A 56,109-nucleotide genomic window follows, 5' to 3' on the forward strand; every position below is an offset into this window, starting at 1 on the left:
TGAGGTACGCGCCGGCCCAGCCGTCGAGGAACCAGTTGATGAATTCGTAGGCGCCATCGAGCTTCTTGCCCGAGAGCGTGGCGGGCAGGCCGAAGCCCGAGGCCCAGGCGCGATAGCCTTCCTTGAGCGGCTGGAAGGTGCAGTCGATGCCCTTGCCGCGCACCGCAGTGACGGCGGGCGACCACATCGACTGGATCACCACTTCGCCCGAGGCCATGAGGTTGACCGACTCGTTGAAGTCCTTCCACAGCGCGCGGAACTGGCCGGCCTTCTTGGCCTCGATCAAGGTCTTGATCGTCAGGTCGATCTCCGCCTTGGTCATGTTGCCCTTGTCGGCGTACTTGTGGATGCCCTTGGCCTCCACCACCATCGCGGCGTCCATGATGCCGATCGAGGGAATGTTCAGGATCGCGGCCTTGCCCTTGAACTCCGGGTTCAGCAGCTCGGCCCACGAGCCGATGGGGCGCTTGATGAGGTCGGGGCGAATGCCCAGCGTGTCGGCGTTGTAGGTGGTCGGAATGAGCGACATGAACTGCGTCGGCGACTTGGCGAACGCCTTGCTCTTCTCGCCTTCGAGGTAAATCACCTTGATGGGCGCCGTGCCCTGGTCGCCGACCTTCTTGCCGCCCACTTCGCCCTTCGTGAAGAGCGAGGTGATCTTGGCGGCGTTCTTCACGCGCTTGGTGTCGATGCCTTTCAGGTTGCCGGTCGGCACGATCTTCTTGAGCGAGAAGAACTCGGTGTCGATCAGGTCGAAGCTGTTGGGTGCGGTCACGGCGCGCTTGGTCACGTCGTCGGTGGTCACGGCCACGTACTGGATCTCGATGCCGGTGTCGGCCTTGAATTTCTCGGCGATCGCCTTGTCCTGGTTCACCGCGGTGCCCAGGTAGCGCAGCACGATCTTTTCCTGTGCATGCACGAAGGGCGCAATGCCGGTGGCCAGAATGCCGGCGGTGCCTTGCAGCAGGGCGCGGCGCTTGACGCCGGCGGACGAGTCGATGGGTTCGGTCATTGGCAAAGTCTCCGTGGAAGAAAAAAGAGGCGAACGAGAGAGGGGAGAAAGGAAGGAAAAAGAGGACTACGGCGCCACGGCGAGTGAGCGCGCATCGGCTTCGGCCCATGACAGGCGAACCGTCTCGCCCTGCGCATAGGGGCTCGCGAGAAAAGCGGCTTCGCCCAGCAGCACCGACACGTTCCGGCGCTCCGGCGCGGCGGCTTCCAGCGCCAGGCCGAGCAGCACGTAGGTGCCCTGGTACTCGACATCGGTGATCGCCGCGGCAAGGCCGCCGCCGTCCGATGTCGTTGCGATCCGCATGTGATCGTTGCGCACGGCAATCGGCCCGGCGGGCGTGTCGATCACGTTGTGGCCGCCCATGAAGCGCGCCACGAATTCGTTGGCGGGGTGGTTGTAGATCTCGTGCGGCGAGCCGACCTGCTCGATCACGCCGTGGTTCATCACCACCATCGTGTCGGCCAGCGCCATGGCTTCTTCCTGCGAGTGCGTCACATGCACGAAGGTCAGGCCCAGCTCCTTCTGCCAGCGCCGCAGCTCGGCGCGCATCTGGATGCGCAGGAACGGATCGAGCGCGGAGAGCGGCTCATCGAGCAGCAGCACGCGCGGCTCGGTGATGAGCGCGCGGGCCAGCGCCACGCGCTGCTGCTGTCCACCGGAGAGCTCGCCCGGCTTGCGCTCGGCCAGATGACCCATCGCGACGCGCGCCAGGAGATCGCGCGCACGCTTCTGGCGCTCGGCCTTGCCGACGCCTTTCATCTTGAGGCTGAAGGCCACGTTGTCGGTGGCCGAGAGGTGCGGGAACAGCGCGAAGCTCTGGAACATCATCGCCGTGCCGCGCGCGGCGGCGGGCAGGTTGGTGATGTTGCGGTTGTCCAAGAGGATGTCGCCGCTGGTGACCGATTCATGCCCCGCGATCATGCGCAGCGTGGTGCTCTTGCCGCAGCCCGAGGGCCCCAGCAGGCAGCAATAACTGCCGCTGGCGATGCGCAGATCGATGGCGTCGACGGCGGCCGGCGTGCCGGGGGCGTAGCGCTTGCTGAGCGCGACGATCTCGACCGCGGCGGGCGGGAGCGGGGCGACGGCGTTCATTGCCGGGCGGAAAACGGGCGGGTGACGGGCATGCACCGTCTAAGCACGCTCCATGCCACGTGGTCGGCAGCGCCCCGGCTGCCACGGGGACTTTCGAAAGCTAGGTGCCGAACCGGTCCGCACTCACCGGCAGCGCTGCCGCGGCTAGCCCGCGCAGCACGTCGCCCACCACGATCACCGCGGGGCTCGCAAGCCCCGCTTCGGCGATGCGTGCCTGCAGCCCGTCGAGCGTGGTCGCGATGTGGCGCTGGTGCGGCAGGCTTGCGTGCTGGACAACGGCAACGGGCGTGTCCCCCGGCAGGCCCTGCAGCAATTCGCGTTCGATGCGCGCCGCGCCCGACACGCCCATGTAGATCACCAGCGTGAGGCGCGCGTTGTGCGCCATCGCTGCCAATGCGCGCCAGTCGGTCGGGTCATCCTGCGCACCCGCGCCGGTCTTGGCGTGGCCGGTGACGAACACCACGCCCTGTGCGTGGTCGCGGTGGGTGAGCGGCACGCCCAGCGAGGTGACTGCCGCGAGGCCCGCGGTGATGCCGTTGACCACCGCGCATTCGATGCCGGCTTCGCGCAGGTGCTCCACCTCTTCGCCGCCGCGGCCGAAGATGAACGGGTCGCCGCCCTTCAGCCGCACCACGGTTTCGCCTTCGCGCACCGCGGTGATCATGAGCCGCTCGATGAACGCTTGCGGCGTGCTCTTGCAGCCGCCGCGCTTGCCGACGTGCACGATGCGCGCGCCGGGGCGGGCGTAGGCCAGGATTTCGTCGCTCACGAGGTCGTCGACCAGGAGCACCGTGGCCGCCTGGATCGCCTTCACGGCCTTGATGGTCAGAAGTTCCGGGTCGCCGGGGCCGGCGCCCACCAGCGTGCAGCGGCCGGTGATGAGGGGGGATGCGTTGTTCATGCGTGGGATGCCAGTTGCTTGATGTGCCCGACCTGTGTGGCGATGGCTTCGGGCACGGGAAGCTCGCCGTTCAATACGCGCCGCGTGTAGTCGGCCGTGGTGGCGACGTCGATTTCCTTCGGCAGACCGGGCACCTCGGCCGCGGTGCCGCTGGCCTGCGCCTGCAGTTCGGTGCGCACACCGCAGAGGAAGCCGTCGATCTGCGCGGTGCGGCGCGGGTCGGAGACCACTTCGCCTTCGAGGCCGCGCGAGAGCAGGGCGGTGGTGCCCATCAGCTCGAAGGTCTCGGCCATGACGCGGGCGTATTCGGGGTGCGTGTAGCTGGCAACCACCACGGCCGGGCCGGCCGTGGGCTGCATCAGCTTGACCACGCTGTGGCCGGGGTTGCGCAGGCCGACGACGCGTCGCACGTCGAGCAGGCGCTTGAGCGCGGGGTTCAGCAACTCGGTCGCGGCGAAGCCCACGGTGCCGCTGGCGATGGGGCCGATGGCAGTCATGGGCTGCACGTCGAGCGCGGCGAGCACGTTCGAGGCGAGCACGCGTGCCGTTTCGGTGGCGCTGCCATGCACCAGCACCGGAAGGCCTTCGCGGGCCAGCAGCAGCGCCAGCAAAGGGGTGAGCACCGGAAGCTTGCGCGCGCCGTTGTAGCTGGGCAGCACGATGAGCGGGCGGTCGCCAGCGGGAATGTGCTGCAGCCGCGCATGCGTGGCGTCGAGGAAGCCGGCCATCTCCTCGGGCGTCTCGCCCTTGATGCGCATCGCCAGGCAGAAGCCGCCGATCTCCAGGTCGGTGACGGTGCCGTCCAGCACCTGGCCGAACAGGTCTGTGGCCTGTTCGCGCGTGAGCGGCTTGGCGCCTCGCGCGCCGCGGCCGATTTCCTTGATGTATTGGCTGATTCCCATGGGTAGGCGGATTGTCCTGCAACGCTTATGCCGGAATGCGAGTCGGCTTATGCACCCTCGGGAACGGCTTCCGCGGGCATCAAACGGATCATGCGTTTGAGCTCCGGAATGCACGAGCCGCAGTTCGTGCCGCATTTCAGCGTGCCCTGCAGCGCGGCCAGCCGCTCGTCGGGCGTGCCGCTGCAGCGACCCAACTCGCCTTGAATGGCCAGGTCGGTCACGTTGAAGCAGGTGCAGACCGGCTTTCCGCGCGACTGCACCGCCAGCGGCGCACGGGCGCCGGGCGAAAGCAGCAGGCGACCATAGCTCTGCGCCGGCAGTTCCTCCCGCAGCAGCGTGGCGATCCAGGCTTCGGCGCTGGTGTCGCCTGCGAGCAAGAAGGCCTCGAGGCCCGCGCTCTGGTCGGCGCGGCGCACCAGCCGCACCGAGCGGCGCTGGCCGCGGCGGCGGTCGGCATAGCGCAGGGTGTCGGCGCTTTGCAGGCCGAGCAGGGTTTCGATCTGCTCGAGCAGCGCATCGGCCGGCGCATCGTGCGCGGCTGCGCGGAACAGGAGGCCGCTGCGTTCCGCACCCGCCGCGTCCTTGGTGCTGCCAGAGAACGGCACGCAGGTCGCGAACGGAAACATCGCCATCAGCGGCTGCAGTGCGCGGTGCACCGCCAGTACCTCGTCGGTCGGGAGCCACGCCATCGTGAGCAGCGACCACGGCAGCTCGGCCTTGAGGATCTTCACCGCCGTGTGCTTGAGCTCGGGCTGCTTCGAGGTCGGGCAGTAGGCCGGCGTGGTGAGCGCGTTGATGCCGGCCAGCCGCGTGCCGGTCGACGAGCAGCCGCTCAGGTACTCCTCGCCCCAGTGCATCGCGACGAAGGCCTGGCTCAGGCCGATCTCGGTGCTGGCGCGCGCGGGCAGCAGGATCGAGCCTCGCTTCGAGGTCAGGTGCACGAGGTCGCCTTCGCCGATCTGGCGCCGCGCCATGTCCTGCGGATTCATCTGCACCATGGGCTCGGCGACATGGCCGAACAGGCGGCCGACAGTGCCGGTGCGGCTCATGCCGTGCCACTGGTCGCGCAGGCGCCCGGTGTTCAGCGAGAAGGGGTAGCGCGCCTCGCGGGCCTCGGCCACGGGTTTGTAGGGCGTGTCGACAAAACGGGCGCGGCCGTCGGGCGTGGGGAACACGCCGTCTTCGTACAGGCGCACCCGGCCGCTGCTTTCGCCTTCCTTCAGCGGCCATTGCTGCGGGCCGAGGTCGTCGAGCATCGCGTAGCTCAGGCCGGTAATGTCCAGGTCGCGCCCGCGTGTGGTCTCGCGGTGTTCGTTCCAGACCGATTCGGCGGTGTCGTACGGAAAGAGCGTGCCTGCGCGGCCGAGCCGCCGTTCGAGCCGGCGCGCGAAGTCGGTGGCAATCGACCAGTCGTGCCGCGTCTCGCCCGGCGCGGCGATGGCGGGGCGCACGCGCGAGATGCGGCGCTCGCTGTTGGTCACGCTGCCGTCCTTCTCGCCCCAGGTGGTGGCGGGCAGCAGCAGGTCGGCGAAGGCGCAGGTGGCGGTGGTGGAGAAGGCCTCCTGCACCACCACGAACTCGGCGCGCTCCAGCGCACGGCGCACCGTCGCCTGATCGGGCATCGACTGGGCGGGGTTGGTGCAGGCGATCCACAGCGCGCGGATCTCGCCGTCGGCGGCGGCCTGGAACATCTCGACCGCGGTCTTGCCCGGTTTCTCCGGCACCGACGGCACGCCCCAGAGCGCCGCCACTTCGGCGCGATGCGCGGGGTTGGCGAGGTCGCGGTGCGCGCTCAGCAGGTTGGCGAGGCCGCCCACTTCGCGCCCGCCCATCGCATTGGGCTGGCCGGTGAGCGAGAACGGGCCGGCGCCGGGCTTGCCGATCTGGCCGGTGGCCAGGTGCAGGTTGATGAGCGCCGCGTTCTTCGCCGTGCCGCTCGAAGACTGGTTCAGGCCCTGGCAATAGAGGCTCAGCGTCGCGGGCGAAGTGGCGAAGAGCCGCGCGGCCTGGAGCAGATCGTCCTTCGGAATGCCGCAGACCTGCGCCACCTTGTCCGGCGTGCATTCGCGCGCCGTGGCCTTCAGCGCGTCGAAGCCGTTGGTGTGCTCGGCGATGTACTTTGCATCGGTCCAGCCTTCCCACAGCATCAGGTGCAGCATGCCGTGGAACAGCATCACGTCGGTGCCGGGCTGGATCGGCAAGAACAGGTCGGCGATCTCGACCGTGTCGGTGCGGCGCGGATCGGCCACGATGATCTTCAGCGCCGGGTTGGCCGCCTTCGCATCCTCGATGCGGCGGAAAAGAATCGGGTGCGCCCACGCCGTGTTGCTGCCCACGATGAAGAGGCAGTCGGCATGCTTCAGGTCGTCGTAGCAGGCGGGCGGCGCATCGGCGCCCAGTGTCTGCTTGTAGCCGGCGACCGCGCTGCTCATGCACAGGCGCGAGTTGGTGTCGACGTTGTTGGTGCCCACCAGGCCCTTGGCGAGCTTGTTGAAGACGTAGTAGTCCTCGGTCAGCAACTGGCCCGAAATGTAGAAGCCGACCGCATCGGGGCCGTGGTCCTGGATGACCTGTGCGAACTTGCCTGCCGCGTCGTCGAGCGCCGCATCCCACGACACGGCCGTGGGCGTTTCGCCGCGCACGAGGCGCTGCAACGGCTGCAGCAGCCGCGCCTGCCGCGTGACCGGCGCTGCGGCTGTCAGGTGCAGCGTCGAGCCCTTGGTGCAGAGGCGCCCGAAGTTAGCAGGGTGGTCGGGATCGCCGCGCACGCCGGTGATCTGCGTGCCGTCGGATTCGATGATCACGCCGCAGCCGACGCCGCAGTACGGGCAGGTGGAGCGGGTCTCTTGCACCATGAAGCGGCTCAGCTTTCTTCGGTAGACAGGATCGCCATCGTGGCGAACGGCTTCGGACCCGCGACCGGGCGCTCCAGGTCGATGGCGTGCGTCGCCAGTTCACCGGCGTCCAGGTGCACGATGCCGCCGTCCACCTTCACAGCGAACTTCGGCGTGCAGCCTTCGTCGGGCGACTTGGCGCAGCCGTCGTCCAGCCCGAGGGTCCAGTTGTGCAGCGGGCAGGCCACGCTGGTGCCGAACACGATGCCCTGGCTCAGCGGGCCGCCCTTGTGCGGGCAGCGGTCGAGCAGCGCGAAGACCTGGTCCTCCGCGTTGCGGAACACCGCAACGTCCACGCCCGCGGGCCGCGCGACGCGGCGGGCGCCGAGCACGGGGATGTCGTCGATGCGGCAGATGGCTTTCCATTCGCTCATGGTTTGGCTCTCTAGGTTTTGAGGTCGGAGTACAGGCCGGTCACGCGGTCCATGATCCCCAGCAGGTTCTCGCTGGTCACGAACACGTCGGACATGAGGGCGGGCGAGGCGCCGGCACCCTCGAGGCGCAGCAGTCCGCGGTTGAAGAACATCCACTGCGCATCGGCCAGCACCAGCTCCTGGCGGATCTGCGCCGTGGCTTCCGGCGCGTTGCGCAGGATGTCGAGCCCCGCGAGGAATTCGGCCCGCGACTTTGCGATCTCGGCTGCGCTGCCCGCCGCGTCGATCTGCATCGCGCCGGCCAGGTAGAACTTGGCCATGCGTTGCGACAGCATCCGCTGGCGGCCCGCGACGTTGACCAGCCGGCCCACGGGCTTGCCCGAAGCGGCTTCGTACTGCGTCGTGCCCTGGTTCGCGAGCGCGAGCACGGCGGCGTCGAGCTTCACGACCTTGGCGACTTCGTCCTTGCTGGGCGTGACGGTGGTGAGCTCGCGTTTGAAATTTCCCCAGGCGCCGTCGAGCGCTTCGTAGGTGTCGCGGATCGTGGGGCTCGGCGCGAAGGCCTTGAGCTCGCCAAGCTGCTTTTCAAACAGCGCGATCGACTTGTCCAGCACCTGCTGCGCATTGCGCGTTTCCACCTTTTGCAAGAGCGCCAGATAGGCCTTGCTCGCGCGCTGCGACAGCATGCGCTGGCGGCCCGCCTTGTTGATGGCGTCGTTGAGGTCGGCCACCTGCGCGCGCGCACCCACCGCGGCCAGCGCGGTGGAAGCAATGAAGAGTCTTCGTTTCAAGCGTTCTCTCCGTTGGCCGGTCAGAGGGACAGCGGCGCGAACTGCCGCACGTCCACGTTGGCCTGTGCCGACTCGAACCACGGATCGGGTTCGCCGTCGAGCGCGAACTGCAGCTTCTCCCAGAGCGTCTTGCGGCCTTCGGCGTCTTCGAGGATCTTCTTCTTCACGTAGTCGAGGCCCACGCGTCCGATGTAGTGCACCGTGCGCTCCAGGTACCAGCCTTCCTCGCGATAGAGCTGCAGGAAGGCGCCCGAATACTCCATCACCTCGGCGGCCGTCGTCACCTTCACGAGGAACTGCGCCACCTCGGTCTTGATGCCGCCGTTGCCGCCCACGTAGAGCTCCCAGCCCGAGTCGACGCCGATCACACCCACGTCCTTGATGCCGGCCTCGGCGCAGTTGCGCGGGCACCCCGATACCGCGAGCTTCACCTTGTGCGGCGAATACATGGCCCAGAGCGCACGCTCCAGGTCCTTGCCCATCTGCGTGGAGTCTTGCGTGCCGAAGCGGCACCACTCGCTGCCCACGCAGGTCTTCACAGTGCGGAGCGACTTGGCGTACGCAAAGCCCGAGGGCATGCCGATGTCTTTCCACACGCCTTCGAGGTCTTCCTTCTTCACGCCCAGCAGGTCGATGCGCTGGCCGCCGGTGACCTTGACGGTCGGGATCTTGTATTTGTCGGCCGCGTCCGCAATGCGGCGCAACTCGTCGGGCGTCGTGTGGCCGCCCCACATGCGCGGAATGACGGAATAGGTGCCGTCCTTCTGGATGTTGGCGTGGCTGCGCTCGTTGATGAAGCGGCTCTGCGGATCGTCCTTCGCCTCTTTGGGCCAGGTGCTGATCAGGTAGTAGTTGATGGCGGGGCGGCAGGTGGCGCAGCCGTTGGGCGTGCGCCAGCCGAGGTTGCGATACACCTCGTCGTGCGTGAGGTAGTGCTCCTTGCGAATGGCGTCGCGCGCATCCTGGTGGCTCACGTCGGTGCAGCCGCAGATCGCCTTCTTCTTCGGCGTGGCCGAGTAGTCGCCGCCCGCGGTGAACATCAATATCTGCTCGACCAGCCCGGTGCACGAGCCGCAGCTGGCGCTGGCCTTGGTGTGCTTCTTCACCTCGTCGAGCGTGAAGAGGCCCTTGTCCTTGATCGCCTTGCAGATGGTGCCCTTGCTCACGCCGTTGCAGCCGCACACCTCGGCGTCGTCGGGCATGCTCGCGGCCTTGCTGTGGCCCTCGTGGCCGGTGTCGCCGATGTTCGATTCGCCGAACATCAGCTTGTCGCGGATGTCGTGCACGCTGCGGCCGTCGCGCAGCAGCTTGAAGTACCAACTGCCATCCACGGTGTCGCCGTAGAGGCAGGCGCCCACGAGCTTGTCGTCCTTGAGCACCAGCTTCTTGTAGACGCCGCCGAAGGGGTCGCTCATCACGATCTCCTCGGTGCCTTCGCCGCCCATGAACTCGCCGGCGCTGAAGAGGTCGATGCCCGTCACCTTCAGCTTGGTGGAGGTGAGCGAGCCCAGGTAGCGGCCGATGCCGAACTGCGCCAGGTGGTTGGCCGCAACCTTGGCCTGTTCGAACAGCGGCGCCACCAGCCCGTAGGCGATGCCGCGGTGCGCCGCGCATTCGCCCACCGAGTAGATGCGCGCGTCGGTCACGGTCTGCATGGTGTCGGTGACGACGATGCCGCGGTTGCAGTGCAGGCGCATCTTCTCGGCCAGCTCGACGTTGGGGCGAATGCCCACGGCCATGACAACCAGGTCGGCCGCGACCTCGGTGCCGTCCTTGAAGCGGATCGACTTCACACGGCCGTCTTCGCCACCGACCATGTCCTGCGTCTGCGCACCCATCAAAAATTTCAGGCCGCGGTCTTCGAGCGACTTCTGCAGCAGCTTGCCCGCGACGTCGTCCAGCTGGCGCTCCATGAGCCAGGGCATGACGTGCACCACGGTCACGTTCATGCCGCGCAGCATCAGGCCGTTGGCCGCTTCCAGGCCGAGCAGGCCGCCGCCGATGACCACCGCGTTCTTGTGCGTGCGCGCGGTTTCGATCATGCAGTCGGTGTCGGCGATGTCGCGGTAGGCGATCACGCCCGTCAGGTCCTTGCCGGGCACGGGCAGCATGAAGGGGTTGGAGCCGGTGCACATCAGCAGGCGGTCGTAGGCGGCTTCGGTGCCGTCCTCGGCGCGCACGATGCGCTTGACGCGGTCGACCTCGACCACCTTCTTGCCGGCGTGCAGCGTGATGTGGTTGTCGCTGTACCACTCCCAGCTGTTGAGCACGATCTCGTCGACCGTCTGCTCTCCCGCGAGCACCGGCGACAGCATGATGCGGTTGTAGTTCGGGTGCGGCTCGGCGCCGAAGACGGTGATGTCGTAGAGGTCGGGCGCGATCTTCAGCAGCTCTTCGAGCGTGCGCACGCCGGCCATGCCGTTGCCGACCATCACGAGTTTCATTTTCTTCTTCATGGGCTGGGCCTTTCCTCGAAATCAGGCGAACGAAGGCCCACGGCGCGCGTGGAGAATCGCGCCATGAGCTTTGAAGTGGACATCGGCTACAGCAGCCTGCGCGGACCCCGCGAGGTGAACGAAGACTTCGCCGGTGCCGTGCATGCGCCGCGCGGCGACGAGGCGCGCGGGTTCATCGCGGCGATCGCCGATGGCGTGTCCACCGGCGGGCGTGGCCTGGAGGCGGCGCAGACCACGGTGATGGGCCTCCTGGCCGACTACTTCGCCACGCCCGACACCTGGGAGCCGACTGCCGCGCTCGACCGCCTGATCGGCGCGCAGAACGCCTGGCTCGCCGACCACAACCGGCGCCGCGCGGGCAGCGCGACCGCACTCACCACGCTCACTGCCCTGGTGCTGCACGGCCAGAGCTACACGCTGGCGCACGTGGGCGACACGCGCGCCTGGCGCGTGCGCGCCGATGGCGAGGCGGCCGTGCCACTCACGGCGGACCACGCCTTCGAGCATCCCGACATGCGCAGCCGGCTCACGCGCGCCATCGGCCTGGACGACCAGGTGCGCGTCGACTACGCGCAGGGCGACGTTCGCGTGGGCGATTGTTTCGTGCTGACTTCCGACGGGGTGCACGGCGTGCTCAAGCCGCAGCAGGTGGCTGCGCTCGCATTGCAGGGCGATGCCGAAGCGGCGAGCGAGGCGCTGGTGAATGCGGCGCTCGACGCCGGCACGCGCGACAACGCGACCGCGCTGGTGATCCGCGTCGTCGGCCTTGATGCGCGACAGCTCGACGACGAACTCGGCGACGGCCGCCGGCTCGCGCCCCCGCCCTTGCTGAAGGTGGGCGACGTGCTCGACGGTTATGTCGTCACTGGCCTGGTGGCCGACACCGGCGTGCACCTGCTCTACCAGGCACGCCATCCGGCCACGCGCGGGCTGGTCGCGCTCAAGACGCTGCACCCCTCGCGCGCCAGCGACCCGCAGGAGCGCGCGATGCTCGCGCACGAAGCCTGGCTGGGCCAGCGCGTCGGTGAGGGCGGCGGTTTCGTGCGCGTGCACGAACGCGCCGAGAACGCGAGCGCGCTCTACATCGTGTTCGACTGGCACGGCGGCCGCACGCTGGAGCAGATGCGCAAATCCGGCGCGCGCGGCACGGTGGCCGAGGTGGTCGCCGCGGCCATCGAGGTGACCAAGGCGCTCGGCCGGCTGCACCGCCACGGCGTGGTGCACCGGGACATCAAGCCCGGCAACCTGCACCTGGGCGACGACGGGCGCTGGCGCATCCTCGACCTGGGCGTGGCGCTGTCCGGACGCGAAGGCGCGGCGCAGCGCGAGCTGCATGCAGGCACGCCTAGCTACATCAATCCCGAGCAGTGGGAGGAGGGCGGTGTGGCCGATGCGGGCAGTGACCTGTTCGCGCTCGGCGCCACGCTGTACCAGTGGCTCGGCGGGCACCTGCCCTACGGCGAGATCGAGCCCTACCAGGTGGCGCGCTACCGGCGCGATCCGGTCGCGCTCTCGCGGCTGCGGCCCGATGTGCCGGTGTGGCTCGACCATCTCGTGCGCAAGGCCGTCGCCCGCGATCCGAGGGAGCGCTTCGAGACCGCCGAGGAAATGCTGCTCGCGCTGGAGCGCGGCGCCTCGCGCCCCGTCGGTGCGCCCATGGCCACGCCGCTCGCGCGCCGCGACCCGGTCATGCTCTACAAGATCGCCCTCGGCGTGTCGTTGCTGTTCAACGCACTGCTCGTGGTGTGGCTGCTCTTCCTGCCACGTTGAGGACGAACGGAAGAAGCTCATGGCCGGGCGGCCTTTCGCGGAGCGGTATAGGTCGTGGAAGCGGGAGCCGGTGAAGTGCGCGCGCGACCACCTTTTTCGGCCCAGGTGCGCGTCCAGCGGATCTGCATGACGCGCATCACGCCCAGCATCGCCAGCGAGAGCGCGCCGAAGAAAACGAAGCCCCAGGTGTAGCTGCCCAGGTACTGCTTCGACAGGCCCATCGCGTTGGGCACGAGGCCGCCGCCGAGCGCGCCGATCTCGCCGATCATCGAGCCGGCCACCGCGGTGCTCAGCGGCCAGCGCAGCGGCACCAGCTGGAACAGCGCGCCGTTGCCCGCGCCCAGCGCGGCGAAGCACACGATCAGCAGCAGCGTGGTGAGCGCCAGCGAGCCTGCGGAAAAGCCGACGAGCACGAGACCCACGGCCACCACCAGCAGCACCACGGTGAGCGTGTTCACGCCGCCCCAGCGGTCGGAGAGCCAGCCGCCCACGATGCGTACCGCCGCGCCCATGAAGGCCGCGAGCATTGTGAGTTGGCCCGCCTGCACCTTGCTCACGCCGAACTGGTCGTAGTAGTACGAGGGCAGGAAGGTGGTGAGGCCGATGAAGCCGCCGAAGGTCACGCCGTAGATCAGGCTGAAGACCCAGCCGTCTTTCTCGAAGAGGCAGGCGATGTGTTCGCGGAAGCTCGCGTGGCTGTCGACGTCGGGCGGCTCTTTGGCAAAGATCACCATGACGACCATCGGGATCAGGATCGCGACCGCGGCCACGCCGTACACCGCCTGCCAGCCCAGCCACAGCGCCAGCGGCGGCGCCACCAGCACCGACACCGCCGTGCCCACGTTGCCCGCGCCCACCAGGCCCATTGCGAGGCCCTTGTGCTGCGGCGGGAACCAGCCCGAGCCCAGCGACAGCGCCACGCCGAAGCTCGCGCCGGCAATGCCCAGCAGCACGCCCATGGCGAGCAGGTCGTTGAAGCTCTTGACGAAGAAGAAGCCGAACAGCATCGCCACCGCGATGAGGCCCATCTCGACCAGCGTGGCCTTCTTGCGGCCGATGTACTGCGAGAGGATGCCGAGCGGAAAGCGCATGAGCGCGCCCGCGATGATCGGCACCGAGAGCATCAGGCCCTTCTGCGCGGGCGAGAGGTCGAATGTCTCGCCGATGAAGGGCGCCATGGCGCCGTTGAGCACCCAGATGCAGCAGGAGAACGAGAAGTACAGGAACGCCGCGAACAGCGTGGGACTGTGGCCTGACTGCAAGAAATTCCTGAAACCGGACATGGTGTTCAAAGGTGCAAAAAGCCGCGGCGCGACCTTGGAAGGGTCGTGTCGACGGACAGGGTTGGGGTCGGGGTGCCGGCAGCGGACGCTGTCGGCGTGGGGGTGTGCCCGGCCTGTGCATGGCCGGACGGGTTGCAGGAGCCTGCAGCCTCACCAAAGCGGTGCTTCGTTACACCGCATCCCCTTCGTTGCAAGAGGCGTGCCCGCGAAATTCCACGGGGGCGCGCGCAGGCGTGGCCTATGCTTGCCGTGCCTTCCGACACCCCGCCATGACTTCCCTTCTTCTCGTCCTGCCCAATGAATTCGAGGCCCCCGCGCCCTTGCCGGAGCCACTGCACCAGGGGCTCACGGATGCCGGCGCCACGGTGATCGGGCGCGCCACTTGCCGCACGCTGGTGCAGCAAGCCGGTGCGCTCGCACCGCAACAGGTGCTGGCCTGCCTGCCCGATGCGGCGCAGCTGCAGGCGTTGCGGGATGCGCTGCAGATCTGGAACGGCGTGCCGCCCTGCGCGGTGAGCGTGGCCGGTGCGCCGCTGGAGGGCGCGCAGCACGAGGCGTTGGTTGCGCTCGGCGTGCATGCATGGGCGCCGCTCGATGCGCTGTCGATTCCCGCATTGCTGGCCCGCGCGCAGGCCCGTTGGACGCGCGAAACCGCGCTGCGCACCGAGCTCGACAACCTGCGCACCCGCATGGACGAGCGCAAGTGGGTCGATCGCGCCAAGGGCCTGTTGATGTCCGCGCGCGGCATCGGCGAGGACGAGGCCTTCGGCCTGCTGCGCGGCGCCGCGATGCACGCCAACCTGCGGCTGGGCGAAGTGTCTCGCTCGGTCATCGAGGCCGCGCAGTGGGCCGAGGCGATCAACCGCGCGGGGCAACTGCGGATGCTGTCGCAGCGGCTGGTGCGCGTAGCGGCGCAGCTGCTCGCCGGCATCGACGTGCAGCGCGCGCGGGTCCTGCGCACGCAATCCACCGAGCGGGTGCAGCAGAACCTGGATCACCTGTCGGCCCTCGATCTGGGCACTGCCGGCGTGCGTGCGCTTGCCGAGGTGCAGGCGGCATGGAACGGATTGAGTACGGCGCTGCCCGTGAAGCCCACGTCGCAGGGGCTCGCGGAGATCGATGCGCGCGGCGAGGCCTTGCTGCTCGCGGCCGAAGCGATGACGGAGGCGCTGGAAGCTTCGGGCGCACGGCGCGCGCTGCGCATCGTCAACATCTGCGGGCGGCAACGCATGCGGGCGCAGCGGCTGGCGAAGGATGCGTTGCTGGCTTCGACGCTTGCCGCAACCGCCTCGCGCGACCGGCTGCTGCCGACCATGAACGAGTTCGAAGCCGCGCTCGTGGAACTGGAGCGCGCGCCCCTCAGTTCACCCGAGATCCGCGCCGGCTTGGTGACTGCGCGCGACGAATGGCTGCGCCTGGTCGGCGGTGTGCAGGCGCTGGACAGTCCTGAAGGTCGCGCCACGCTGGTTCGCTCCAGCGAAGCGCTCGTCGACACCTTCGAGCGCCTCACGGGTTGGTACGAGCACAGCCTGCAGGTCATCATGTCCTGAAGCCGGTTGTGCGGTACCTGCTGGGTCAGGCCGCGACCTTCTCCACATGCGCCTGGCGCGTGTAGAGGAAATCGATCACCGCCTTGCGCGCATGCACATAGGCCGGGTCTTCCGCCAGCTCGACGCGGTTGCGCGGGCGTGCGATGTCCACCGCCAGCACGTCGCCGATGGTGGCGGCCGGGCCATTGGTGAGCATCACGATGCGGTCGCTCAGCAGCACGGCCTCGTCGACGTCGTGCGTGACCATGACGACGGTGCTGTGCGTCTTCTGCACGATGGCGAGCAGCTCGTCCTGCAGCTTGGCGCGGGTGAGGGCGTCGAGCGCGCCGAAGGGCTCGTCCATCAGCAGCACCTTGGGTTCCATCGACAGCGCGCGTGCGATGCCCACGCGCTGCTTCATGCCGCCGGAGATTTCGCCGGGGCGCTTCTGCGCGGCAGGCGTGAGGCCCACCAGCGCGAGCGCTGCATCGGTGCGCTGGCGCAGTTGTGCCTTGCTCTCGGTGGCGGCGAACACGCGCTCGACCGCGAGGTACACGTTCTCGAAGCAGGTGAGCCAGGGCAGCAGCGAGTGGTTCTGGAACACGACGGCGCGTTCAGGGCCAGGCCCTTTGATTTCGCGGTTCGCGCACAGCAGCACGCCTTGCGTCGGCGTCGTCAGCCCGGCGATCAGGTTCAAGAGCGTCGACTTGCCGCAGCCCGAGTGCCCGATGAGCGTGATGAACTCGCCCTTGGCAACGTTCAGGTTGATGTCGCGCAGCGCGAGGAAGCTCCCCTTGGCCGTCCTGAAGCGCTGCTCGACGTCGCGGATCTCGATGTACTTGCTGTCGTCGTTCATGACTTCACCTCTTCGAACGTGAATGCGGTTGCCAGCTTGATGAGCGCGAACTCCAGCACCAGCCCGACGATGCCGATCACGAAGATCGCGATGATGATGTTGGCGACGTTGAGGTTGTTCCACTCGTCCCACACCCAGAAGCCGATGCCCACGCCGCCGGTCAGCATCTCGGCCGCGACGATCACCAGCCACGCGGTGCCTACCGCGAGGCGCACGCCGGTGAGCATGTAGGGCAGCACGGCGGGAAAGAGGATCTTGGTGAGGATCTTCCATTCGGAAAGATTGAGCACCTTCGCCACGTTCATGTAGTCGCTCGGCACGCGCTGCACGCCGACGGCGGTGTTGATGACCATCGGCCAGATCGAGCAGATGAAGATGGTCCAGATCGCAGCAGGGTTGGCGCCCTTGAACACCAAAAGGCCGATGGGCAGCCACGCGAGCGGTGACACCGGGCGCATCAGGCTGATCAGCGGGTTGAACATGCGTGCGAGGAACTCGAAGCGCCCGATCGCGAAGCCTGCCGGAATGCCGACCAGCGCCGCGAGCCCGAAGCCCAGCGCCACGCGTTGCAGCGACGAGAGCACGTTCCAGCCAACGCCCTGGTCGTTCGGCCCCTTGCTGTAGAACGGATCGCTGAACACGGTGAGCGCCTGCTGCCAGGTGGCGAGCGGTGTGGGAAAGCCGGTGGTGCTCTTCATGGCGACCAGCTCCCAGATCAAGAGCAGCAGGCCGAAGCCTGCGAGCGGCGGGAGCACGCGCATCCAGAAGGCGCGCAGGTCGATGGGCGTGCGGGTGCGGGGCTCGGGCGCAGGGGCCGCCACGACTGCGGGCGCGGGTGCCACGGGCCTGGCCGCGGCAGGTGCCGGCGCCTGCGATGCGGCCGCTTCGAGCGGAGAGTGAAATACAGCGCTGACCATGGTGCGTTTCTCCTCAGACATGCAGCTTGAAAGACTCGGCGTACTTCTTCGGGTCCTTGCCGTCCCACACGGAGCCGTCGAAGAGCTTGCTGGTGCGCATCACGTCCTTGGGCACGGGCGTCTGCGTGGCGGCGGCGGCCTGCTTGTAGATGTCGATGCGGTTGATCTCGGTGGCCACCTTCAGGTAGTCCGGATGCTCCTTCAGCAGGCCCCAGCGCTTGTGCTGGGTGAGGAACCACATGCCGTCCGAGAGGTACGGGAAGTTCACCGCGCCGCCGTTGTAGAACTTCATGTGGTTCGGGTCGTCCCAGCTCTTGCCGAGGCCGTTGGTGTAGCGGCCCAGGATGCGCTGGTTGATCGCGTCCACGCTGGTGTTGACGTAGCTCTTGTCGGCGATGGTCTCGGCCATCTTGTTCTTGTTCTGCAGGCCGGTGTCGATCCACTTGCTGGCTTCGAGGATCGCTGCGGTCACGGCGCGTGCGGTGTTGGGGTACTTCTTCGTGAACTCGGCGGTGCAGCCGAGCACCTTCTCGGGGTGGTCCTTCCAGATGTCCTGCGTGGTGATGGCGGTGATGCCGATGCCGTCCATGATCGCGCGCTGGCCCCAGGGCTCGCCCACGCAGTAGCCGTCCATGTTGCCCACGCGCATGTTGGCCACCATCTGCGGGGGCGGCACGGTGATGTTCTTCACGTCCTTGAACGGGTCGATGCCGGCCGAGGCGAGCCAGTAATAGAGCCACATCGCATGCGTGCCGGTGGGGAAGGTCTGGGCGAAGGTGTATTCGCGCTTCTCGGTGGCGATGAGCTTGGCGAGCGAGGCCGCATCGACAGCGCCTTTGTCGGAGAGCTTCTTCGAGAGCGTGATCGCCTGGCCGTTGTTGTTGAGGGTCATGAGCACGGCCATGTCCTTCTTCGGGCCGCTCAGCCCCAGGTGCATGCCGTAGACCAGGCCGTAGAGCACGTGCGCCATGTCGATGTCGCCGTTGGAGAGCTTGTCGCGCACGCCGGCCCAGCTGGCTTCCTTGCTGGGGACGATCTTCACGCCGTACTTCTTGTCGATGCCGAGCACCGAGGCCATCACGACGCTGGCGCAATCGGTCAGAGGGATGAAGCCGATCTTCACTTCTTCTTTTTCTGGCTTGTCGGAGCCCTGGGCCCAGACGGCGGCGCGCAGGGCGGGGTCGATGCCCACGGCGCCGATGGCGGCGGCTTGCAGTACGCGGCGGCGGCTGAGACGGGTTTTCAGCAGGTCGGTCATGAGGGCGGGCTCCGGTTGAAGAACGAACAAACAAAAAAAGCAGAAGCGAAAAACAAAAAAGGCGTCCCGACCGCGCAGGGGCTGCTCGCGAACGAGCCCTTGCGGGATGGGGACGCCTTTGTCCGGTTCGGTGGGAGACACCCGCCGTTGGGTGCCGCCTGCCTGTAGACCACGAAGGTCTTATGTACTCACCTATGCAAAACTGCGTGCCAGTAATCGTGGGATGTGCGGTGCTATCGAAAAAGTAGCTCTGGTGCACGGTGTGCGAAGGCGGGAGCTCTGCTGGACGCCGGCATCAGGCCAAAGCACGTTTTTGTGCATTGCACCAAGTTGAAACGCGCTCAGCGCGGCGTGCGGGCGTCCGGCATCGGCAGGTAGTCGGCCATGGCGAGCATCGACTCCGCCACGTCGACCAGCCGGCGCTTCTGGTTCATGGCGGTCTGGCGCAGCATCTTGTGGGCCTCGTCCTCGCTCAGGCGCCGATGCGCCATCAGCAGGCCCTTGGCGCGTTCGACCACCTTGCGCTCGTTGAGCGAGGCGCGCACGGTCTGGAGTTCGTCGCTCATGGCCTGCAGGCGCTGCGACTGCTCCTGGACCATGTCGAGCACCGAGCGCTCCAGCCCGCGCCCGTACGGGGCGGGGGCCACGGCCTGGGTGCCTGCATCGTCGAAGAACAGGGCGCCGCCGGACTGCGGTGCCAGCGTGCCGAGCAGTTGCTGGTAGGCCTCCAGGTCGGTGCGCGCCTGCGCGGTCTTGCGGTTGCAGAGGGCGCGCAGGTCGGCGGCGAGGCGGTCTTCGACCCTGCGCATCGCGTCGATGCGGCGGGTACAGCAGTCGAACCAGTCCTGGCTCAGCTGGCTGTATTGCGCGTCCGGCGCCGCGGCCAGCGTGGTGCCGATGCGGCGCAGGCGCTCGAGCTCGGCCATGGTGGCGTCGGCCTCGCTTTCGCGCCACAGCACCAGCACCTCGTCGCTCGAGAAATCGGTGAAGACGTGAAAGCAGCGCTCCTGCGATTCGATGAGGTGCAGCCACTGCACACGCTGCGCCTCGTTGCTGCGGCCCAGCGCCAGCGTGGCGGCGCCGAAGGCGCGCTCCTGGCCCGCGAACTCCTTGCCCTGCATGAAGTTGAACATCGCGACCAGGAGGCGCGAGATCTCGGGGTCGGTGGCGCCGTCGGCCGCCTCGAACACCACGGCCAGCAGGCCGGCGACGAGCTTGGCGAAGGCCGCGGTCGATTGCGCCGGCGCGAGTTCCAGTGCGCCGACGCGCGCGCGCAGCGCGGGCAGGGCGTCCAGCCCCGGCAGCACCCAGGCGATGCGGCTGAACAGGCGTGCGCTGTTACCGGCACTGGCACGTTGGCGGGCCTCGGTCTCCAGTTGGTCGAAGCCGTTGCGCACCGCCTCCTCGAGCGCTTGGCATTCGGCAATCTGCGGATCGCGCTGGTCGGCAAAGCGCTGGCCGCGCGAGGCGAGGAACACGTTCGACATGCCGCGCTCGCGCTGCAGCGCATGCACCAACCGGCCGATCAGGCCGACCAGCTCGCTGGTGCGGGCGAGCTGGTCGAGCTCGTCGATTTCGCACTGGCGGGCGGCGATGAGGAAGTGCAGGCCGGATTTCATGGTGGGTGGGGAAGGGGACGCACACCGTCGCTGCAACATCCGTGCCTTGCCCCTTTGCGGGCGTCGCCTGCAGGCGCCACCTACACTCGCCGCATGCTCTTGTTGGGAATCGAATCATCCTGCGACGAGACCGGCGTGGCGCTGGTCGAATCGCACGGCGACGCGCTGCCGGTGCTGCTTTCGCATGCACTGCACAGCCAGATCGCCATGCACCAGGCCTACGGCGGCGTGGTGCCCGAACTGGCCAGCCGCGACCACATCCGTCGCGTGCTGCCCCTCACTGAAGCCGTGATGGCCGAGGCCGGGCGCTCGCTGAAAGAAATCGACGTGGTGGCCTATACGCGCGGGCCGGGGCTTGCGGGCGCATTGCTGGTGGGCGCTGGCGTAGCCTGCGCATTGGGCGTGGCGCTCGGCAAGCCGGTGCTGGGCGTGCATCACCTCGAAGGGCATCTGCTGTCGCCGTTCCTGAGTGCCGATCCGCCCGAATTTCCGTTCGTCGCGCTGCTGGTGTCGGGTGGTCACACGCAGCTGATGCGGGTCGACGGCGTGGGCCGCTACGAGCTGCTCGGCGAAACCATCGACGATGCGGCGGGCGAAGCGTTCGACAAGAGCGCCAAGCTCATGGGCCTGCCATACCCCGGCGGCCCGTGGCTCGCGAAGCTGGCCGAAGGCGGTAGCGCGACGGCATTCAAGCTGCCGCGGCCGCTGCTGCACAGCGGCGATCTCGATTTTTCGTTTGCGGGCCTGAAGACCGCGGTGCTCACACAGGCCAAGAAGCTCGGCGACCAGCTCGAGGCGAACAAGGCCGATCTGGCGGCGTCCACGCAGGCGGCCATCGTCGAGGTGCTGCTGAAGAAATCGCTCACCGCGCTCGATCAGACCGGGCTCAAACGCCTGGTGGTGGCCGGTGGCGTGGGCGCGAACAAGAATTTGCGTGAGCAACTGAATGCGGCGTGCGCAAAGCGCAAGGTGCGCGTGCACTACCCCGAGCTGCACCTGTGCACCGACAACGGCGCCATGATCGCCATGGCCGCCGCGATGCGCCTTCAATCTGGCCTGTCGCAGGCCAGCGCGCGCTACGCCTTCGACGTCAAGCCGCGATGGCCGATGGCCTCGCTGACCGCCGAGGCTCAGCCGCTGCCCGAGGCGGTGTAAAGAAAGCAACGCGTGCCGCCCTGCAAAGGCAGGGCGGCACGTCGCATCAAAGCCTGGCCGTACATACGGCCAGTCCTGGCCGCCTTAGTTGATCTGCAGTTGCGACGCCTGGCTCACCGGAACCAGCTTGCCCAGCTTCAGCGTGAGCACGCCGTTTTCCAGCTTGGCTTCGCTCGCTGCGGCATCGATGTCCAGCGGCAGTTCGTAGGCGGCCTTGAACTGGCGTTTGGCTTCGGCCTTGCTGTCGATGCGGACCACGGCGCCTTCGAGGCTGATCGCGAGGTCTTCGCGCGAGAGGCCCGGCACGTCGAGCGAGAGAGTCCAGCTCTTGTCGTCCTGCTCCACCAGCGGCGAGCGGCGGGGTGCGGCGAAGGCGTCGTTCACGAAGCGCTCGAAGGCACGGTCGTACGAGCGGGGAACGAAGCGGGTGGTGCGGACGGTGGGTGCGAAAAACATGATGGAAAGCTCCTGAATGAACACAATGGGGACAAGGAATGTGTGTCCCTTACACTGCGCGGCCATTCAATCCTGAGTGCCGCTTGACACCTCATCTAGGCGCAGCCGCACGCGTTTCAAGACGATGACTCCCCCCTTTATTTGGCGCCGCCAGGCCTTGAAATTCGCGGCGCTGGCGCTATGCGCGAGCCCCTTCGCCGGGCTCGCGCAAACCTCGTCCGTGCCGCCCGCGCCCATCCGGCTTGCGTTGATCGAGAGCATGAGCGGGCCCTTCGCGAACACGGGCGAAGCGGTGTTCCGCAACCTCTTGTGGGCGGTGGAGCGCGTCAATGCGCGCGGCGGCGTGAAGCTTCCGGGCGGTGCGCGTCCGCTGCAGCTGGACCGCTACGACAGCAAGGGCCAGAACGAGGAGGCGCTCTCCGCATTGCGCGCGGCCATGGACGACGGTGCGCGCATCGTCCTGCAGGGCAACTCGTCGGCCACCGCTGCGGCGCTGGTCGATGCCATCGACAAGAACAACGAGCGCGACCCGGCAAGGCGCGTGATCTTCCTGAATTACGCGGCGGTCGATCCGGTGCTCACCAACGAGCGCTGCAGCTTCTGGCACTTCCGCTTCGACGCCCACGCCGACATGCGCGTGGCCGCGCTGATGGACGTGGTGAAGGACGACGCGGCGCTCAAGCGCGCCTACCTGATCGGGCAGGACTACAGCTTCGGCCAAGCGGTGCTGCGCGAGGTGCGACGGCAGCTCGGCGTGCAGCGGACAGATGTGGAAATCGTCGGCGACGAACTGCACCCGATGGGCAAGGTGAAGGACTTCGCGCCCTACGCCACCAAGATCCTCGCGAGCGGCGCACAGGCGGTGTTCACCGGCAACTGGGGCAACGACCTCACGCTGCTCGTGAAGGCGGCGCGCGAGGCGGGCTTCAACGGCAGTTTCTATACCTTCTACGGCAACGCGCTCGGCGCGCCCGCGGCCATCGGCGATGCGGGCATCGGCCGCGTGGTGGCCGTGGCCGACTGGCTGCCGAACGTGCAGACCGCGCAGTCGGAGGCGTTCTATCGCGCGTTCCGTGCGCGCTTTCCGAAGCCCGCGGACGACTATGTGCACATGCGGATGCAGCTGCTGGTGGAGTCGCTCGCGCAGGCCGTCGAGCGGGCGGGCAGCGTCGATGCAGTGGCCGTGGCGCGCGCGCTGGAGCAGGCCGACGTGAGCCTGTACGGCCAGCGCGGCCGCATGCGCGCGGCGGACCACCAGTTCCAGCAGCAGCTCGTGGTCGGCGTAATGGACCGGCAGGGCAAGCCCGGCGTGCAGTTCGATGTCGAGGGCTCGGGCTACGGCTTCCGCGTGATCAAGACGATTGCCCCGGAGCGCGCCGAACTGCCGACTTCGTGCAAGATGAAACGACCCTCATGAACAGGACAACAGCAGATGCGTGAAGCCATTCACAACCTCGAAGCCTCCAAGATCCGTGAGGTGGCCAATGCCGGTTTGGGCCGGGACGATGTGCTCGCCTTCTGGTTCGGCGAAAGCGACGAGGTCACGCCCGAGGTGATCCGTCAGGCTGCCATCGAATCGCTGCAGCGCGGCGAGACCTTCTATGCCCACAACCTCGGCTTGCCCGAACTGCGCGAGGCGATTGCGCGCTACACCAGCGCGCTGCATCCGGCGGTCGATGCGTCGCGCATCGCGGTCACTTCGGGCGGCGTGAGCGCACTGATGCTTGCGGTGCAGGCGCTGGTCGAGGCGGGCGACGACGTGGTCGCGGTGACGCCGGTGTGGCCCAACCTCACGGTGCAGCCGGCGATCATGGGGGCGCATGTGCGATCGGTACCGCTGGTGCCGGTGCAAGGGCAGTGGACGCTCGATCTGCCCGCGCTGCGCGCGGCGGTCACACCGAAGACGAAGCTCCTGATCGTCAACGCGCCGAACAACCCCACGGGCTGGACGATGACGCGCGACGAGCAGCAGGCCGTGCTCGACCATTGCCGCGAGACGGGCACCTGGATCCTCGCCGACGAGGTGTACGAGCGGCTCTACTTCGAGCCTTCGCCGAACAGCTGCGCGCCGAGCTTTCTCGACATCTCGAAGCCCGACGACCGGCTCGTCGTGACGCACAGTTTCTCGAAGAGCTTCCTCATGACCGGATGGCGCCTCGGCTGGCTGGTGCTGCCGCCCGCGATGGTCGATGGCATCGGCAAGCTGATCGAGTTCAACACCTCGTGTGCCAGCGTGTTCACGCAGCGCGCCGCCATCGCGGCGATCGCGCACACCGCGGAGATCACGCCGCGCGTGGTCGCGCACCTGAAGCTGTGCCGCGACACGCTGGTGCCGCTGCTGGCCGCGGTGCCCGGCGTGCAGGTGGCGCCCGCCAAGGGCGGCATGTACGCCTTCTTCCGGCTCGAAGGCTTCGGCGATTCGCTCGATGTCGCCAAGCGGCTGGTGGTCGAAGCGGGTCTGGGGCTTGCACCGGGCAATGCCTTTGCGCCGGAAGCCCAAGGCTGGCTGCGCTGGTGCTTTGCGTCGAAAGACCCGCAGCGACTGGTGCAGGGCGTGGAGCGGCTGCGCAACTGGCTGGCGGCGCAGCCGCAGCGCAAGGGCTGATCCGGCCCCGTCTGCAATTTCGTTCAATACGCGGGGCGAGCAGCCCGCGAAGCTTGGCCTTTCTTCGAGAGCGAAAGGTCGTGCATGTCGGAACGAATCAAGGGAATGGTGCTGTGCGCGCTGGCGATGGTCACGGTGGGCAGCACGGTGGTCGCCAGCAAGGTGATTGCGGGCGGCCTGCCGCCGTTTACCGCGACGGCGCTGCGGTTTGCGATGGCGCTGCCTGTGTTTCTTTTGCTGTTGCGGGTGACGCGCTCGCCGTGGCCGCGGCCTGATCGGCGTGATCTGGTGCTGCTCTTGTGCCAGGCCGGGCTGGGAAGCGTCGGCTACACGGTGCTGCTGATCCTGGGCGTGCGGTGGGCGCCGGCTGCCAGTGCCGGCGTGGTGGCGGGGACGCTGCCGGCTGTCGCTGCGCTGGTGGCGGTGCTGGCGCTGCGCGAGCGGCCTGGGCGCTACCTGGTGGGCAGCATCGTGCTGGCGACGGCGGGCGTGCTGGCGATCAGCTGGCCGGGGGAGGGCGCCGTGACGGGCTCGAAATCGCCGTCCGCGATGATCGGCAACCTGCTGGTGCTGGGCGCGGTAGTCTGCGAGGCGATGTTCATCCTGCTCAATAAGCGCCTGCGGGTGCCGGTGCGGCCGTTGGCGCTGTCGACGCTGATGACGGCCTTCGGGCTCCTGCTGTCGCTGGTGCCGGCGCTGTTCGAGCGGCCCTGGGAGCAGCCGTTGCCGAACGATGCCCTGATCGGTGTCGCCTACTACGCGCTGGTGCCGACGGTGCTGGGTTTCGTGCTCTGGTTTGCCGGATCGGCCAGGCTGAAGGGGGCGGAGGCGGCGCTCTTCACGGCGCTGCTGCCGGTTTCGGCGCTGATACTGGCGGCGCTTTGGTTGGGTGAAAGTATCAGCCTCGCTCAGATCGGCGGAGCGGCCTGCGTGCTGGGTGCCGTGGGGCTGGCTTCGCTCGATGGACGGGGTGGAAAACGCCCCGAAAGCCCCCTCCGGCCCGCCGAGCTATAATCCCGAGGCTTTGCATGCCGCAAGGCGCACGGTGAGGGCAGTTCCAGCGCTCACCGCAAGTCAAACATCCCGGAACAAGGAAATTCAACATGATCGCAGCCTCCATCAAGGCCGAAGTCGTCAAAGACAACGCCCGCGCCGCCAACGACACCGGCAGCCCCGAAGTGCAAGTCGCACTGCTGACCGCCCGTATCAACGAGCTCACCCCCCACTTCAAGACCCACGCCAAGGACCACCACGGCCGTCGCGGTCTGCTGCGCATGGTGAGCCGCCGCCGCAAGCTCCTGGACTACCTCAAGTCCAAGGACGCCGACCGTTACACCGCGCTGATCGCCAAGCTGGGTCTGCGCAAGTAAATCGAATCGCATGAAAAAACGCCTGGGTTAGTCCGCTAGCTCAGGCGTTTTTTACTTCGCGATCCACTTTCGGAGTGCCAAAACAGAGCGAAGCTGTGTCATTCCAATGAAGTTCTCCCCGAGCTTCGCTGGAATGGCATCGTGTTCTGAGAAGCCTCCGCCCCTTGCGAACCCTGTGTGGTTCGCTACTAAAACAGGAGCAAACATGAGCCTCTTCAACAAAGTCACCAAGTCCTTCCAGTGGGGCGACAAGACCGTCGTCATGGAAACGGGCGAAGTCGCCCGCCAGGCCAATGGCGCCGTGCTGGTCGACATCGATGGCACCGTGATCCTGGCGACCGTGGTCGCCTCCAAGTCCGCCAAGCCGGGCCAGGACTTCTTCCCGCTGACCGTCGACTACATCGAGAAGACTTACGCCGCGGGCAAGATCCCCGGCAGCTTCTTCAAGCGCGAAGCCAAGCCAAGCGAACACGAAACGCTGACCAGCCGCCTGATCGACCGTCCGATTCGCCCGCTGTTCCCCGAAGGCTTCCTGAACGAAGTGCACGTGGTCATCCACACCGTGTCGCTTAACCCCGAAGTCGACGCCGACATCGCCGCCATGATCGGCGTGAGCGCTGCTCTGTCGATCTCCGGCATCCCCTTCAGCGGCCCGATCGGCGCCGCCCGCGTGGGCTACATCAACGGCCAGTACGTGCTGAATCCGGGCCAGACGGCCCGCAAGGATTCGCAGATGGACCTCGTCGTCGCCGGCACGCAAGCCGCCGTGCTGATGGTCGAGTCCGAAGCCCAGCAACTGAGCGAAGAAATCATGCTCGGCGGCGTGGTGTTCGGCCATGAACAGGCCGGCATTGCGATCAACGCGATCCATGACCTCGTGCGCGACGCCGGCAAGCCGGTGTGGGACTGGCAAGCGCCGGCCGAAGACGAAGCCTTCGTCGCCAAGGTCAAGGGCCTGGCCGAAGAAAAGCTGCGCGCTGTCTATCAAATTCGCAGCAAGCAAGCCCGCACGCAGGCTCTCCGCGAAGCCAATGCCAGCGTGATGGCATCGCTGAAGGAAAGCGGCGAGCCTTTCGACGCCGGTAAGGTCAACGACCTGCTGTTCTCGATCGAATCGAAGATCGTTCGCAGCCAGATCCTCTCGGGCGAACCCCGCATCGACGGCCGCGACACGCGCACCGTGCGCCCCATCGAAATCCGCAACTCGGTGCTGCCCCGCACTCACGGTTCGGCCCTGTTCACGCGCGGTGAAACGCAGGCGCTGGTCATCACCACGCTCGGCACCGAACGCGACGCGCAGCGCATCGACGCGCTGGCCGGCGAGTACGAAGACCGCTTCCTGTTCCACTACAACATGCCTCCCTTTGCCACCGGCGAAGTGGGCCGCATGGGTTCGACCAAGCGCCGCGAAATCGGCCACGGCCGCCTGGCCAAGCGCGCGCTCGTCGCCGTGTTGCCGACCAAGGAAGAATTCCCGTACACCGTGCGCGTCGTGTCTGAAATCACCGAGTCGAACGGCTCCTCGTCGATGGCTTCGGTCTGCGGCGGCTGCCTCTCGATGATGGACGCCGGCGTGCCGATGAAGGCGCACGTGGCCGGCATCGCCATGGGCCTCATCAAGGAAGACAACCGCTTCGCGGTGCTGACCGACATCCTGGGCGACGAAGATCACCTGGGCGACATGGACTTCAAGGTTGCGGGCACCACCAACGGCATCACCGCGCTGCAGATGGACATCAAGATCCAGGGCATCACCAAGGAAATCATGCAGGTCGCACTGGCGCAAGCCAAGGAAGCGCGCATGCACATCCTGGGCAAGATGCAGGAAGCCATGGGCGAGGCCAAGGCCGAAGTCTCCAGCTTCGCACCGCGCCTGACCACGCTGAAGATCAACCCCGAGAAGATCCGCGACGTGATCGGCAAGGGCGGCTCGGTCATCCGTGGCCTGCAGGAAGAGACCGGCACGACGATCAACATCGACGAAGACGGCACCATCACCATCGCCTCGACCGATCCGGAAAAGGCTGAACTCGCCAAGAAGCGCATCGAACAGATCACCGCCGAAGTCGAAATCGGCAAGGTCTACGAAGGCCCGGTCACCAAGATCCTGGACTTCGGCGCGCTCATCAACCTGCTGCCCGGCAAGGATGGCCTGCTGCACATCAGCCAGATCGCGCACGAACGCGTCGAGAAGGTGACTGACTATCTGAGCGAAGGCCAGATCGTGAAGGTCAAGGTTCTGGAAACGGACGAAAAGGGACGCGTCAAGCTGTCCATGAAGGCCCTGACCGAGCGTCCGGCCGGCATGGAATACAGCGAGCGTCCGCCGCGTGAAGACCGTGGCGATCGCGGCGACCGTGGCGGCGACCGCCGCGAACGTTCGGACCGTGGCGATCGCGGCGGCGACCGTGGTGGTGATCGTGGCGAGCGCGCCCCGCGCTTCAACGACCAGCAACAGCAACCGCGCAACGACCAGCAGCAGGCTCCGGCCGACGAGCAACAGTCGCAAGCCCCGCGCGAGCCTCAGGAGTAAGAAGGGCGCAACGGCAGGTTTTCCCTGCCGTTGCTATCTTTTGAACAACCAGCTGCGCCCCACTGCGGGCGTTGGAGGCCGAAAGACCATGAAAGCCATTGAAATCACTTCGTACGGCGCCCCTGAGGTGCTGCGCGTGGCCGATCGTCCCGATCCCGTGGCGGGTGCGGGCGAACTGCTGATTCGCGTCGCGGCCAGTGGCGTCAACCGGCCCGACGTGCTGCAGCGGATGGGCCACTATCCGGTGCCGCCGGGCGCGTCCGATCTGCCGGGCCTCGAAGTGGCCGGCGAGATCGTGTCGGGCGACGCCGCGGCGTTGGCCGAAGCGGGCTTCAAGGTCGGTGACCGTGTCTGCGCGCTGATTGCCGGTGGTGGATACGCCGAGCTGTGCGTGGCGCCTGTGGCGCAATGCCTGCCGGTGCCCAAGGGCTGGAGCGATGTCGACGCAGCTTCGCTGCCCGAGACCTTCTTCACCGTCTGGAGCAATGTGTTCGAGCGCGGACGTTTGCAAAAGGGCGAAACGCTGCTGATCCAGGGCGGCTCGAGCGGCATCGGCGTCACGGCGATCCAGATTGCCAAGGCGTTGGGCGCAACGGTGATCGTCACGGCCGGCAGCGACGACAAGTGCGAAGCCTGCAAGAAGCTCGGTGCCGACCAAGCCATCAACTACCGCACGAGCGACTTCGTCGAAAAGGCGAAGGAACTCACGGGTGGCAAGGGCGTGGACGTGATCCTCGACATGGTGGCGGGCGACTACGTGGCGCGCGAGATCGAGTGTCTGGCCGAAGACGGCCGGCTCGTGATCATCGCGGTGCAGGGCGGCGTGAAGGCGCAGATCAATGCGGGCCTCGTGCTGCGCAGGCGCCTGACGATCACCGGCTCGACGCTGCGGCCCCGGCCGGTGGCGTTCAAGGGCGCGATTGCCAGGGCATTGCGCGAGAAGGTCTGGCCGCTGCTCGAAAGCGGCGCGATCAAGCCCGTGATCCACAGCACTTTTGCGGCGGCGGGTGAACCCAGTGGCGCAGCCCAGGCTCACACGCTGATGGAATCGAACCAGCACATCGGCAAGATCGTGCTGACATGGTGACAACGACGAACAACGCGATGACAACCAAGAAGAAACTGATCGCCGGCAACTGGAAGATGAATGGTGGCCTGGCTGCCAACGAGGCGCTGGTAAAGGCTCTGCAGCAGGGCTTGGCGGCAAGCCCGGCTGCTTGCGATGTCGCGCTGTGCGCGCCGGCACCGTATTTCGCCCAACTGCAATCGCTGCTGGCGGGTACGCCGTCGCTGGCGCTCGGTGCGCAGGATGTTTCGGCGCATCCGCAAGGCGCGTTCACCGGTGAGCAATCGGCGGCGATGCTGAAGGATTTCGGCGTGCGCTATGCCATCGTCGGTCATTCCGAGCGTCGGCAGTACCACGGCGAAACCGACGAGACGGTGGCCGCGAAGGCGGCTGCCGCATTGGCCAACGGCATCACGCCGATCGTTTGCGTCGGCGAGACGCTGGCCGAGCGCGAAGCAGGGCAGACCGAAGAAGTCGTCAAGCGCCAGCTGGCAGCGGTGATCCATGTGAATGGCCACTGCATCAGCGAAATCGTTGTGGCTTACGAGCCGGTCTGGGCCATCGGCACCGGCAAGACGGCTTCGCCAGAGCAAGCGCAGGCAGTGCATGCCGTGCTGCGTGCGCAGTTGCATCACGCAGCGAGCGAGCACGCTGCCGGCATCAGCATTCTTTACGGCGGCAGCATGAACGCGGCCAATGCCGCCGAACTGCTGGCGCAGGCCGACATCGACGGCGGCCTCATCGGTGGTGCATCGCTCAAGGCCCCCGACTTTCTGCAGATCATTTCTGCCGCTGCGCGCTGAACGCGCAACGGCTGTTATCAATTAGGAGTAAGAACGAATGAACGTGGTCCTCAACCTTCTGGTCGGCGTGCAAATGCTGGCGGCCCTGGCGATGATCGGCCTGATCCTGGTCCAGCACGGCAAGGGTGCCGACATGGGCGCCGCCTTCGGCAGCGGCAGCGCCGGCAGCCTGTTCGGTGCCAGCGGCAGCGCAAACTTTCTCTCGCGCACCACGGCTGTGCTGGCTGCGGTGTTCTTCGCATGCACGTTGCTGCTTGCGTACTTCAGCCATGCGCGTCCTGCGGGCGGCGGCAGTCTCCTCGAGCGCGCGGCCGTGGGCACGCCCGCTGCACCTGCCAAGCCGGCATCTGGCGCGGCAGGCGAAATCCCTGGTGCGGGCGCTCCGAGCGCACCTGCATCGGCACCTGCCGCACCCGTTTCGGGCGCCGGTCAGATTCCGAACAAGTAATCCAGTCGTTTTCATGCAGTCGTCCCGAGAAACGGCTGTATTTCAGGGTAAACTCTAAAGCTGTTCAGAAAGCCAAATGCCTTAACCGGTACCTCATGCCATCTGAACAGCAAAAACCGCGGTCGTGGTGAAATTGGTAGACACGCTATCTTGAGGGGGTAGTGGCGAAAGCTGTGCGAGTTCGAGTCTCGCCGACCGCACCAAATCTCATCGGCAGAAAACCTCATCCAGAGGTTCTTCTTGCCGGTGGCAAGCGGTGAAAATTTCTCGATGAACCTCGATTCCTACCTTCCCGTCCTTTTGTTCATTTTGGTCGGAGTCGGCGTAGGCGTCGCCCCCCAAGTCATCGGATACATCCTCGGCCCCAATCGGCCAGACGCTGCGAAGAACGCTCCCTACGAGTGCGGCTTCGAAGCCTTCGAGGATGCGCGCATGAAGTTCGACGTGCGCTATTACCTCGTCGCCATTCTCTTCATCCTGTTCGATCTCGAAATTGCCTTTCTCTTCCCGTGGGCCATTGCGCTCAAGGAGATCGGTGCTGTCGGCTTCTGGGCCATGATGATCTTTCTCGCCATCCTCGTCGTAGGTTTCATCTACGAGTGGAAAAAAGGCGCGCTCGACTGGGAATGACAAGGAAAGCACACGATGGCCATTGAAGGCGTTCTCAAAGAAGGTTTCGTCACCACCACCTACGATTCGGTGGTGAATTGGGCGAAGACCGGATCTCTCTGGCCGATGACCTTCGGCCTCGCATGCTGTGCGGTCGAAATGATGCACGCGGGCGCTGCCCGCTACGACATCGATCGTTTCGGCATGCTGTTCCGTCCCAGCCCGCGCCAGTCTGATCTGATGATCGTGGCCGGCACGCTGTGCAACAAGATGGCGCCGGCGCTGCGCAAGGTCTACGACCAGATGCCCGAGCCGCGCTGGGTGCTCTCGATGGGCTCGTGCGCCAATGGCGGTGGTTACTACCACTACAGCTATTCGGTTGTGCGCGGCTGCGACCGCATCGTGCCGGTCGACGTCTATGTTCCGGGTTGCCCGCCCACCGCCGAGGCATTGCTCTACGGCGTGATCCAGTTGCAGCAGAAGATTCGCCGCACCAACACCATTGCCCGCGCCTGAGAGATTGCCGACGATGACTGACTTTGCAATTTCGCCGGAGGTGCTGCGCGCCACCATCACCGAGACGCTCGGCGCCAAGGCCAAGAGCGTGACGCTCGCATTGGGCGAGGTGACTGTCGTGGTGAGCGCCGCCGACTACATAGAAGCCGCCACGCTGCTGCGCGATGCGCCCGGCTGCCGCTTCGAGCAATTGATCGACCTCTGCGGCATGGACTATTCCGACTACCGCGAAGGCGAGTGGCAAGGCGAGCGCTACGGCGTGGTCTCGCACCTGCTGTCGGTCACGCTCAATCAGCGCGTGCGCCTGAAGGTGTTCGCGCCGAACGAAGACCTGCCCGTGGTCGATTCGCTCCAGCCCGTTTGGAACGCCGCCACCTGGTTCGAGCGCGAAGCATTTGACCTCTACGGCATCGTGTTCGACGGCCATGACGACCTGCGCCGCATCCTGACCGACTACGGCTTCATCGGCCACCCGTTCCGCAAGGACTTCCCGGTGTCGGGTCACGTCGAGATGCGTTACGACGAAGAACAGAAGCGCGTCGTGTACCAGCCGGTATCGATCGAGCCGCGAGAAATCACGCCGCGCGTGATCCGCGAAGACAACTACGGCGGCGGTTTGCACTGATATGGCCGAAATCAAGAACTACACCCTCAACTTCGGCCCCCAGCATCCGGCCGCGCACGGCGTGCTGCGCCTGGTGCTCGAGCTCGACGGCGAAGTGATCCAGCGCGCCGATCCTCACATCGGCCTGCTGCACCGCGCGACCGAAAAACTCGCCGAATCGCGCACCTTCATCCAGTCGCTGCCCTATATGGACCGTCTCGACTACGTGTCGATGATGTCCAACGAGCACGCCTATTGCCTCGCCATCGAGCGGATGATGGGCTTGGACGTGCCGATCCGCGCGCAGTACATCCGCGTGATGTTCGCCGAGATCACCCGCTTGCTGAACCACCTGCTGTGGCTCGGTGCGCACGGTCTGGATTGCGGCGCGATGAACATGCTCATCTACTGCTTCCGCGAGCGTGAAGACCTGTTCGACATGTACGAGGCCGTTTCCGGCGCGCGCATGCACGCGGCTTACTTCCGTCCGGGTGGCGTCTACCGCGACCTGCCGGACGCGATGCCGCAGTACAAGGTCAGCAAGATCAAAAACGCGAAGGCCATCGAGCGCCTGAACGAAAACCGCCAGGGTTCGCTGCTCGACTTCGTCGACGATTTCTGCAAGCGCTTCCCGAAGATGGTGGACGAGTACGAGACGCTGCTCACCGACAACCGCATCTGGAAGCAGCGTACCGTGGGCATCGGCGTCGTGACGCCGGAGCGCGCGCTGAACCTGGGCTTCACCGGCCCCATGCTGCGCGGCTCGGGCATCGAATGGGACCTGCGCAAGAAGCAGCCCTACGACGTCTACGACCAGATGCAGTTCGACGTGCCCGTGGGCAAGACCGGCGACTGCTACGACCGCTACCTCGTGCGCGTCGAAGAAATGCGCCAGGCCAACAAGATCATCCAGCAGTGCTCGGCGTGGCTGCGCGTGAATCCCGGCCCGGTGATCACCGACAACCACAAGGTCGCTGCGCCCGCGCGCGAATCGATGAAGGCGAACATGGAGGAGTTGATCCACCATTTCAAGCTCTTCACCGAAGGCTTCCATGTGCCCGAAGGCGAGGCCTATGCCGCCGTCGAGCACCCGAAGGGCGAGTTCGGCATCTATCTCGTGAGCGACGGTGCCAACAAGCCCTACCGCCTGAAGATCCGCGCCCCTGGTTTCCCGCACCTCGCCGCCCTCGACGAAATGTCGCGCGGTCACATGATCGCCGACGCTGTCGCGGTGATCGGCACGATGGACATCGTGTTCGGCGAAATCGACAGGTGAGAAAGAGCGAATGACGACTTCCTCAACCCATCACCACGACGCTGCCCCTGCGGCCCCGTTGAAGGCTGAAATCCTCGAGCGTTTCGCGCGCGAGGTCGCCAAGTACCCCGAAGCCGGCAAGCAATCCGCCGTGATGGCGTGCCTGGCTATCGTCCAGCAGGACGAGGGCTACATCAGCATGCAGCGCGAGCGCGAGATCGCCGATTACCTCGGCATGGCGCCCATCGCCGTGCACGAGGTGACGACCTTCTACAACATGTACAACCAGCACCCGGTGGGCAAGTTCAAGCTCAACGTGTGCACCAACCTGCCGTGCCAGCTGCGTGACGGTGTCGCCGCGCTCGTGCACCTCGAAAAGAAGCTCGGCATCAAGATGGGCGAGACCACCGGCGATGGCCTGTTCACGCTGCAGCAGAGCGAGTGCCTGGGCGCCTGCGCCGATTCGCCCGTGATGCTGGTCAACGACCGCACCATGTGCAGCTTCATGAGCAACGAGAAGCTCGACCAACTCATCGAAGGCCTGCGCGCTTCGACCAAAGGGGAGACTGCCTGATGTCGCCCGAACAAGTACTCCAGCAGTTCCAGGCAACGGGCGTCCAGACCTGTTTCCATGACCGCCACATCGAGCCGCAGATCTATGCCGGCCTGAACGGCACCAACTGGCGCCTCGCCGACTACGAAGCGCGCGGTGGCTACAAGGCGCTGCGCAAGATCCTCACCGAGGGTCTCACGCCTGACCAGGTGATCGCCGAAGTGAAGGCCTCGGGCTTGCGCGGCCGTGGCGGCGCCGGTTTCCCGACGGGCCTGAAGTGGAGCTTCATGCCCCGCCAGTTCCCGGGCCAGAAGTACCTCGTCTGCAACTCCGACGAAGGCGAGCCGGGCACGTGCAAGGACCGCGACATTCTGCAGTTCAACCCGCACATCGTGATCGAAGGCATGGCCATCGCGGCGTACGCGATGGGCATCAGCGTGGGCTACAATTACATCCACGGCGAGATCTTCCAGAGCTACGACCGCTTCGAGGAAGCCCTCGAAGAAGCGCGCGCCGCCGGCTACCTCGGCGACAAGATTATGGGCAGCACGTACAACTTCCAGTTGCACGCGGCCCACGGCTTCGGCGCCTACATCTGCGGCGAAGAAACCGCGCTGCTCGAATCGCTCGAAGGCAAGAAGGGCCAGCCGCGCTTCAAGCCGCCGTTCCCTGCGAGCTTTGGCCTGTACGGCAAGCCCACCACCATCAACAACACCGAGACCTTCGCGGCGGTGCCCTGGATCATCAACAACGGTGGTCCGGCGTATCTCGAATGCGGCAAGCCGAACAACGGCGGCACCAAGATCTATTCGGTGAGCGGTGACGTCGAACTGCCCGGCAACTACGAAGTGCCGATGGGTACGCCGTTCTCCAAGCTGCTGGAGCTGTGCGGCGGTGTCCGCAAGGGCCGCACGCTCAAGGCCGTGATCCCCGGTGGATCGTCGTCCCCGGTGCTGCCGGCCGACATCATGATGGCCTGCACCATGGACTACGACTCCATCGCCAAGGCCGGCTCCATGCTGGGTTCGGGCGCGGTGATCGTCATGGACGACAGCCGCTCGATGGTCGAATCGCTCAAGCGCCTCTCTTACTTCTACATGCACGAATCCTGCGGCCAGTGCACGCCGTGCCGCGAAGGCACGGGCTGGCTCTACCGCGTGGTGGACCGCATCCACAACGGACAGGGCAGGGCGACCGACATGGACCTGCTCAACTCCGTGGCAGACAACATCCAGGGCCGCACCATCTGCGCCCTCGGCGATGCAGCGGCAATGCCGGTGCGCGCCATGATCAAGCACTTCCGTCATGAGTTCGAGGCCTTGATTCCGGGTTACGTCCCGAAAGCGCCCGTTCAGGCCTGAGCCCCGAGAAATACATATATGGTTGAAATCGAACTCGACGGCAAGAAGGTCGACGTGACCGAAGGCAGCATGATCATGCATGCGGCCGACAAGGCAGGCACGTACATCCCGCACTTCTGCTATCACAAGAAACTCAGCATCGCGGCCAACTGCCGCATGTGCCTGGTCGATGTGGAAAAGGCGCCCAAGCCGATGCCGGCCTGCGCCACGCCTGTCACGCAGGGCATGATCGTTCGCACCAAGAGCGAAAAGGCCATCAAGGCGCAGCAGTCGGTCATGGAATTCCTCCTGATCAACCACCCGCTGGATTGCCCCATCTGCGACCAGGGCGGCGAGTGCCAACTGCAGGACTTGGCCGTCGGCTATGGCGGTTCTTCTTCGCGCTACGAAGAAGAAAAGCGCGTCGTCTTCCACAAGGACGTCGGCCCGCTGATCAGCATGGAAGAGATGAGCCGCTGCATCCATTGCACGCGCTGCGTCCGTTTTGGCCAGGAAGTGGCCGGCGTGATGGAGCTCGGCATGACCCAGCGCGGCGAACACTCCGAAATCGAAACCTTCCTCGGCGATTCGGTCGACTCGGAACTGTCGGGCAACATGATCGACATCTGCCCGGTCGGTGCGCTCACGAGCAAGCCCTTCCGCTACAGCGCCCGCACCTGGGAACTGTCGCGCCGCAAGTCGGTGAGCCCGCACGATTCGACCGGCTCGAACCTGATCGTCCAGGTCAAGAACAACCGCGTGATGCGCGTGGTGCCGCTGGAGAACGAAGACGTCAACGAATGCTGGATCGCCGACCGCGACCGCTTCTCGTACGAAGCCCTCAACGGCCCGGAACGCCTGACGCAGCCCATGCTCAAGCAGGGCGGCCAATGGCAGCAGGTCGATTGGCAGACCGCGCTCGAATATGTGGCCAATGGCTTGAAGCAGATCAAGACTGACCACGGCGCGCAAAGCATCGGCACGCTGGTCAGCCCGCACAGCACGCTCGAAGAGCTGCACCTCGCCGCCATGCTCACGCGTGAACTGGGCAGCGACAACATCGACTATCGCCTCCGCAATGCCGAGTTCACGGCCTTCGAAGGCGTGCGCTGGCTCGGCACCTCGATCGCATCGCTCACGCAAGTGCAGCGCGCGCTGGTCGTCGGTTCGAACCTTCGCAAGGAACACCCGCTGTTCGCGCAGCGCATCCGCCAAGCCGTGCGCAAGGGCGCTGCGCTGTCGGTGATCACATCGTCCGGCCTCATGACCGATCGCGATGCCTGGGCCATCAATGTGGCGCAGTCGACCATCGTCGAAGCGGACCAATGGATCGAAGCGCTGGCCGCAGTTGCTGCAGCCATCGGCAAGACCAACGGTGCAGCCGCACCGCTGGCACCGAAGAGCGAACCCGACGCCGCTGCACAAGCCATCGCAGCGTCGCTGCTGGGCGGCGAACGCAAGGCCATCCTGCTCGGCAACGCCGCCGCCCACCACGCGCAAGCCAGCAGCCTGCTGGCCCTCGCGAACTGGATCGGCGCGCAGACCGGCGCGACCGTCGGCTACCTGACCGAAGCCGCCAACACCGTGGGCGCGCAGCTCGTCGGCGCCTTCCCGAAGAACGGCGGCCTCGATGCCGGCCGCATGCTCGCCGCCGGCTCCGGCCTCAAGGCCGTGCTGCTGCTGAACACCGAGCCGGTGTTCGATTCGGCTGCCGGCGCTGCCGCCGCCGATGTCATCGGCAACGCGCAGATGGTCGTCACGCTGAGCCCCTTCAAGGCCAACCTCGAATTCAGCGATGTGCTGCTGCCGATCGCCCCGTTCACCGAAACCCCCGGCACCTTCGTCAATGCCGAAGGCCGCGTGCAAGGTTTCCATGCCGTCGTGAAGCCGCAAGGCGAAACGCGTCCGGCGTGGAAGGTGTTGCGCGTGCTGGCGAACCTGCTGGGCCTGCCTGGCTTCGCATTCGAATCGACCGCTGAAGTGCTCAAGACGGTGCAGGCGTTGGAGGAGGGCGTTACCGTACCGGCCAGCGCCCTGAACAACGCAACGGCCGCCGACGCCGTCGCCTCCAATGGCGCTGCGCCGGCACCGGTGGTCGCGAGCATCTACCAGCTCGACTCCATCGTGCGCCGCGCACCGTCGCTGCAACTGACCGCCGATGCGCGCAACGCATCGACCGCACCGGTCGCATCGGGTCAGGCCGAGGAGGCATTGGCATGATCGACGCGATTCATGGCTTCGGCCAGGGGCTGATCGCCGCAGGCTGGTGGACGGCCGTGGCATGGCCCGTGATCTGGACGCTGATCAAGATCATCGTGGTCGTGATCCCGCTGATGGGCGCCGTGGCGTACCTCACGCTGTGGGAACGCAAGGCCATCGGCTTCACGCAGATCCGCATCGGCCCCAACCGCATCGGACCGCTGGGCCTGCTCCAGCCGATCGCCGACGCGCTCAAGCTGATGACCAAGGAAATCATCATTCCGACGGTCGCCAACAAGGGCTTGTTCCTGCTCGGCCCGATCATGACCATCATGCCGGCGCTCGCCGCATGGGCCGTGATTCCCTTCGGCCCCGACGTGGCGCTCGCCAACATCAACGCCGGCCTCCTGTTCGTGATGGCCATCACCTCGCTCGAGGTGTACGGCGTGATCATCGCCGGCTGGGCATCGAACTCTAAGTACGCGTTCCTCGGTGCGCTGCGCGCTTCGGCACAAATGGTGAGCTACGAAATCGCGATGGGCTTCTGCTTCGTCGTGGTGCTGATGGTCACCGGCAGCCTGAACATGAGCGAGATCGTCACGGTCCAGGGCAAGGGCATGTTCCATGACATGGGCGTCGGGTTCCTGTCGTGGAACTGGCTGCCGCTGCTGCCGATCTTCGTCGTCTACTTCATCTCTGGCTTGGCCGAGACCAACCGCCACCCGTTCGACGTGGTGGAAGGCGAATCGGAAATCGTTGCGGGCCACATGATCGAGTACTCGGGCATGAGCTTCGCGATGTTCTTCCTGGCCGAGTACGCCAACATGTGGCTGGTCTCGATCCTCACCGTGGTGCTGTTCCTCGGCGGCTGGCTGCCACCGTTCGAGTTCCTGAGCTTCATCCCGGGCTGGATCTGGCTGGGCCTCAAGACCTTCTGCGTGGTCACCATGTTCCTGTGGGTGCGCTCGACGTTCCCGCGCTTCCGCTATGACCAGATCATGCGTCTGGGATGGAAGATCTTCATTCCCGTCACCCTCGTGTGGCTGGTCGTTGTGGGCGGCTGGATGCAGACGCCGTTCAACATCTGGAAATAACTGGAAGCGCCGACATCATGACTGCTTCACATACCGCGGGCGGACTCTCGCGCCCGTCCAAGCTGGCTTCCGCGCCGTTCTCGCTCAAGGATTTTTTGGGCAGCTTCATGCTGTTCGAACTGTTCAAGGGCCTGGCGATCACGGGCAAGTACGCCTTCGCCCGCAAGATCACGGTGCAGTTCCCCGAAGAGAAGACGCCGCTGTCGCCGCGTTTCCGCGGCCTGCACGCGCTGCGTCGCTATGAAAACGGCGAAGAGCGCTGCATCGCCTGCAAGCTCTGCGAAGCCGTCTGCCCGGCACTGGCGATCACCATCGAATCCGATGTGCGCGACGATGGCTCGCGCCGCACCACGCGCTACGACATCGACCTGACCAAGTGCATCTTCTGCGGCTTCTGCGAAGAGAGCTGCCCGGTCGACTCGATCGTGGAGACCCACATCTTCGAATACCACGGCGAAAAGCGCGGCGACCTGTACTTCACGAAGGACATGCTGCTGGCCGTGGGCGACCGCTACGAAAAAGAAATTGCAGCGAACAAGGCGGCCGACGCCAAGTACCGCTGATCCGTCCAGCCCGAAACCCGTACCCACTCGAATTCCAATGGACGTCAAGACCGGTCTGTTCTATCTGTTTGCCGCGGTGCTGCTGTTTGCAGCCTTCCGCGTCATCACCGCCCGCAACCCCGTGTACGCCGCGCTGTACTTGGTGCTGGCCTTCTTCCAGGCTTCGGCCATCTGGCTGCTGCTGCGCGCGGAGTTCCTCGCGATCTCGCTCGTGCTGGTGTATGTCGGTGCCGTGATGGTGCTGTTCCTCTTCGTCGTGATGATGCTGGACATCAACGTCGACAGCTTGCGGCAGGGCTTCTGGAAGCACTTCCCGCTCGCGGCGGGCGTGGGCGCGCTGATCGCGCTCGAAATGGCGGCCGTGCTCTTGGGCGGCTTCCGCCTGGGCGAAGCACCGCGCGCCATGGCGGTCACCTCGCCCAACACCTCGAACACGATGGAGCTGGGCAAACTGCTCTATTCCGAGTACCTCTATCCGCTGGAAATCGCCGCGGTCATCCTGCTCGTGGCCATCATCGCCGCTATTGCACTGACGCTGCGCACCCGCAAGGACAGCAAGTACACCAACCCGTCGGACCAGGTGCGCGTGAAGGCACGCGACCGCGTGCGCATCGTGCAGATGCCGGTGACGCGCGCGGCGGAACCCGTGGCGGAAGCAGCACCTGCAGCATCGGCTGAGGCGGCAAAGGAAAACAAGGCATGACGCTCACGCTCGGACACTTCCTCTCGCTCGGCGCGATGCTCTTCGCGCTGTCGGTGATCGGCATCTTCCTGAACCGCAAGAACCTGATCGTGCTGCTGATGGCCATCGAGCTGATGCTGCTGGCGGTCAACATGAACTTCGTGGCGTTCTCGCACTACCTGGGCGACATGCACGGACAGATCTTCGTGTTCTTCATCCTGACGGTGGCTGCTGCCGAGTCGGCCATCGGCTTGGCCCTACTGGTCCTGCTGTTCCGCAACAAGTCGAACATCAACGTCGACGAGCTCAACTCGCTCAAGGGTTGAAATCAACATGAGCGCAACCCTTTCCGCATCCACATTGCTGGCCGTGCCGCTGGCACCCCTGGTCGGCGCCGCCCTCGCGGGCGTCTTCGGCACCAAGTTCGGCGGCAATCACATCGGCCGCAAGGTCACGCATTCGCTGACCATCCTGGGCGTTCTCGTCGCCTTCATCATCTCGGCCATGACGCTTAAGAGCGTGGTGGTCGACGGTGCCCGCTTCAACGCCACGCTCTACGAATGGATGATCGTCGGCGGCCTGAAGATGGAAGTCGGCTTCCTGGTCGACGGCCTCACGGCCATGATGATGTGCGTGGTGACCTTCGTGTCGCTGATGGTGCACATCTACACCATCGGCTACATGGAAGAAGACGACGGCTACAACCGCTTCTTCTCGTACATCTCGCTGTTCACCTTCTCGATGCTGATGCTCGTCATGAGCAACAACATGCTCCAGCTGTTCTTCGGCTGGGAAGCGGTGGGCCTGGTGTCGTACCTGCTGATCGGCTTCTGGTTCAACAAGCCCACGGCCATCTTCGCGAACATGAAGGCCTTCCTGGTCAACCGCGTGGGCGACTTCGGCTTCATCCTGGGCATCGGCCTGATCGCCGCCTACGCCGGCACGCTGAACTACGGCGAAGCTTTCGCCAAGGCGAACACGTTGGCCGGCATTACCTTCCCGGGCACCGAGTGGATGCTGATCACCGTGATCTGCATTTGCCTCTTCATCGGTGCAATGGGCAAGAGCGCGCAGTTCCCGCTGCACGTGTGGCTGCCTGATTCGATGGAAGGCCCGACGCCCATCTCCGCGCTGATCCACGCAGCGACGATGGTGACGGCCGGCATCTTCATGGTGGCGCGCATGTCGCCGCTGTTCGAACTCAGCGACACAGCCCTGAGCTTCATCCTCGTGATCGGCGCCATCACCGCGCTCTTCATGGGTTTCCTCGGCATCATCCAGAACGACATCAAGCGCGTGGTCGCGTACTCCACGCTCTCGCAGCTGGGCTACATGACGGTGGCGCTCGGTGCCTCGGCCTACTCGGTCGCGGTGTTCCACCTGATGACGCACGCGTTCTTCAAGGCACTGCTGTTCCTGGGCGCGGGCTCGGTGATCATCGGCATGCACCACAACCAGGACATCCGTTGGATGGGCGGCGTGCGCAAGTACATGCCGATCACCTGGATCACTTCTCTGATCGGTTCGCTCGCGCTGATCGGCACGCCGCTGTTCTCGGGCTTCTACTCGAAGGACAGCATCATCGAGGCGGTGCACGAGAGCCACCTTTGGGGCGCGAACTTCGCCTACTACGCGGTGCTGATCGGCGTGTTCGTCACGGCCTTCTACTCGTTCCGCATGTACTTCCTGGTCTTCCACGGCAAGGAACGCTACGACCAGAACCCGGACGCTCACCACGACGACCACGCCCACGATGCGCATGGCCACGACGATCACGGCCACGGCCATGACGCTCACAAGCCGCACGAATCGCCCTGGGTGGTCTGGCTGCCGCTGGTGCTGCTGGCGATCCCGTCGGCGCTGATCGGCTTCTACACCATCGATCCGATGCTGTTCGGCGAGTTCTTCAAGGGTGCGATCTTCGTCGACGGCACCAAGCACCATGCGATGAAGGAGCTGGAAGAGGCTTTCCATGGTCCGCTGGCCATGGCAAAGCACGGCCTCACGGCCATGCCCTTCTGGCTGGCGTTGGCCGGCGTGGTGCTCTCGTACTACATGTACATGATCAACCCGGCGCTGCCGGCCGCGATCAAGCGCGCATGCAGCCCGATCTACAACCTGCTCGAGAACAAGTACTACCTCGACTGGATCAACGAGAACATCCTCGCCCGCGGTGCGCGCCTGCTCGGCACGGGCCTGTGGAAGGGTGGCGACCAGGCCCTGATCGACGGTGCCATGGTCAATGGTTCGTGGAAAGTGATCGGCCGTATCTCCAGCGTGGTGCGCTGGGTGCAGTCGGGCTACATCTATCACTATGCCTTCGCGATGCTGCTCGGCATCTTCATCCTGATGACGTACTTCGTCTGGTTCAAACGCTGAGCCCGAACGCTGGAGAAAAAGAAAAATGGGTTTGTTGAGCCTTGCCATCTGGGTGCCGATCGCATTCGGCGCCGTGCTGCTGGCGTTTGGCCGCGAAGAGCATGCCAAGGGCGTGCGCTGGGTCGCGCTCGTCGGTGCCATCGTGAGCTTCCTGGTCACGGTGCCGCTGTTCACGCGCTTCCAGAACGGAACCGCCGCCATGCAGTTCGTCGAGAAGACGAGCTGGATCTCCCGCTTCAACGTCAATTACCACATCGGTCTTGACGGCCTGTCGCTGTGGATGGTGCTGCTGACCTCGTTCATCACGGTCGTGGTCGTCATCTCGGCCTGGGAAGTGATCACCGAACGCGTGAACCAGTACATGGGCGCATTCCTGATCCTGTCGGGTTTCATGATCGGCGTGTTCTCCGCGCTCGACGGCATCCTGTTCTACGTGTTCTTCGAAGCCACGCTGATCCCGATGTACCTGATCATCGGCATCTGGGGCGGCCCGAACAAGATCTACGCGGCGTTCAAGTTCTTCCTCTACACCTTGCTCGGCTCGCTGCTGATGCTGGTGGCGCTGGTCTTCCTGTACAACAAGTCGGGCGGCAGCTTCGACATCCTGGCCTGGCACAAGCTGCCGCTGGGGTCGACCGCGCAGACCTTCCTGTTCTTCGCCTTCTTCGCGGCCTTCGCCGTCAAGGTGCCGATGTGGCCGGTCCACACCTGGCTGCCCGACGTGCACGTCGAGGCGCCCACCGGCGGCTCGGCCGTGCTGGCTGCGATCATGCTGAAGCTGGGTGCCTACGGCTTCCTGCGCTTCTCGATGCCCATTGCTCCCGACGCATCGCACGAATGGGCCTGGCTCATGATCGCGCTGTCGCTGATCGCGGTGATCTACGTGGGCTTGGTTGCACTGGTGCAGCAGGACATGAAGAAGCTGGTGGCTTATTCGTCGGTCGCCCACATGGGTTTCGTGACGCTCGGCTTCTTCATCTTCAACGAGCTGGGCGTGTCCGGCGGCATCGTGCAGATGATTGCCCACGGCTTCGTCTCGGGCGCCATGTTCCTGGGCATCGGCGTGCTGTACGACCGCGTGCACTCGCGCCAGATCGCCGACTACGGCGGCGTGGTCAACACCATGCCCAAGTTCGCCGCGTTCGCGCTGCTGTTCGCCATGGCCAATTGCGGCCTGCCGGGCACCGCCGGTTTCGTGGGCGAGTGGATGGTGATCCTGGGTGCCGTGAAGGCCAACTTCTGGATCGGCCTGGGGGCAGCAACCGCGCTGATCTTCGGCGCCGCCTACACCCTCTGGATGTACAAGCGCGTGTACCTCGGCCCGGTCGGCAACGACCACGTCAAGGAACTCACCGACATCAACGCCCGCGAGTTCCTGATGCTGTCGCTGCTGGCGATCGCCGTGTTGTGGATGGGCCTGTATCCGAAGCCTTTCACCGACGCCATGGACGCTTCCGTGACCGAGCTGCTGCGCCACGTGGCAGTTTCGAAGCTGCCCTCCTGATGCCACGCTGAAGACAAGAGAACGAGATGATTGACAAACTCAGCTGGGTCACGATCTACCCCGAAATCGTGTTGCTGGTCATGGCCTGCATCATTGCGCTGGTCGACCTGTCGGACACGAGCCCGCGCCGCACCCGCACCTATGTTCTGACGCTGCTCACGCTGCTGGTGGTGGCGGTGCTCACCGGCATGGCCGCACTCGACGGCAAGACCTCGTACGGCTTCGGCGGCATGGTCGTGAGCGACTCGATGGGCAACTGGCTCAAGTGCTTCTCCACCATCGCCCTGATGGTCACCCTGGTCTACGGCCGCCCCTATGCGGCCGATCGCGAGATGCTGCGCGGCGGCGAACTGTTCACCATCAGCATGTTCGCGCTGCTGGGCATGTTCGTGATGATCTCGGGCAGCAACTTCCTCTTGATCTACCTGGGCCTGGAACTGCTCACGCTCTCGAGCTACGCGCTCGTGGCGCTGCGCCGCGACAACGCGGTGGCCAGCGAAGCGGCGATGAAGTACTTCGTGCTCGGCGCGATGGCCAGCGGCTTTCTGCTGTATGGCCTGTCGATGATGTACGGCGCGACCGGCTCGCTCGACCTGAACGAAGTGTTCAAGGCGATCTCGACCGGCAAGGTCAACCACCAGGTGCTGGTGTTCGGCCTCGTGTTCATCGTGGCTGGCCTGGCGTTCAAGGTGGGGGCAGCGCCTTTCCACATGTGGGTGCCCGACGTCTACCAGGGCGCGCCCACGGCCGTCACGCTGCTGATCGGCGCCGCGCCCGAGTTGGCCGCCTTCGGCATCATCATCCGCCTGCTGGTGGACGGCCTGCAGCCGCTGGCCATCGACTGGCAGCAGATGCTGGCCGTGCTGGCCATCGCCTCGCTCCTGATCGGTAACCTCGCCGCCATTGCGCAGAGCAACCTCAAGCGGATGCTGGCCTACTCGACCATCTCGCAGATGGGTTTCATGCTGCTGGGCCTGGTCGCGGGTTCGGACCTGTCGGGCACGCAGAACGCGCAGGCGGCCTACAGCGCGTCGATGTTCTACATCGTGACCTACGTGCTGACCACGCTGGCGAGCTTCGGCATCATCCTGCTGCTGGCCCGCGAAGGCTTCGAGAGCGAAGAGATCACCGACCTGGCCGGCCTCAATCAGCGCAGCCCGCTGTACGCCGGCGTGATGGCCATCGCGATGTTCTCGCTGGCGGGTCTCCCGCCGCTCGTTGGCTTCTACGCCAAGCTGGCCGTGCTGCAGGCGCTGATTGCCTCGGGCCAGGCGATCTACATCGGTCTGGCGGTGTTCGCCGTGATGATGTCGCTGGTCGGCGCTTTCTACTACCTGCGCGTGGTCAAGGTCATGTACTTCGACGCACCGGTCACGGCCACCACCGTGTCGGCGTCGTTCGACGTGCGCACCGTGCTCGCGATCAACGGCGCGCTGATCCTGATTCTCGGCGTGTTGCCCGGCGGTCTGATGACGCTGTGCTACGAGGCCATCGCGGCCACGCTGGCCCACTGACGCGGCCGGCCCACGGTGTCGCAAACCGCGTCGGTCTGGGTCGTCCTGCTGGTGGCGCTCCTGGCCGCCAACCTGCCGTTCTTCAACGAGCGCCTGTTCGGCGTCGTGCCGCTGCCGGCAAAGCGCAAGTTACTCGCGATCCGCTTTGCCGAACTGGTGGTGCTGTACTTCATTGCCGGCGGCATCGGCCTCTTGTTCGAACGTAGGGCAGGGCAGATCTCGCCGCAAGGCTGGGAGTTCTACGCGGTGACCGGCGCGCTCTTCATCGTGCTGGCCTTTCCAGGTTTCACCTGGCGCTACCTGATGAAGCACAGGCATTGATTCACATGACTTCACCCATTGCCGACTCCCACCTGAAGGAAGAACTCGTCAGTAGCGAAGAGCTCTTCAAGGGCCGCTTCCTGCATGCCAAGCGCGACACCATCCGCCTGCCCGACGGCCACAACGCCACGCGGGAGTACGTGGTGCATCCCGGCGCGGTGGTGGTGATTCCGTTGCTCGACGATGGCCGCGTGGTGCTGGAGCGGCAGTATCGCTATCCGGTCGGCCATGTGATGGTGGAGTTTCCGGCCGGCAAGCTCGATCCGGGCGAAGACCCGCTGGTCTGCGGCCAGCGCGAACTGCTCGAGGAAACCGGCTACACCGCGCGCGAATGGGCGCACGCCGGTGCGATGCACCTGGCCGTGGCGTACTCGACCGAGATCATCCACATCTACTTCGCGCGCGGCCTCTCGCTCGGCGAGCGGAAGCTTGACCACGGCGAATTCCTCGACGTGTTCACCGCCACGCCCGAAGAAATGATCGGCTGGTGCCGCGATGGCACAGTCACCGACGCCAAGTCATTGACCTGCACCCTGTGGATGCAGAACGTCCTTTCGGGCGCATGGGCACTCGACTGGAAAGCGGCGGCGTCGCAGGGCGGCGCGGGATAATCCGCGCATGAAGGTTCTCGATCTCCGCTGCACGCACGGCCACGGCTTCGAGGGCTGGTTCGCGTCCAACGAGGCTTTCGAGACACAGCTCTCGTCCGGATTGGTCGAATGCCCGGTCTGCGGCGACACCGCCATCGTCAAGCTGCTGAGCGCGCCGCGTCTCAATCTTGGCAACGCCAAGGCGTCGGCAGCAGAAGCGGCGCCCGCTGCGGCCTCGCAGGTGCCGGCTCAACTCTCCCCCGAAGCTCGCTGGATGCGCGCCGTGCGCGAGGTCATCGCCAAGACCGAAGATGTCGGTGATCGTTTCGCCGAAGAGGCTCGCAAGATGCACTACGGCGAAGCCGAAGAGCGCGGGATACGTGGTCAGGCGACGCCCGAGCAGACCGAAGCGCTGCTCGACGAAGGCATTGCGGTGATGCCGCTGCCAATGCCCGCAGCGCTCAAAGAGACGCTGCAGTAACTCTGCTGCGGCCTGGGCTCAGGCCGTGAACTGAAGTGCGGCCAGGCGGGCGTAGACCCCGCCCTGCGCCACCAGTGCCGCGTGCGTTCCCTGTTCGACGATGCCGCCGTGGTCCAGCACGATGATGCGGTCGGCCTTCTGCACGGTCGCCAGGCGGTGCGCGATGACCAGCGTCGTGCGGCCTTCCATTGCCGACTCGAGTGCGGCCTGAACCATGCGCTCGCTCTCTGCGTCGAGGGCGCTGGTGGCCTCGTCAAGCAGAAGCAAGGGCGGGTTCTTGAGGATCGCGCGGGCAATCGCGATGCGCTGGCGTTGGCCGCCGGAGAGGCGCACGCCACGCTCGCCAAGGAAGGTGTCGTAGCCCTCGGGCAATGCCGTCAGGAAGTCGTGCGCGAACGCGGCGCGGGCGGCCGCATGCACTTCGTCGGCAGTGGCATCGGGCCGGCCGTAGCGGATGTTCTCGAACGCGCTGGCCGAGAAGATCACCGCGTCCTGCGGCACGAGCCCGATGCGGGTGCGCAGGTCGGGCAGGGCGAGCGATGCGAGCGGCGCGCCGTCGAGCAGCAACTGGCCCGATTGCGGGTCGTAATAGCGCAGCAGCAGCTGGAACACCGTGCTCTTGCCCGCGCCACTGGAGCCGACCAGTGCCACCGTCTCGCCGGGCGCGATGTCGAGGCTGAAATCGCGCAATGCCGGCGTGCCGGGCCGCGATGGGTAGTGGAAGGTCACCGCGTCGAGCTTGATCGCGCTGCCCGCGGCCGGGATCGGCGTGACCGCCGGATTTGCGGGAGAGGTGATGACAGCCGGCGCATGCAGCAGCTCCATCAGGCGCTCGGTGGCGCCGGCTGCGCGCAGCAGGTCGCCGTACACCTCGCCAAGCACTGCCGTCGCGCTCGCAAGGATCGCCACGTAGACCACGGTCTGGCCGAGATGGCCGGCAGTGATGTCGCCGCGCAGCACGGCCTGCGTGCCTTGGTACAGGCCCCAGAGCAACGCCGCCGAGGTCGCGATGATGATGAAAGCCACCAGCACCGAGCGCGCCTTGGTGCGGCGCACGGCGGTGCGGAATGCGTTCTCGGTCGAGGCATCGAAGCGGGCTGCCTCGCGCGATTCGGCGGTGTAGCTTTGCACCACCGGAATCGCATTCAGCACTTCGGCGGCGATGGCGCTCGAATCGGCCACGCGGTCCTGGCTTGCACGCGAGAGCTTGCGCACCCGCCGGCCGAACCACATGCTCGGCAGCACCACCAGCACCAGGATGCCGAGCACTTGCACCATCACGTAAGGATTGGTCCAGACCAGCACCGCCAGCGCGCCCACGCCCATCACCGCATTGCGCAGGCCCATGCTCAGCGACGAGCCGACAACCGTCTGCACCAGCGTCGTGTCGGCCGTGAGGCGCGAGAGCACCTCGCCTGTCTGCGTGGTCTCGAAGAAAGCCGGGCTCTGGTGCAGCACATGACCGTAGACCGCGTTGCGCAGGTCCGCCGTGACCCGTTCGCCCAGCCAGCTCACCGTGTAGAAGCGCGCAGCCGAGAAAAGCCCCAGCGCCACGGCCACTGCGAAGAGGGCGCCGAAGTGCTCGCGCAGCGCCATGGTCTGGGCGCCCTTGTCGGGGTTGATCAGCCCGCCGTCGATCAGGCTGCGCAACGCCAGCGGAAACGCCAGCGTCGTGATGGCCGCCATCACCAGGAAAACCGCCGCCAGCACGATCTGCACGCGGTAGGGGCGAAGGAAGGGGCTCAGCCCCGACAGCGACCGGGGCGAGCCCTTGGCCATGGAAGACGGTGGGGAGGAAGCCATGGGCGCGGATTCTACCGACCGCTGCCGCTACAAAGGCAGCCTTGACAATAATTGCCGCGGCAGCTAATATTTCGGCTCATGAGCGATGCGAACATTCCCAAGGCCTCGTCGGTCCCCGATGACGCTGTGCGTCGGCCCCCTGTTTTCTATCGGGCGGAGGACTATCGCGCCGAGGAAAGCATCGGCTACCTGATGCGCCGTATCGTCTCGGCGGTGGCCCAGTCAGTGGAAACCCGCATGTGCGAGCCTGGCGGCCCGACCTTTCCGCAATGGGTGCCGCTGTACAAGCTGCACACCGGCGCGGCGACCACGGTGGCCGAACTGGCGCGCGCCTGCGAACTCGACACCGGCGCCATGACGCGCCTGCTCGACCGCCTCGAAGCCAAGGGCCTGTGCCGCCGGGTGCGTTCGCTGGAAGACCGCCGCGTGGTCAACATCGAGCTCACCGACGAAGGCCGTGCTGCCGCCAAGGAAGTGCCTTACGTGCTCAGCCGCGTGCAGAACGAGCACCTGGCAGGTTTCACCACCGAGGAGTGGGAGCAGCTCAAGGGCTACCTCCGCCGCATCCTCGACAACGCGCAGGCCCTCGCGGCCCGTGGAGATAAAAATGAATGATTCCCTCGCCGTGCGCGCTGTGCGTCGCACTCCAGTCGTGGCAGCCGCGTTGCTGCTTGTGGCGCTGGCCGGTTGTGCCAACATGTCCGGCATCGGCTCGCAGGCCAAACTGCGCGATGCGTCGTCGCTGGGCATCGCACCCGACAGCGCCGCAACTCCCGTCTCCCGGCTCGACCGCCAATGGTGGCTCGCTTTCGGCGACACGCAGCTCAACACGCTGATCGACCAGGCCGTGGCCGGCAACCCGAACCTGCAAGTCGCGCAGGCCCGCCTCGCGCGTGCGCAGGCCTCGGCGGACATCGCCGGCGCGGCGCTCAAGCCGCAAGTGAAGGGCGACCTGGACCTGAACCGCCAGAAGTTCAACAGCAACTACATCTACCCCGCACCGCTCGGCGGCTCGACGCAGAACATCGGTCTGCTGCAGCTCGGCGCAAGCTGGGAACTCGACTTCTTCGGCAAGAACCGCACCGCGCTCGACACTGCCATCGGCGCTGCCAACGCCGCCGCGGCCGATGCCGATGCCGCCCGTGTGCTGCTCGCCAGCAACGTCGCGCGCAGCTACTTCCAGTGGGCGCGCCTGAACGACCAGCTCACCGTGGCGCAGCGCACGCTCGCCCAGCGCGACGAAACCCTCAAGCTCGTGCGCGACCGCGTTTCCGCCGGCCTGGACACCCGCCTCGAACTGCGCCAGAGCGAAGGCGGCCTGCCCGAAGCGCGCCAGCAGATCGAAGCGCTCAACGAGCAGATCGCGCTGCAGCAGCACGCGCTCGACGCGCTTGTCGGCCAGCCCAACGTGTCGGCCTCGCTCAAGCCGCCGGTGCTCGCCGGTGTCAAGCCGATGGCATTGCAGGCCAACATTCCGGCCGACCTGCTGGGCCGCCGCGCCGACATCGCCGCCGCGCGCTGGCGTGTCGAGGCCGCGACGAGCGATGTGGCCAATGCCAAGACCCAGTTCTATCCCAACGTGAACCTCACGGCCTTCGTCGGCTTCCAGAGCTTGGGGCTAGGCAAGCTGCTCAAGTCGGGCAGCGAGCAGTGGGGCGTGGGCCCGGCCATCAGCCTGCCGATCTTCGAAGGCGGCCGGCTCCGCGCCAACCTGCGCGGCAAGTCGGCCGACCTGGACGTGGCGGTCGAAAGCTACAACGCCACGGTGCTCGACGCCGTGCGCGATGCGGCCGACCAGGTCTCCAGCGCCCAGTCGATCACCCGCCAGCAGGCCGAACAGCGCGCCGCGCAAACGGCCGCCGAAGGCGCCTACGACATCGCCGTGCAGCGCTACCGCGCGGGCCTTGGCAACTACCTCAACGTGCTGACGGCCGAAACCTCGGTGCTGGCGCAGCGTCGGCTGGCCGTCGATCTGTCCGCGCGTGCGCTCGACACGCAGGTGGGCCTGGCGCGCGCCCTCGGCGGCGGCTGGCAGCCCCCGACCACCGCCACGGCATCGGCCCCGACGGCCGCAGTGAACTGAACTGACTCGACTCCCTCGTCTTCGGAAAGAAATTCATCATGAGCGACAACAACACTCCGACGTCCGCTGCACCCGCAGCCCCTGTTGCACCCGAAGCGCCCGCCGGCAACGGCAAGCGCCGCCGCGCGCTGACCGCACTGGCAGCCGTGGTGATCGTCGCCGGCGGCGGCTGGGGTCTCTACGAATGGCTGGTCGCCAGCCATTACGAAGACACCGATAACGCCTACGTGCAGGGCAACGTCATCCAGATCACGCCGCAGATCGGCGGTACCGTCATGGCCATCAACGCCGACGACACCGATTTCGTGAAGGCCGGCCAGCCGCTGGTGCAGCTCGACCCGGCCGACGCCAAGGTCTCGCTCGAACAGGCCGAGGCCGCGCTGGCCCAGACCGTGCGCCAGACACGCACGCTCTACGCCAACAACGGTTCGCTGGCCGCGCAGGTCACGCTGCGCCAGTCGGACATCGTCAAGGCCCAGAGCGACATCGCCAAGGCCCAGGACGACCTGCAACGCCGCCGCGCGCTCTCGGGCAACGGCGCGGTGTCGAAGGAAGAACTGAACCACGCCGAAACGCAGCTCGACACGGCCAAGAGCCAGCTCGCCGCCGCGCAGGCCGGCGTGGTCGCCGCCAAGGAAGCGCTGGTGAGCAACCAGTCGCTGACTGAAGGGACCAGCGTTGCGCAGCACCCGAGCGTGCTGGCGGCCGCCGCCAAGGTGCGCGAGGCCTACCTCGCCACGCAGCGCGTCGCGATGCCCGCGCCCGTCGACGGCTACGTCGCCAAGCGCACCGTGCAGCTCGGCCAGCGTGTGGCCGCCGGCACGCCGATGATGTCGATCGTGCCGCTCAACCAACTGTGGGTCGATGCCAACTTCAAGGAAGTGCAGCTGCGCAACATCCGCATCGGCCAGCCCGTAAAGCTCACGGCCGACGTCTACGGCAAGAAGGTCGAGTACGACGGCAAGGTCGCCGGCCTCGGTGTGGGCACCGGCAGCGCGTTTGCACTGCTGCCAGCGCAGAACGCCACCGGCAACTGGATCAAGGTGGTGCAGCGCGTGCCCGTGCGCATCGCGCTCGACCCCGAGCAGCTCAAGGCCAATCCGCTGCGCATCGGCCTGTCGATGGATGCCGAGATCGACATCACGTCCAAGAGCGGCAAGATGCTCGCCGACGCGCCGCGCGGCACCGCGCTCACGCAGACGCAGGTCTACAGCCAGCTGGACCGCGGTGCCGATGCCGAAGTGGACCGCATCGTCGCGGCCAACCTCGGCCGCAGCGCTTCGGCCAATGCCGCAAGCGCCACGAGCGCGACGCCCGCGAAGCATCCGGCTGCGACGCCGGCGGCCGGCGCGCAGGTGGCGGTGCAGGGCCAGCCCGGTTGATCGTTGCCCGCTTCGCTTGACATAAAGAAGCACGCGCAATGGCCACCGCCGCTCCCGCTTACATAGCGCACGCACCGCTCGAGGGTTCCGCCCGCGTGTGGGGCACGATCGCGCTGTCTGCGGCAACCTTCATGAACGTGCTCGATTCGTCGATCGCGAACGTGTCGTTGCCTGCCATCTCGGGCGACCTGGGCGTGAGCACCACGCAGGGCACCTGGGTCATCACCAGCTTCGCGGTGGCCAACGCCATCGCGGTGCCGCTCACGGGTTTCATGACCCAGCGCTTCGGCCAGGTGCGCCTGTTCATGGCGAGCGTGATCCTGTTCATGATCAGCTCGCTCCTGTGCGGCCTCGCGCCGAACATGACCACGCTCATCCTGTTCCGCGCGCTCCAGGGCTTCGTTGCCGGTCCGATGATTCCCCTGTCGCAGACGCTGCTCTTGTCCAGCTATCCGAAGGCCAAGGCGGGCCTCGCGATGGCGATGTGGTCGATGACCACGCTGGTCGCGCCGGTGATGGGGCCGCTCCTGGGCGGCTGGATCACCGACAACATCTCGTGGCCGTGGATCTTCTACATCAACATCCCCGTGGGCATCGTTGCGGCTTCCATCACCTGGGCGCTCTATCGCAAGCGCGAGAGCAACACGCACAAGGTGCCCATCGACGCCATCGGCCTTGCGCTGCTGGTGCTGTGGGTGGGTTCGATGCAGCTCATGCTCGACAAGGGCAAGGAACTCGACTGGTTCCACTCGCCGCAGATCGTCACGATGGCGGTGGTGGCCGTGGTCGGCTTCGCGTTCTTCCTGATCTGGGAGCTGACCGACAAGCACCCGGTGGTCGACCTGTCGCTCTTCAAGCGCCGCAACTTCTGGTCGGGCGCCGTGGCGACGGCCGTGGCCTACGGCCTCTTCTTCGGCAACGTGGTGCTGCTGCCGCTGTGGCTGCAGCAGTGGATGGGCTACACCGCGACGCAGGCGGGGATGATCATGGCGCCGGTGGGACTGCTGGCGATCTTCTTCTCGCCGGTGGTCGGGCTCACCGTGTCCAAGATCGATCCGCGCCGCTATGCCACGTTCTCGTTCCTGGTGTTCGCGCTGGTGCTGTGGATGCGGTCGAACTTCAACACGCAGGCCGACTTCGTCACCATCATCATTCCGACGGTGATCCAGGGCATCGCGATGGCGTTCTTCTTCATTCCGCTGGTGACGATCACGCTGTCGGGCCTCACGCCCGACCGCATTCCGGCCGCCTCGGGGTTGTCGAATTTCCTGCGGATCACGGCCGGTGCCATGGGCACCTCGCTCACCACCACGCTGTGGGACAACCGCGCGACGCTGCACCACGCGCAGCTTGCCGAGACCATCAACCAGGGCAACAACGCGGCCACCGCTGCGATGTCCGGGCTCACCGGCAGCGGCCTCAGCACCGAGCAGGTGATGGGACAGATCAACCGCATCGTCGACCAGCAGGCCTACATGCTCGCGACGAACGACATCTTCTATGCGTCGGCGATCCTGTTCCTGTTGCTGATTCCGCTGGTGTGGCTCGCCAAGCCGCAGAAGGGCGGCGCTGGGGGCGACGCCGCGGCCGGCGCGCACTGACAACACACGCGGTAGTCACCCCGTCACCCGTGATCACCATCACCCCCAGGCTCCTTCGGGACCCTGGGGGTTTTTACTTGCCCAGCGCTTTCAGCACGTCGTAGCAGGCGCCCATCGTGTGGTAATCGGTCTTGCCCGCCGGGCTTTTTTCGTCGCTGATCTTCTGGTTCTGCGGCGTGAGGATGCGGTACCACGCGCCGTGCGTGTGGTCGATGAAGTGCTCCCACGCGTACGCCCAGATGCTGTCGTACCAGTTCCAGTAGCTCGCATCGCCGGTGCGCACCGCAAGCAGGGCGGCAGCCGCGAAGCTCTCGGCCTGCACCCAGAAATACTTGTCGCCGTCGTACATCGCGCCGTCGGGCGCAAAGCCGTAGACCAGTCCGCCGTTGTCCGCATCCCAGCCGCGGAACATCGCGGTGTCGAAGAAGTGACGGGCGCGCGGCACGATCCAGTCGGCCTCGGTGCCTTGCGCATTCAAGAGGCGTTCCAGTTGCAGCAGCAGCTTGGCCCACTCGGTCAGGTGGCCGGTCTGGAAACCCCAGGGCTTGAAGATGTCGCTGCGGTCGCCGCGGTTGAAGTCCCAGTCGACCGACCAGTCGGTGCGGTAGTGCTCCCACACCAGCCCGTCGGCCAGCGCGGCCTGCCGGCCCGTCACGGCCTCGGCGAGTGCGAGCGCGCGGTCGAGGTAGCGCGCCTCGTGCGTGGCCTCGAAGGCCGCCATCATCGCTTCGCAGGCGTGCATGTTGGCGTTCTGGCCGCGGTAGGGCGACACGCGCCAGTCGGCCGTGGCTTCGTCGGCATACAGCTGGTGGCGCGGTTCCCAGAAGTGCTGCTCCATCAGGTCCCACGCATGTTCAAGTCCTTTGCGCGCCTCGCTCACGCCGGCCATCAGCGCGTGTGCGTGCGCGAGCAGCACGAAAGCCAGACCGTAGCAATGCTGCGTGCCGTCCAGCACCGTGGCGCGGCCGTCGTGCCAGTCGATCTGCCATGCGTAGCCGCCGCCGGGCAGCGCATGCGCGTGTTGCAGGAAGGCGAGGCCGTGCCGCACAGCGTCGAGGTCCGCGGCGTTGCCGAAGCGGCGGTACGCGTTCGCGTGGTTGAACACGAAGCGCGTGCTGCTCACCAGGTGGCGCGTGCGGCGGTCGTAGACCGTGCCGTCGTCCTTGAAGAAATGAAAGAAGCCGCCCGAAGGATCGATGTCGCGCGGTTCGTAGAAGGTCAGCGTGTGCCGGATGTGGTCTAGCAGGAATTCGGGTGAGCGGAAATCTGGCATGGGCAAAGAGGTGTGAGTGTCGCGAGCGGCGCCATTGTCAACGCGACGACAGTTGGTGATCGTGCATAACTTCCCCGTCTTGCGCAGGTTGCACTGCAGCATAGGCATTTGCCCCAGTATGCAAGTGCGGGTCGCCCACCAACAATCGGTCCGCGCTCATGGTGGCGCGCCAAGATGGACCGCATGACCGACTTCTTTTTTCCGAACCCGGGCGACCTCGCGAGATGAGCGACGTCATCCTCGAAACACGCCAGCTCACCAAGGAATTCAAGGGGTTCACCGCGGTCAGCAAGGTCAACCTCTCGGTGGTGCGCGGCTCGATCCACGCACTCATCGGCCCCAACGGCGCCGGCAAGACGACCTGCTTCAACCTGCTCACCAAGTTCCTGGAGCCGACCACGGGCACGATCCTGTTCAACGGGCAGGACATCACCGGCGAGCGCCCCGCGCAGATCGCACGGCGCGGCATCATCCGCTCGTTCCAGATCTCGGCCGTGTTCCCGCACCTGACGCTGCTGGAGAACGTGCGCCTCGGCCTGCAGCGGCGCCTGGGCACTTCGTACCACTTCTGGAAGAGCGAGAAGTCGCTCAAGCCCCTGGATGCCAGAGCCCGCGAGCTGCTGGCTGAAGTCGGCCTCGAAGAACTCGCGGACGAGCAGACCGTGAACCTGCCTTACGGCCGGAAGCGCGCGCTGGAGATCGCCACCACGCTGGCGATGGAGCCCGAGTTGATGCTGCTGGACGAACCCACGCAGGGCATGGGCCACGAAGACGTGCACCGCGTGGCCGAGCTCATCAAGCGCGTGTCGGCCGGACGCACCATCCTCATGGTCGAACACAACATGAGCGTGGTCTCCACGATTGCCGACACCATCACCGTGCTGCAACGCGGCGCCGTGCTGGCCGAGGGCCCCTACGCCGAAGTCTCGAAGAACCCGCAGGTCATGGAGGCCTACATGGGCACGACGGACGGCGAAATGCAGGGGGGCTCACTGACATGACCGCTGCATTGGAGATCAAGGGCCTCCAAGCCTGGTACGGCGAATCGCATGTGCTGCATGGCGTGGACATGGTCGTGCAGCCCGGCGAAGTGGTCACGCTGCTGGGCCGCAACGGCGCGGGCCGCACCACCACGCTGCGCGCCATCATGGGCCTGACCGGTGCGCGCAAGGGCAGCATCGAGGTCAACGGCAAGGAAACGATCGCGATGCCGACGCACCGCATCGCCCACCTCGGCATCGGCTACTGCCCGGAAGAGCGCGGCATCTTCGCGAGCCTCTCGTGCGAAGAAAACCTGCTGCTGCCGCCCGAACTCAAGGGCGCGGGTCCGGGCATGTCGGTCGAAGAGATCTACGCGATGTTCCCCAACCTGGCCGAGCGCCGCCACAGCCAGGGCACGCGCCTGTCGGGCGGCGAGCAGCAGATGCTGGCGGTCGCGCGCATCCTGCGCACCGGTGCCAAGCTGCTCTTGCTCGACGAGATTTCCGAAGGCCTCGCGCCCGTCATCGTGCAGGCGCTGGCCCGCATGATCACCACGCTGCGCGCCAAGGGCTACACCATCGTGATGGTGGAGCAGAACTTCCGCTTCGCCGCGCCGCTGGCCGACCGCTTCTACGTGATGGAGCACGGCCGCATCGTGGAGAAGTTCGGCGCCGCCGAACTCGAAGCCAAGA

At 66.0% G+C, this 56,109-nt stretch carries 50 protein-coding genes and 1 tRNA gene (2 of these 51 cut by a window edge); 35 read left to right on the forward strand and 16 right to left on the reverse strand.

Annotated features, from left to right (window positions below; translation table 11 throughout):
• The 8 genes from QFZ83_RS07145 to nirB form a co-directional block, all read right to left on the reverse strand.
• On the reverse strand, positions 1–1,012 hold the 5' portion of the coding sequence (locus QFZ83_RS07145; RefSeq protein ID WP_306878862.1) for a PotD/PotF family extracellular solute-binding protein. It extends 257 nt beyond the left edge of the window; only the first 1,012 of its 1,269 coding nucleotides appear in the window; the start codon lies at positions 1,010–1,012; the stop codon falls past the left edge of the window.
• 66 nt (positions 1,013–1,078) lie between these two features.
• A complete protein-coding gene (locus tag QFZ83_RS07150) occupies positions 1,079–2,104 on the reverse strand; it encodes an ABC transporter ATP-binding protein (protein ID WP_307504367.1) in 1,026 nt (341 codons plus the stop codon).
• A gap of 100 nt (positions 2,105–2,204) precedes the next feature.
• The gene (cobA, locus tag QFZ83_RS07155) at positions 2,205–3,005 is read right to left on the reverse strand and encodes a uroporphyrinogen-III C-methyltransferase (protein WP_307504369.1); all 801 of its coding nucleotides are present in this window, start codon (positions 3,003–3,005) and stop codon (positions 2,205–2,207) included.
• Positions 3,002–3,907 carry a DNA-binding protein YbiB gene (ybiB, locus tag QFZ83_RS07160; protein WP_307504371.1) on the reverse strand — a complete coding sequence of 302 codons (906 nt, stop codon included), beginning with the start codon at positions 3,905–3,907 and terminating at the stop codon, positions 3,002–3,004. Before ybiB ends, cobA begins: the two co-directional genes overlap by 4 nt.
• Before the next feature lie 47 nt (positions 3,908–3,954).
• Positions 3,955–6,759, reverse strand: a complete 2,805-nt coding sequence (locus QFZ83_RS07165) for a nitrate reductase (RefSeq protein ID WP_307512651.1) — start codon at positions 6,757–6,759, stop codon at positions 3,955–3,957.
• An 11-nt stretch (positions 6,760–6,770) separates the two neighbouring features.
• A complete protein-coding gene (nirD, locus tag QFZ83_RS07170; RefSeq protein WP_306878855.1) occupies positions 6,771–7,175 on the reverse strand; it encodes a nitrite reductase small subunit NirD in 405 nt (134 codons plus the stop codon).
• A gap of 11 nt (positions 7,176–7,186) precedes the next feature.
• Positions 7,187–7,966: a type IV pili methyl-accepting chemotaxis transducer N-terminal domain-containing protein gene (locus tag QFZ83_RS07175; protein ID WP_307504373.1), complete on the reverse strand. Its 780-nt coding sequence runs from the start codon at positions 7,964–7,966 to the stop codon at positions 7,187–7,189.
• 20 nt (positions 7,967–7,986) lie between these two features.
• Positions 7,987–10,422 (reverse strand): nitrite reductase large subunit NirB, encoded by a 2,436-nt coding sequence (gene nirB, locus QFZ83_RS07180; RefSeq protein ID WP_307504375.1) that lies wholly within the window; start codon positions 10,420–10,422, stop codon positions 7,987–7,989.
• Between the two features lie 63 nt (positions 10,423–10,485).
• Between nirB and QFZ83_RS07185 the strand changes: the two genes are divergently transcribed.
• The gene (locus tag QFZ83_RS07185) at positions 10,486–12,192 is read left to right on the forward strand and encodes a bifunctional protein-serine/threonine kinase/phosphatase (protein ID WP_307504379.1); all 1,707 of its coding nucleotides are present in this window, start codon (positions 10,486–10,488) and stop codon (positions 12,190–12,192) included.
• A 17-nt stretch (positions 12,193–12,209) separates the two neighbouring features.
• Here the strand turns inward: QFZ83_RS07185 and QFZ83_RS07190 are convergent, their stop codons facing one another.
• A complete protein-coding gene (locus QFZ83_RS07190) occupies positions 12,210–13,475 on the reverse strand; it encodes a nitrate/nitrite transporter (RefSeq protein ID WP_307504382.1) in 1,266 nt (421 codons plus the stop codon).
• A gap of 269 nt (positions 13,476–13,744) precedes the next feature.
• On the opposite strand from QFZ83_RS07190, the gene QFZ83_RS07195 reads away from it, so the two are divergent.
• Positions 13,745–15,025, forward strand: a complete 1,281-nt coding sequence (locus tag QFZ83_RS07195; protein ID WP_307504386.1) for an ANTAR domain-containing protein — start codon at positions 13,745–13,747, stop codon at positions 15,023–15,025.
• Positions 15,026–15,050: 25 nt separating this feature from the next.
• Here the strand turns inward: QFZ83_RS07195 and QFZ83_RS07200 are convergent, their stop codons facing one another.
• From QFZ83_RS07200 to QFZ83_RS07215, 4 genes are all read right to left on the reverse strand, one after another.
• Positions 15,051–15,860 (reverse strand): ABC transporter ATP-binding protein, encoded by an 810-nt coding sequence (locus tag QFZ83_RS07200; protein ID WP_306878848.1) that lies wholly within the window; start codon positions 15,858–15,860, stop codon positions 15,051–15,053.
• The gene (gene ntrB, locus QFZ83_RS07205; protein ID WP_306878847.1) at positions 15,857–16,777 is read right to left on the reverse strand and encodes a nitrate ABC transporter permease; all 921 of its coding nucleotides are present in this window, start codon (positions 16,775–16,777) and stop codon (positions 15,857–15,859) included. Before ntrB ends, QFZ83_RS07200 begins: the two co-directional genes overlap by 4 nt.
• Before the next feature lie 13 nt (positions 16,778–16,790).
• Positions 16,791–18,035, reverse strand: coding sequence for a CmpA/NrtA family ABC transporter substrate-binding protein (locus QFZ83_RS07210; protein WP_306878846.1), 1,245 nt, complete (start codon positions 18,033–18,035; stop codon positions 16,791–16,793).
• Between the two features lie 341 nt (positions 18,036–18,376).
• Positions 18,377–19,654: a nitrate regulatory protein gene (locus tag QFZ83_RS07215; RefSeq protein WP_306878845.1), complete on the reverse strand. Its 1,278-nt coding sequence runs from the start codon at positions 19,652–19,654 to the stop codon at positions 18,377–18,379.
• A 93-nt stretch (positions 19,655–19,747) separates the two neighbouring features.
• On the opposite strand from QFZ83_RS07215, the gene tsaD reads away from it, so the two are divergent.
• Entirely contained in the window at positions 19,748–20,809 is a 1,062-nt protein-coding gene (tsaD, locus tag QFZ83_RS07220) for a tRNA (adenosine(37)-N6)-threonylcarbamoyltransferase complex transferase subunit TsaD (protein WP_307504390.1), read from the forward strand.
• Between the two features lie 84 nt (positions 20,810–20,893).
• Here the strand turns inward: tsaD and QFZ83_RS07225 are convergent, their stop codons facing one another.
• The gene (locus QFZ83_RS07225; RefSeq protein WP_306878843.1) at positions 20,894–21,265 is read right to left on the reverse strand and encodes an Hsp20/alpha crystallin family protein; all 372 of its coding nucleotides are present in this window, start codon (positions 21,263–21,265) and stop codon (positions 20,894–20,896) included.
• Between the two features lie 124 nt (positions 21,266–21,389).
• Here QFZ83_RS07225 and QFZ83_RS07230 point away from each other — a divergent pair, with 124 nt between their 5' ends.
• The 26 genes from QFZ83_RS07230 (at position 21,390) to QFZ83_RS07355 (ending at position 46,294) form a co-directional block, all read left to right on the forward strand.
• Positions 21,390–22,682, forward strand: coding sequence for a branched-chain amino acid ABC transporter substrate-binding protein (locus QFZ83_RS07230; RefSeq protein ID WP_307504393.1), 1,293 nt, complete (start codon positions 21,390–21,392; stop codon positions 22,680–22,682).
• A 15-nt stretch (positions 22,683–22,697) separates the two neighbouring features.
• The gene (locus QFZ83_RS07235; protein ID WP_307504397.1) at positions 22,698–23,870 is read left to right on the forward strand and encodes a pyridoxal phosphate-dependent aminotransferase; all 1,173 of its coding nucleotides are present in this window, start codon (positions 22,698–22,700) and stop codon (positions 23,868–23,870) included.
• 84 nt (positions 23,871–23,954) lie between these two features.
• The gene (locus tag QFZ83_RS07240; protein ID WP_307504401.1) at positions 23,955–24,884 is read left to right on the forward strand and encodes a DMT family transporter; all 930 of its coding nucleotides are present in this window, start codon (positions 23,955–23,957) and stop codon (positions 24,882–24,884) included.
• An 89-nt stretch (positions 24,885–24,973) separates the two neighbouring features.
• The gene (gene rpsO, locus QFZ83_RS07245) at positions 24,974–25,240 is read left to right on the forward strand and encodes a 30S ribosomal protein S15 (protein WP_007837783.1); all 267 of its coding nucleotides are present in this window, start codon (positions 24,974–24,976) and stop codon (positions 25,238–25,240) included.
• 205 nt (positions 25,241–25,445) lie between these two features.
• A complete protein-coding gene (pnp, locus tag QFZ83_RS07250) occupies positions 25,446–27,773 on the forward strand; it encodes a polyribonucleotide nucleotidyltransferase (protein WP_307504403.1) in 2,328 nt (775 codons plus the stop codon).
• Between the two features lie 88 nt (positions 27,774–27,861).
• Complete coding sequence (locus tag QFZ83_RS07255) at positions 27,862–28,860, forward strand: NAD(P)H-quinone oxidoreductase (protein WP_307504406.1); 999 nt, start codon at positions 27,862–27,864, stop codon at positions 28,858–28,860.
• A gap of 17 nt (positions 28,861–28,877) precedes the next feature.
• A complete protein-coding gene (tpiA, locus tag QFZ83_RS07260; RefSeq protein ID WP_307504410.1) occupies positions 28,878–29,642 on the forward strand; it encodes a triose-phosphate isomerase in 765 nt (254 codons plus the stop codon).
• A gap of 37 nt (positions 29,643–29,679) precedes the next feature.
• Positions 29,680–30,090 carry a preprotein translocase subunit SecG gene (secG, locus tag QFZ83_RS07265; protein ID WP_013542413.1) on the forward strand — a complete coding sequence of 137 codons (411 nt, stop codon included), beginning with the start codon at positions 29,680–29,682 and terminating at the stop codon, positions 30,088–30,090.
• Positions 30,091–30,208: 118 nt separating this feature from the next.
• Positions 30,209–30,293: transfer RNA gene (locus QFZ83_RS07270), tRNA-Leu, on the forward strand.
• 67 nt (positions 30,294–30,360) lie between these two features.
• A complete protein-coding gene (locus tag QFZ83_RS07275) occupies positions 30,361–30,720 on the forward strand; it encodes an NADH-quinone oxidoreductase subunit A (protein WP_041943881.1) in 360 nt (119 codons plus the stop codon).
• Between the two features lie 15 nt (positions 30,721–30,735).
• Positions 30,736–31,215, forward strand: coding sequence for an NADH-quinone oxidoreductase subunit B family protein (locus tag QFZ83_RS07280; RefSeq protein WP_007837763.1), 480 nt, complete (start codon positions 30,736–30,738; stop codon positions 31,213–31,215).
• A gap of 13 nt (positions 31,216–31,228) precedes the next feature.
• On the forward strand, positions 31,229–31,840 hold the full coding sequence (locus tag QFZ83_RS07285) for an NADH-quinone oxidoreductase subunit C (RefSeq protein WP_013542411.1): 612 nt from the start codon (positions 31,229–31,231) through the stop codon (positions 31,838–31,840).
• 1 nt (position 31,841) lies between these two features.
• A complete protein-coding gene (locus tag QFZ83_RS07290; protein WP_093431294.1) occupies positions 31,842–33,095 on the forward strand; it encodes an NADH-quinone oxidoreductase subunit D in 1,254 nt (417 codons plus the stop codon).
• A 10-nt stretch (positions 33,096–33,105) separates the two neighbouring features.
• Positions 33,106–33,648, forward strand: coding sequence for an NAD(P)H-dependent oxidoreductase subunit E (gene nuoE / locus QFZ83_RS07295; RefSeq protein ID WP_307504417.1), 543 nt, complete (start codon positions 33,106–33,108; stop codon positions 33,646–33,648).
• Positions 33,648–34,988, forward strand: a complete 1,341-nt coding sequence (gene nuoF / locus QFZ83_RS07300; RefSeq protein ID WP_013542408.1) for an NADH-quinone oxidoreductase subunit NuoF — start codon at positions 33,648–33,650, stop codon at positions 34,986–34,988. The genes nuoE and nuoF overlap by 1 nt, the downstream gene beginning before the upstream one ends.
• 18 nt (positions 34,989–35,006) lie before the next feature.
• On the forward strand, positions 35,007–37,187 hold the full coding sequence (nuoG, locus tag QFZ83_RS07305) for an NADH-quinone oxidoreductase subunit NuoG (RefSeq protein WP_307504421.1): 2,181 nt from the start codon (positions 35,007–35,009) through the stop codon (positions 37,185–37,187).
• On the forward strand, positions 37,184–38,260 hold the full coding sequence (gene nuoH / locus QFZ83_RS07310) for an NADH-quinone oxidoreductase subunit NuoH (protein ID WP_306878832.1): 1,077 nt from the start codon (positions 37,184–37,186) through the stop codon (positions 38,258–38,260). The genes nuoG and nuoH overlap by 4 nt, the downstream gene beginning before the upstream one ends.
• A 17-nt stretch (positions 38,261–38,277) precedes the next feature.
• Positions 38,278–38,823 (forward strand): NADH-quinone oxidoreductase subunit NuoI, encoded by a 546-nt coding sequence (nuoI, locus tag QFZ83_RS07315; RefSeq protein WP_013542405.1) that lies wholly within the window; start codon positions 38,278–38,280, stop codon positions 38,821–38,823.
• A gap of 37 nt (positions 38,824–38,860) precedes the next feature.
• On the forward strand, positions 38,861–39,526 hold the full coding sequence (locus tag QFZ83_RS07320) for an NADH-quinone oxidoreductase subunit J (protein ID WP_307504424.1): 666 nt from the start codon (positions 38,861–38,863) through the stop codon (positions 39,524–39,526).
• The gene (nuoK, locus tag QFZ83_RS07325; RefSeq protein WP_007837741.1) at positions 39,523–39,831 is read left to right on the forward strand and encodes an NADH-quinone oxidoreductase subunit NuoK; all 309 of its coding nucleotides are present in this window, start codon (positions 39,523–39,525) and stop codon (positions 39,829–39,831) included. Before QFZ83_RS07320 ends, nuoK begins: the two co-directional genes overlap by 4 nt.
• A gap of 7 nt (positions 39,832–39,838) precedes the next feature.
• Entirely contained in the window at positions 39,839–41,884 is a 2,046-nt protein-coding gene (gene nuoL, locus QFZ83_RS07330; protein WP_306878830.1) for an NADH-quinone oxidoreductase subunit L, read from the forward strand.
• A 25-nt stretch (positions 41,885–41,909) separates the two neighbouring features.
• Positions 41,910–43,388 (forward strand): NADH-quinone oxidoreductase subunit M, encoded by a 1,479-nt coding sequence (locus QFZ83_RS07335; RefSeq protein ID WP_306878829.1) that lies wholly within the window; start codon positions 41,910–41,912, stop codon positions 43,386–43,388.
• A gap of 26 nt (positions 43,389–43,414) precedes the next feature.
• On the forward strand, positions 43,415–44,902 hold the full coding sequence (nuoN, locus tag QFZ83_RS07340) for an NADH-quinone oxidoreductase subunit NuoN (protein WP_306878827.1): 1,488 nt from the start codon (positions 43,415–43,417) through the stop codon (positions 44,900–44,902).
• Between the two features lie 15 nt (positions 44,903–44,917).
• Complete coding sequence (locus QFZ83_RS07345) at positions 44,918–45,223, forward strand: DUF2818 family protein (protein ID WP_306878826.1); 306 nt, start codon at positions 44,918–44,920, stop codon at positions 45,221–45,223.
• 5 nt (positions 45,224–45,228) lie between these two features.
• Positions 45,229–45,834: an NUDIX domain-containing protein gene (locus QFZ83_RS07350; RefSeq protein ID WP_306878825.1), complete on the forward strand. Its 606-nt coding sequence runs from the start codon at positions 45,229–45,231 to the stop codon at positions 45,832–45,834.
• A 7-nt stretch (positions 45,835–45,841) separates the two neighbouring features.
• A complete protein-coding gene (locus QFZ83_RS07355) occupies positions 45,842–46,294 on the forward strand; it encodes a DUF1178 family protein (RefSeq protein WP_307504427.1) in 453 nt (150 codons plus the stop codon).
• A gap of 18 nt (positions 46,295–46,312) precedes the next feature.
• Here QFZ83_RS07355 and QFZ83_RS07360 read toward each other — a convergent pair whose 3' ends face one another.
• Complete coding sequence (locus tag QFZ83_RS07360; protein WP_306878823.1) at positions 46,313–48,097, reverse strand: ABC transporter transmembrane domain-containing protein; 1,785 nt, start codon at positions 48,095–48,097, stop codon at positions 46,313–46,315.
• A gap of 78 nt (positions 48,098–48,175) precedes the next feature.
• Between QFZ83_RS07360 and QFZ83_RS07365 the strand changes: the two genes are divergently transcribed.
• From QFZ83_RS07365 to QFZ83_RS07380, 4 genes are read left to right on the forward strand one after another with little or no spacing between them, the layout of a single operon-like run.
• Positions 48,176–48,712: a MarR family winged helix-turn-helix transcriptional regulator gene (locus QFZ83_RS07365; protein WP_013542396.1), complete on the forward strand. Its 537-nt coding sequence runs from the start codon at positions 48,176–48,178 to the stop codon at positions 48,710–48,712.
• Positions 48,705–50,180 carry an efflux transporter outer membrane subunit gene (locus QFZ83_RS07370; RefSeq protein ID WP_307504431.1) on the forward strand — a complete coding sequence of 492 codons (1,476 nt, stop codon included), beginning with the start codon at positions 48,705–48,707 and terminating at the stop codon, positions 50,178–50,180. The genes QFZ83_RS07365 and QFZ83_RS07370 overlap by 8 nt, the downstream gene beginning before the upstream one ends.
• A gap of 38 nt (positions 50,181–50,218) precedes the next feature.
• On the forward strand, positions 50,219–51,562 hold the full coding sequence (locus tag QFZ83_RS07375) for an efflux RND transporter periplasmic adaptor subunit (protein WP_307504434.1): 1,344 nt from the start codon (positions 50,219–50,221) through the stop codon (positions 51,560–51,562).
• 38 nt (positions 51,563–51,600) lie between these two features.
• Positions 51,601–53,163 (forward strand): DHA2 family efflux MFS transporter permease subunit, encoded by a 1,563-nt coding sequence (locus QFZ83_RS07380; protein WP_013542393.1) that lies wholly within the window; start codon positions 51,601–51,603, stop codon positions 53,161–53,163.
• A 73-nt stretch (positions 53,164–53,236) separates the two neighbouring features.
• On the opposite strand, the gene QFZ83_RS07385 is transcribed toward QFZ83_RS07380, so the two are convergent.
• The gene (locus QFZ83_RS07385; protein ID WP_307504437.1) at positions 53,237–54,436 is read right to left on the reverse strand and encodes an AGE family epimerase/isomerase; all 1,200 of its coding nucleotides are present in this window, start codon (positions 54,434–54,436) and stop codon (positions 53,237–53,239) included.
• A 224-nt stretch (positions 54,437–54,660) separates the two neighbouring features.
• Between QFZ83_RS07385 and QFZ83_RS07390 the strand changes: the two genes are divergently transcribed.
• Together QFZ83_RS07390 and QFZ83_RS07395 are read left to right on the forward strand one after the other, a co-directional pair.
• Positions 54,661–55,437: an ABC transporter ATP-binding protein gene (locus QFZ83_RS07390; RefSeq protein ID WP_307504440.1), complete on the forward strand. Its 777-nt coding sequence runs from the start codon at positions 54,661–54,663 to the stop codon at positions 55,435–55,437.
• Positions 55,434–56,109 carry the 5' portion of an ABC transporter ATP-binding protein gene (locus QFZ83_RS07395; protein WP_013542390.1) on the forward strand. 32 nt of this gene lie beyond the right edge of the window, so only the first 676 of its 708 coding nucleotides appear in the window; the start codon lies at positions 55,434–55,436; its stop codon lies off the right edge, out of view. The genes QFZ83_RS07390 and QFZ83_RS07395 overlap by 4 nt, the downstream gene beginning before the upstream one ends.

It is taken from the genome of Variovorax sp. W1I1 (genome assembly GCF_030815625.1).
In the GTDB taxonomy this organism is placed as follows: domain Bacteria; phylum Pseudomonadota; class Gammaproteobacteria; order Burkholderiales; family Burkholderiaceae_C; genus Variovorax; species Variovorax paradoxus_C.

Excerpts from the sequence above, each read along its gene's own strand:
- QFZ83_RS07230 (WP_307504393.1), top strand. The coding sequence starts at position 21,390 with ATGACTCCCCCCTTTATTTGGCGCCGCCAGGCCTTGAAATTCGCGGCG.
- secG (WP_013542413.1), top strand. The coding sequence starts at position 29,680 with ATGAACGTGGTCCTCAACCTTCTGGTCGGCGTGCAAATGCTGGCGGCC.
- QFZ83_RS07375 (WP_307504434.1), top strand. The coding sequence starts at position 50,219 with ATGAGCGACAACAACACTCCGACGTCCGCTGCACCCGCAGCCCCTGTT.
- QFZ83_RS07215 (WP_306878845.1), bottom strand. The coding sequence starts at position 19,654 with ATGAAATCCGGCCTGCACTTCCTCATCGCCGCCCGCCAGTGCGAAATC.
- QFZ83_RS07385 (WP_307504437.1), bottom strand. The coding sequence starts at position 54,436 with ATGCCAGATTTCCGCTCACCCGAATTCCTGCTAGACCACATCCGGCAC.
- QFZ83_RS07235 (WP_307504397.1), top strand. The coding sequence starts at position 22,698 with ATGCGTGAAGCCATTCACAACCTCGAAGCCTCCAAGATCCGTGAGGTG.
- nirD (WP_306878855.1), bottom strand. The coding sequence starts at position 7,175 with ATGAGCGAATGGAAAGCCATCTGCCGCATCGACGACATCCCCGTGCTC.
- QFZ83_RS07320 (WP_307504424.1), top strand. The coding sequence starts at position 38,861 with ATGGACGTCAAGACCGGTCTGTTCTATCTGTTTGCCGCGGTGCTGCTG.
- QFZ83_RS07275 (WP_041943881.1), top strand. The coding sequence starts at position 30,361 with ATGAACCTCGATTCCTACCTTCCCGTCCTTTTGTTCATTTTGGTCGGA.
- QFZ83_RS07355 (WP_307504427.1), top strand. The coding sequence starts at position 45,842 with ATGAAGGTTCTCGATCTCCGCTGCACGCACGGCCACGGCTTCGAGGGC.
- QFZ83_RS07370 (WP_307504431.1), top strand. The coding sequence starts at position 48,705 with ATGAATGATTCCCTCGCCGTGCGCGCTGTGCGTCGCACTCCAGTCGTG.
- QFZ83_RS07290 (WP_093431294.1), top strand. The coding sequence starts at position 31,842 with ATGGCCGAAATCAAGAACTACACCCTCAACTTCGGCCCCCAGCATCCG.
- nuoE (WP_307504417.1), top strand. The coding sequence starts at position 33,106 with ATGACGACTTCCTCAACCCATCACCACGACGCTGCCCCTGCGGCCCCG.
- QFZ83_RS07255 (WP_307504406.1), top strand. The coding sequence starts at position 27,862 with ATGAAAGCCATTGAAATCACTTCGTACGGCGCCCCTGAGGTGCTGCGC.
- QFZ83_RS07350 (WP_306878825.1), top strand. The coding sequence starts at position 45,229 with ATGACTTCACCCATTGCCGACTCCCACCTGAAGGAAGAACTCGTCAGT.
- QFZ83_RS07390 (WP_307504440.1), top strand. The coding sequence starts at position 54,661 with ATGAGCGACGTCATCCTCGAAACACGCCAGCTCACCAAGGAATTCAAG.
- nuoL (WP_306878830.1), top strand. The coding sequence starts at position 39,839 with ATGAGCGCAACCCTTTCCGCATCCACATTGCTGGCCGTGCCGCTGGCA.
- nuoG (WP_307504421.1), top strand. The coding sequence starts at position 35,007 with ATGGTTGAAATCGAACTCGACGGCAAGAAGGTCGACGTGACCGAAGGC.
- QFZ83_RS07200 (WP_306878848.1), bottom strand. The coding sequence starts at position 15,860 with ATGAACGACGACAGCAAGTACATCGAGATCCGCGACGTCGAGCAGCGC.
- ybiB (WP_307504371.1), bottom strand. The coding sequence starts at position 3,907 with ATGGGAATCAGCCAATACATCAAGGAAATCGGCCGCGGCGCGCGAGGC.
- tsaD (WP_307504390.1), top strand. The coding sequence starts at position 19,748 with ATGCTCTTGTTGGGAATCGAATCATCCTGCGACGAGACCGGCGTGGCG.
- nuoK (WP_007837741.1), top strand. The coding sequence starts at position 39,523 with ATGACGCTCACGCTCGGACACTTCCTCTCGCTCGGCGCGATGCTCTTC.
- QFZ83_RS07195 (WP_307504386.1), top strand. The coding sequence starts at position 13,745 with ATGACTTCCCTTCTTCTCGTCCTGCCCAATGAATTCGAGGCCCCCGCG.
- QFZ83_RS07150 (WP_307504367.1), bottom strand. The coding sequence starts at position 2,104 with ATGAACGCCGTCGCCCCGCTCCCGCCCGCCGCGGTCGAGATCGTCGCG.
- QFZ83_RS07185 (WP_307504379.1), top strand. The coding sequence starts at position 10,486 with ATGAGCTTTGAAGTGGACATCGGCTACAGCAGCCTGCGCGGACCCCGC.
- QFZ83_RS07210 (WP_306878846.1), bottom strand. The coding sequence starts at position 18,035 with ATGACCGACCTGCTGAAAACCCGTCTCAGCCGCCGCCGCGTACTGCAA.
- nuoF (WP_013542408.1), top strand. The coding sequence starts at position 33,648 with ATGTCGCCCGAACAAGTACTCCAGCAGTTCCAGGCAACGGGCGTCCAG.
- tpiA (WP_307504410.1), top strand. The coding sequence starts at position 28,878 with ATGACAACCAAGAAGAAACTGATCGCCGGCAACTGGAAGATGAATGGT.
- QFZ83_RS07225 (WP_306878843.1), bottom strand. The coding sequence starts at position 21,265 with ATGTTTTTCGCACCCACCGTCCGCACCACCCGCTTCGTTCCCCGCTCG.
- nirB (WP_307504375.1), bottom strand. The coding sequence starts at position 10,422 with ATGAAGAAGAAAATGAAACTCGTGATGGTCGGCAACGGCATGGCCGGC.
- QFZ83_RS07365 (WP_013542396.1), top strand. The coding sequence starts at position 48,176 with ATGAGCGATGCGAACATTCCCAAGGCCTCGTCGGTCCCCGATGACGCT.
- QFZ83_RS07360 (WP_306878823.1), bottom strand. The coding sequence starts at position 48,097 with ATGGCTTCCTCCCCACCGTCTTCCATGGCCAAGGGCTCGCCCCGGTCG.
- QFZ83_RS07285 (WP_013542411.1), top strand. The coding sequence starts at position 31,229 with ATGACTGACTTTGCAATTTCGCCGGAGGTGCTGCGCGCCACCATCACC.
- QFZ83_RS07280 (WP_007837763.1), top strand. The coding sequence starts at position 30,736 with ATGGCCATTGAAGGCGTTCTCAAAGAAGGTTTCGTCACCACCACCTAC.
- QFZ83_RS07335 (WP_306878829.1), top strand. The coding sequence starts at position 41,910 with ATGGGTTTGTTGAGCCTTGCCATCTGGGTGCCGATCGCATTCGGCGCC.
- nuoN (WP_306878827.1), top strand. The coding sequence starts at position 43,415 with ATGATTGACAAACTCAGCTGGGTCACGATCTACCCCGAAATCGTGTTG.
- pnp (WP_307504403.1), top strand. The coding sequence starts at position 25,446 with ATGAGCCTCTTCAACAAAGTCACCAAGTCCTTCCAGTGGGGCGACAAG.
- nuoI (WP_013542405.1), top strand. The coding sequence starts at position 38,278 with ATGACTGCTTCACATACCGCGGGCGGACTCTCGCGCCCGTCCAAGCTG.
- QFZ83_RS07380 (WP_013542393.1), top strand. The coding sequence starts at position 51,601 with ATGGCCACCGCCGCTCCCGCTTACATAGCGCACGCACCGCTCGAGGGT.
- QFZ83_RS07190 (WP_307504382.1), bottom strand. The coding sequence starts at position 13,475 with ATGTCCGGTTTCAGGAATTTCTTGCAGTCAGGCCACAGTCCCACGCTG.
- ntrB (WP_306878847.1), bottom strand. The coding sequence starts at position 16,777 with ATGGTCAGCGCTGTATTTCACTCTCCGCTCGAAGCGGCCGCATCGCAG.
- nuoH (WP_306878832.1), top strand. The coding sequence starts at position 37,184 with ATGATCGACGCGATTCATGGCTTCGGCCAGGGGCTGATCGCCGCAGGC.
- cobA (WP_307504369.1), bottom strand. The coding sequence starts at position 3,005 with ATGAACAACGCATCCCCCCTCATCACCGGCCGCTGCACGCTGGTGGGC.
- QFZ83_RS07240 (WP_307504401.1), top strand. The coding sequence starts at position 23,955 with ATGTCGGAACGAATCAAGGGAATGGTGCTGTGCGCGCTGGCGATGGTC.
- rpsO (WP_007837783.1), top strand. The coding sequence starts at position 24,974 with ATGATCGCAGCCTCCATCAAGGCCGAAGTCGTCAAAGACAACGCCCGC.